This window comes from Kitasatospora albolonga (assembly GCF_039535905.1).
GTDB lineage: Bacteria > Actinomycetota > Actinomycetes > Streptomycetales > Streptomycetaceae > Kitasatospora > Kitasatospora albolonga.
Genome location: NZ_BAAAYB010000161.1, coordinates 55,203 through 112,615 on the forward strand (window position 1 = coordinate 55,203; position 57,413 = coordinate 112,615).

Sequence of the window (57,413 nt, forward strand, 5' to 3'; positions counted from 1 at the left end):
CGGGTGTAGTCGGAGGTGCGGCGGCGCACCACCCGGTCGGCGGTGACCGGCGGTTCGACCAGCGAGGGCTGGTGGGAGATGCCGATCAGGGTGAAGGTGACCTGCGGCTCGCAGTGGTCCAGGCCGAAGGCGTGCGCGATGCCGAGCATGGCCGCCTCGACGTCCTCGGCGGCCTCGCCGCTGGCGAGCAGCAGCTCGCCGATCCGGAGGGTGAGGTCGAGGACGCGGGGGACGTTCTTGCGGACGGCGGCGGCCTCGGGCTTCTGCTCGGGCTGGGTCCGCTCGTACTTGGGGCGCTCGGCCATCGGGGTCTTGAGCAGGGTGCGCATCCGGTCCGGCCAGGGGGCCTGACCGGGGGCGCCCTGACGGAGCGTCTGGACGTTGATCTCGACGGTCTGTTCCATCGCCGCGGTGCGCCAGACCTCGGGCGTGAGGGTGTCGTCGGAGCCGTGCCCCGGCAGCGGGACCTCCCCGGTGGACTCGGCCGGGGAGAGCAGGCCCTCGGTCTGCTGCGGCCTGGGCGCCAGCGGGATGACGTGCGGCTGCTCGACCGGCGGGGCGGCCGGGCCGAGCAGGCCCTCGGTGGGCGGGGCGTCCCTCGGAGTGGGCTGCTGCTTGGGCACGGGGCGCGGCGGGCGGCCGCCCCTGACCTTCTTGGCCCCGCCCGGTCGTCCCCGGCCCCGCTTCGGCACTGCCTCTCCTCGCCCCGTCCCGCATGGTGATCGTCGCTCCCACCATGCCTGATGAGCTGCGCGGATGCACAACGCCTCCGGCGGGGAACGGAGGCGGAGGGGGTGGCGCCCGGTCACAGGACCGGGGCACGGCGCCTCCGGCGGGTGGGAGGGCCATCGTGCCTGATCGGAGGGGCGGAGGGGAGGGGTCCGGATGAACGCGGGGGCGACGCGGGACGCACAACGGCCCCCGGCAGGAGAAGGCCGGGGGCCGTGCGGGTACGACGGGTGAGCACCGTGCGTCGTACCCGGGCTGTGGGGGTGACGGGCGGTCAGGCCACGGGCTGCCGGGGCTTGCGGCGGGCGCGGAGGAGTTCGACCGCGATGGGGAGGACGGAGAGCAGGACGATGCCGACCAGCATGGCCTCGATGTTCTCGCGGACGAACGGGACCTGGCCGAGGAAGTAGCCGAGGACGGTGACGCCCGCGCCCCACAGGACACCGCCGAGCACGTTGTAGACCACGAAGGTGCGGTAGTTCATCCGCCCGACGCCGGCCACGATCGGGGTGAAGGTCCGCACGATGGGGACGAAGCGGGCCAGCACGATCGCCTTGGGGCCGTGGCGATCGAAGAAGGCGGCGGCCTTCTCCACGTTCTCCTGCTTGAACAGCTTGGAGTCCGGCCGCCGGAACAGGCTCGGTCCGACCTTGCGGCCGAAGAGGTAGCCGACCTGGTCGCCGACCACCGCCGCGACCACGATCAGGGTGCAGACCAGCCAGAGCGGCTGCTGGAGGTAGGTGCCGTCGGCCACCAGGAGGCCGGCGGTGAAGAGCAGCGAGTCCCCCGGGAGGAAGAAGCCGATCAGCAGGCCCGACTCGGCGAAGACGATCACCAGGATGCCGATCAGACCGAAGGTCGAGATCAGGTGGTCGGGGTCGAGCCAGGAGGGGCCCAGGGCAAGGCTGGTCACGGTCAGGGACTCCTCGGGCAGGTTCGGGAGAGTAGGACCTTGGCAATGAAATGGTAAAGCATTCGCCAAGTGCAGCCCTTGAACCGCCGCCTACACCGGGCATACCGGGCACAATGACCGCCCATGAGCACCGAACCCGAGGAGCCCGAGGAGCAGGAGAGCCTGGGCACGGTGATCGTGGCGGGGCTGTGCAACCTCGGGATCGCCGTCGCCAAGGCGGTGGCCGGGGTGCTGAGCGGATCGAGCGCGATGCTCTCCGAGGCCGCGCACTCCTTCGCCGACACCGTCACCGAGCTGCTGCTGTTCGCCTCGATCAAGCGCGGCTCCCGCCCCGCCGACGACACCCACCCCTTCGGGTACGGGCGCGAGCGCTACCTCTGGGCGCTGCTCGCCTCCTTCGCCACCTTCGTCGGCGGCGCGGTCTTCTCCGTCCACGACGGGATCCACACCCTGCGGTACGGCGAGGAGCTGGGCAGCCCGACGCTCTCGTACGCGGTGCTCGCGGTCGCCTTCGTGCTGGAGGGGATCTCGCTGCGCCGGGCGTACCGTCAGGTGCGCGGCGAGGGGCGGAGGTTCGGGACCGGGCTCGTCACCTACCTGCGGCACACGCCGGACACGGCGGTGAAGGCGGTCTTCCTGGAGGACTCGGCCGCGCTGGCCGGACTGCTGCTCGCCTTCGGCGGGCTGCTCGGCGCCCAGCTGACCGGCTCGCCGGTCTGGGACGGGACGGCCTCGCTGCTGATCGGGCTGCTGCTGGCCTGGGTCGCGTACGTGCTGGCCCGGGACAACTCCTCGCTGCTGATCGGCCGGGCGCTGCCGCAGCCGCTGGAGGACCGGATCGAGGAGACGCTGCGCCGCCAGCCGCACGTGGAGGCGGTGCTGGAGCTGGTCACCATCGTGCACGGACCGCAGGAGGTGCTGGTGGCGGCCAAGGTGGACTTCCACGACCTGGCCACCGCCGCCCAGGTCGAGCAGGCCTGCGACGCCGCCGAGCGGGCCGTCCGGGCCGAACTCCCGGCCGTGGCCCGGGTGTTCCTCGACCCCACCCCGGGGCCCGCCGCGACGGCGGGACGGGCCCCGGGGTGACGGCGAGTCAGAGGCCGTAGCGGCGGGCGGTGTCCAGGTGGGGGCCCGGGTCGGCGCCCGCGGCGAGGGCCAGTTCGGGCCAGCTGAGCGGGTGTCGCCAGCCGGCCGTCAGGGTGGTGAGCACCGCGTCCGCCTCGGCGGCGGTGGCCAGCGGTGGTACGCCGACCGCCGCGTAGACGCCGCGCAGGCTGCCGCCCGGGGTGTCCGGATCGGTGATCAGGTAGCCGTCCCCGCTGTGGGCCCAGAGCCCGTAGCCGGCCGCCGCCAGTGCCTCCCGCAGCCCGGCCCAGGCGGTGGCGCCGGGCCAGGCGCCGTCCACCCACCAGGTGGTGTAGCCCGCCGGGTCGAGGAGGGCGAGCAGGTCGAAGGCGGGCCGCCAGGCGGTACCGCCCGCGTCCGGCCCGGGGTTGCGCACGGCCGGCCCGAAGACCACCACGTCGTTGTGGTTGAGCGTCAGGTCCTCGCCGAGCACCGGCAGGATGCGCGCGGTGGCCGGGCCGGTCCGCACGGCGGGCAGGTCGGCCAGGGTCCCGTCGCTGCGCGGGGCCCGGACGGTGACCAGCTGCCAGTCCTCGTCCACCGGGCCCTCGTCCCGTTCGAACTCCAGGCCCAGCTGGGCCCCGGCGGCCCGGACCACCGCCCAGTCCCGGTTGACGGTGGCGACCGTGACCAGGTGCCAGAGGTCGGCGGGCCAGACTTCGGGGTGCGGGTCCTGGGTGTCCTCCGGCAGGGCCAGCAGCTCCTGGTAGAGCCGCTGAGCGGCGGGGTAGTCGCCCAGCCGGGTGGCGGCGGCCGCGCCGAGGCGGCGCGGGGCCGGGCGGGACGGGTCCTCGGCCAGCACGGCGGCGCAGCGTTCGGCCGCCTCGGCCCAGCGGCCCTCGGCCGCGGCCCAGCGGGCCCGGACCCACTGCGCCTCGGCCGGGCTGTCGGCGGCCAGCCGGTCGGCCAGCCTCCGCACCCCCTCGCCGTCCTCCGCCTCGATCAGGGCGGCCGCCAGCTGACGGGCCGACAGGGTGTCCTGCGGGGCCAGCTCGAGCTGCTCCCAGAGCAGCGCGGCGGCCGCCCGGGCGTGGCCGAGCGCGCCGAGCGCCCCGGCCAGGGCGGGCAGGTGGCCGCCCCGCGGGTCGGCGGCGTGGGCGGCCGCCAGCAGGTCGGCGGCCCGCTCGGGGGGCACCTCGCCCGGGTGCTCGGCCATCCAGCGCTTCACCTCGCGCACCGGTACCGGGAGTTCGGCGGGCGGCAGGGCGTCGGCGGCGGTCCGCAGGGCGGCCAGCTGCCGGGACACCCCGGCCGGGCTGCGCAGGTGGGCGAGCTTGCGCCCGCCGGTGGCCGCCAGGGTCCGGGCCACCTCCCGGGCGCCGCGGGCCACGGCCAGCCGCCCGGCGACCAGCAGCAGGTCCAGGCAGGGGCGGTGCGAACCGGCCGCGTCCAGGTAGCCGACCCAGTGGGCCAGCCGGACGCCCAGCTCGGTGTCGTTCGGGTAGGCCCCGGCACCGGCCAGCAGCTCGACCGCCGTCGCCCAGCGCAGCCGGATGTCGGCGTAGGCCTCCGCCTCCTCCACGTCCGGGAGCTGGCCCAGCGCCTCCTCGCGGCGGCCGAGCGCCGCGAACTCCAGCGCCCGGCCCACCGCCAGCTTGCGGCGGTCGTCCTCGTCCAGTCGGCGGCGGGCCGCCACCTGCGCCAACTCGGCAAGCCGGTAGGCCTCCAGGGCCTCCTGGTGGCGGCCGAGGCGGTGCAGTGCGGAGGCGCGGCCGTGCCCGAAGGCCAGCGAGACCTGCTCGCCCGCCGCCAGGATGCGGGCCTGGGCCCGGTCCAGGTGGGCCAGCGCCTCCTCCGGGCGGCCGCCGTCCTCCAGGGTGTCGGCGTACTCCCGGGAGAGGCAGTCGAAGCAGGCCCGGGCCGGCTCCACCCGCGCGAGCGCCTCCTCCAGCACCGCCAGCCGCTCGGGCACGTAGCCGGGGCCGTCGATGTTGGCGTGGCAGATGGTGAAGTCCTGGACGGCGCAGACCGCCTGCGGGCACCCCTCGGTCTCCGGGCGGTGGGCGAACTCCAGCAGGGAGACCGCCTCGGCCAGGGCGGCCTCGCCCTGGTGACGCTTGTTCAGCAGGTTCTGCAGCCGCCAGTGCCGCAGGAAGACCTCCACCCAGGGCAGACCGAGCGCCCGGGCCGAGGCCAGCGCCTCCGGGAAGACCGCGTCCAGCTGCTCGTTGCGGCCCTCGACGGCGTGGCCGGCGATCTCCGCCAGCGCGGTGGCCAGCCGGTGGTGACCGGCCTCCACCAGCCGGGCGTGGCTGTCGTGCACCCAGGCCCAGATGTCGGTGGTCATGCGTCCTCCCCCTCGACCGGGGCATCGGTGGCCGGGACATCGGCGACCGCGGCGGGCGGCACCGCAGCGGGCGGCACCGCAGCGGGCGGCACCGCAGCGGGTGGCACCGCGGCGGGCAGCACCTCGGCGGGCAGCACCTCGGCGGTGAGTGCCGCCACTGCCGTGCCGATGCCGCCGAGCGCGGCGGTGAGGTCGCCGGCGGACGAGCCGGAGGCCGCCGCCATGATGACCTTGAGCGAGCGGAGCAGCCCGGCCGCCGTGGCGCTGCCGGTGTGCCCGGCGCGGTAGGCGGTCAGCAGCTGACGGACGGACGGGGCGGAGAGGTTGAGGTAGAGCCGGGCCCGGACACCGCCGTCGGTGCGGCCGGTGAAGGCCCGGGCCAGCCGGAGCGCGGCGGAGGGGATGCGGCTCTCGGCCTGCTCGCCCTCCAGCCGCGCCTTCAGCTCCGCCTCGCGGTCCGGCACCAGCACCAGGGGCAGCCCCGGCGGGTCGAACCGGGCCGGGACCAACTGCTCGCCGGGATCCGTCAGGGCTGCCGCCAGCCAGCCGAACTCCTCGGCCGCCAAAGGCCGTTCGGGATCGCGGAAGAGCTCGCGATTGCCGCTCTCACCGCCCAGCTCGACCAGCCGGCACTCGCGCTGGCGGGCGTAGCGACGCAGGAAGGGCAGCACCGCGTACCGGTCGCCCCGGGCGATCGGCACCTGCATGGCCCGGTAGAGCATCTCCTCGAAGCCGCCCTCGGAGCCGAGCGCCACGTGCACCGCACCGTCCCCGGCGGCCCGCATCGCACCGGCGGTCAGTTCGCCCTGGGAGGTGGGCACGGGCACGTCGTCGGCGAGCAGGGTGAAGAGGCGCTCGTCGCAGAGCGCGGCGCCGAGCAGCTCCTGGCCGTGCCGGGTCAGGATCCGCCGCCAGACGGCGGGGTGGAGCCGGGCGGTCTCGTACAGGCCGTCCACGATGGCGTCGGCGAGCACCTGCTGGAGCGCGCGGTAGTGCCCGTCGCGCTGCAGGTCCTCCCGGCTGGCGGTCGGGGTGAGCAGGTCGGACTCGATCACGCCGCCGATGAAGCCCGCCCAGCTGGGCAGCAGGTCCCGGGCGTCCTCGGTCAGCAGCATGCCGCGCAGGTAGACCGCGAGTTCGCGGTTGTCGGTGGAGCCGTAGCTGCCGCCGTCCTGCACCCAGAGCAGGCCGACGGCGTCACCGGCGCCGTCCACCGGGGTGACCGGCAGGGTGGCGAGCGGCGGGAAGCGGCGGCCGAAGCCGGCCGCGAAGTGCAGCCGGGCCGTCTCCGACTCCCCGTCGGGCAGGGGCCGTTCCGGTCGCCAGGGGACCGGGAGGTCGTTCACCGGGTTCGGGTCGTCGCCGACCAGGACGGGGACCGGCAGCAGCACGCAGTACCGGGTGAGCACCTCGCGCAGGGTGTACTCGTCGGCCAGGGCGGCGTGTTCGGGCTTGAGCAGCAGCTCCACCAGGGTGCCCGGGGCGGCCCGCGGCCCCACCGGCTCGACGGCGTACTGCTCACCGCCCCTGCTGGAGTAGCGGTGGCCGACACCGGGCTCGCGGTGCGAGGTGGTGGTGACGGTGACCTCGTCGGCGATCGAGAAGGCCGAGAGGAAGCCGAGGCCGAATGCGCCGATCAGTTCCTGACTACCCGTCAATTCCCTTAGCAGTCTGGTGTATCCACTGCCCACGGTGGCGAGGTAGGCGTGGATCTCCGGTTCGGTCAGACCCGCCCCGGAGTCCTCGATCCGGATCGTCCGCCGGGCCGGATCGGCCCCCACCCGGATCACCGCGCCGACGGTGCTGCCCGGCGCCTCCAAACTCCTGCGGGTGTGCGAATCATGGGCGTTCTGGACGAGTTCGCGAAGGGCCACCAATGGGGTGGAGTAGAGATGGGTGGCCAGGACCCCGACCAGTCCCCCCAGGTCCACCTCGGTCGTGCGCAGATTCCGTTCCGGCTGCCGACCGGGCTCAAGGTCTTCCGACATGAGGCCCAAGTCTGCCAGTCAGACAATCCACCTACCAGGTTTTTCGCTTTACCGTTACCTGCCCCCGAGTTCGCCGCCGAGTCGGCGGCGGAACCGCAGGTCAGGAGGGGGGAAATCAACCGGAGTGACCCCCTTCGACATTTGCCGCCCCCCGCGTCCGTGACGCGCCCGTTACTCGTTCGGGCGAACCGGCACGGCGGCCATTGAAGTCAATCGGCCGACTGGGGAATGCTGGTCACGCGACGTCAGGCACCGGCACGTTACGGGGCGGCCACCCCGAACGCGCCACATTCGCACCAGTTAGCAGGGAGACCACCGTGTCCCGAATTCGCGCAGCCGCCACCGTCACCGCCCTCGGCGCCATTCTGCTCCTCGGAGCCGGCACCGCCCACGCGGACAACGGCGCCGGCGCCGCGTACGGCTCCAACAGCAGCGTGGTGAGCAACACCGGCTCGGGCAACATCGTCGGCAGCGTCAACGGCAACGGGAACGCGACCCAGCAGGCCGCGACCGGCTCCGGCGCGGCGAACCAGAACAACAGCGCCGGGGTGGCCGGCAACTCCGGCGGCATCGGCGTGATCCAGGGCAACGGCGCGTTCACGCACTCGGTGTACTACCCGTTCGTGCTGTACTGACCCACCTCGTCGTGGTGACCCCGCAGGGGCGGGCCCGGCCGGGCCCGCCCCTGCTCCATGTCCAGGGCGGTCAGGCCCGACACGGCCGCGGCGAGATCGGTCAGACACTGCGTCAGGTCGGGCCTGGCCCAGCCGCCCCGCACCCCGTCGTTGACCAGCGCGAACATCGCGTGCACCCTGATCCGGGCCTCGGCCGGGCCGTACTGCGGCCGGACCCGCCGGAGCAACTCCACCCACGTGCGCAGGAACTCGCGGCGGAAGGCGACCGCCGCCCGCCGGTCCGCCGCGGCCAGCCGCTCCGTCTCGCTGACCATCGCGCCCAGGTGGTCACCGTGCCGGCGTGCGAAGTCCACGTACGCCCCGAGCCCGGCCGCGAGCGCCACCGCCGGGCCGCCCGCCGCCGCCATCGGCGCCGACACCTCCTGCCGCAGCCGCTCCCGGCAGCGCTCCAGGGCCGCGGCCAGCAGTTCGGCCTTGGTGCCGAAGTGCTTGTAGACGCTCGGCCCGGCGATGCCGACGGCCGCGCCGAGCCGGTCCGTGGTCACGTTGTCGAAGCCGTACCGGTGGAACAGCACGACGGCGGCAGTCAGCAACTCCTCCCGGCGGGAGCCCGGGGGCGGCGGGCCGTCCGCCGCGACGGAGCACGGCCCGGACGGCGACGACGGCAGCGGCGTCGACAGCACCGCGGTGGTCAGCTCGCCGAGCAGGCGCTCGAACCGCCGCCGGGGCAGCACGAAACTGTGGTTCGACAGCCCGCCGAGCGCGGAGAGCGCCGACCAGCAGAGCAACTCGGCGTCTGGGATGGTCAGTTCGGGCCGTGAGCGGCGGAGGGTGGTGGCCATGGCCGCCACCTCGGCGCGCAACTCGCGACGCAGCAGAGCCCGTTGGGCCGGCGGCAGCAGCCGGGCGTCCCGCTGCCAGAGCGTGCCCAGTGCCCGGTGGTCGATCGCGGCCGGGGCCAGGGCGGCGGCCAGGGCGGACGGCCCGGCCGGCTCGCTCGCCTCGCTGGGCCCGTTGGGTCCGTCGGCCTCGTTCGGCGTGGAGGAGCCCGCCCGGACGGCCTCGCGGAGGGCGCGGAGGTGGGAGTCCAGGACCTGGCGGAGCAGCTCGGGCTTGCCCGGCACGTGCCGGTAGAGCGCGGGGGCGGTGATGCCCAGCTCCCCCGCCAGCTCCGCCATCGAGACCCGGTGGTACCCGTCCCGGTGGAACCGCTCCCCCGCGACGCCCAGGATCTGCGCCTTCCGCCCCGGCGGCCGCCTCGTCGCCACCATCGCCCCCTGCCGACCGCACCCGAGCACTCCGCGAAACCGCCCGGCCAGGGTAGCAACGATTCACTTGACGGTCCGTCCGGAGCCCGAACACGGGACGGACGGGATCAGGAAGTGCTGGACACCGGAAGCTACCGCCGATTAACTTGAGCCGCGATCAGAGCCGCCTCCGGGCCGCCACGAAGGGAGCGCCGCCGTGCGCCGCACCGTGTTCGACGAGGACCACGAGGCCTTCCGGGAGACCATCCGGGACTTCATCGCCAAGGAGGTCGTGCCGGTCTACGAGAGCTGGGAGAACGAGGGCCACCCGCCCCGCGACTTCTACCGCAAGCTCGGCGCGCTCGGCGTCTACGGCATCGAGGTCCCGGAGGAGTACGGCGGCGCGGGCCAGACCGGCTTCAAGTACCAGGCCGTGGTCAGCGAGGAGTGCGCCCGGGCCGGCGTCACCTTCGGCTCCTCGGGCGTGCACACCGGCCTGGTGCTGCCCTACCTGCTGGAGTACGCCACCGAGGAGCAGAAGCAGCGCTGGCTGCCGGGCTTCGTCTCCGGCGACATCATGACCGCCATCGCGATGACCGAGCCGGGCGCCGGCTCCGACCTCGCGGGCATCGCCACCACCGCCAGGCTCTCCGAGGACGGCACCCACTACGTCCTGAACGGCGCCAAGACCTTCATCACCGGCGGCGTGCTCGCCGACCTGGTGCTGGTCATCTGCCGCACCAGCCCGTACGACCCGGCCGACCGCCGGGCCGGGCTCTCCATCCTCTGCGTGGACACCACCTCGGAGGGCTACGCCGTCGGCCGCAAGCTGAAGAAGATCGGCCTGCGCACCTCCGACACCGCCGAACTCTCCTTCACCGACGTGAAGGTGCCGGTGGGCGACCTGCTCGGCGAGGAGGGCAAGGCCTTCGCCTACCTGACCCACAACCTGGTCCAGGAGCGGCTGGCCATCGCGGTCGGCGCGTACGCCTCCTCGGCGGCGGCGGTCCGCTTCGCGGTGAGTTACGTCAAGGACCGCAAGGTGTTCGGCCAGGCGGTGGCCGAGTTCCAGAACACCAAGTTCAGCCTGGCGGACTGTCAGGCGCAGGTGCTGGCCCAGGAGTCCATGGTGGACCGGGCGCTGGAGCTCTACCAGAACGGGCAGCTGACGGTGGCGGACGCCGCCGCGACCAAGCTGTTCTGCACCGAGTCGGCCTCCCAGGTGATCGACAAGTGCCTGCAGCTGCACGGCGGTTACGGCTACATCCTGGAGTACCCGATCGCCCGGCTCTACACCGACAACCGGGTCTTCCGGATCTACGGCGGCACCAGCGAGGTCATGCGGACCATCGTCGCCAAGTCGCTCGGCCTGTAGGCCCCCCGACCACGCCCGGCGGCATCCCCCACGATCCGCCGCCGGACGTGCGGCAGCGGGCCGCTCCCCCATCGGCCCGCTGCCCAATCCTCGTGTTCCGTCCGTCAGTTGTGCTGCCCCGGGTGCTGCGGGTGCTCCGCACGCCAGGCGTCCCAGCCGGCCATCGAGGCCGCCCGGGCGTGCTGGAAGGTGCGCTGGGCCATCTCGCCCGGCGGGGTCTCCAGCTGTCGGACCCAGCCGCGGCCGGCCGAGAGCAGCGCCGCCCCGACCATCGCGGTACCCGCGAGGCCGACCAGCGCACCCACCCCGGTCAGCACCACCCCGGTGGCCAGCAGGCCCCGGTTGACCTCGAACCCGCCGATGAACTTCTGATACGTCGCCATGCCACCCACCTTCGGCGAGGGCCCGGCAGGGTGCACGCCGGACTGCTCCAGCGGGGGCACGAGGGACGTAGGTGGTGATGCCGGGGGCGCGGGGAACTGTGCGTAGGGGAACGGCAGCACGTGCAACTGGCTGACGTGCCCCGATCTCGCGCTGGGCCGCCTTCCGTACTCGCGCAGTTCCTCGCGCCCCCGGGTCGCTGCAACCGGGCGCCAGCGGGATCAGTCCAGGACGCGGGCCGATGCGAGTTCGAGGGCCTGGAGCATCTGTTCGCCCGTCAGGGACTGGGCCGGGTCGACGAGCCACTGGGTGACGGTGCCGGCGAGGAGGGCCTGGTAGAAGGCGCCGAGGAGCACCTCGTCCTCGTCCTCGGGGGCCCGTTCGCCGCTGACCATGTGGGCGATCTCCAGCCGGGCCAGCCGCTGGACCTTGGCGAACTGCTCCCGGATGTCGGGCAGGTCGTCCATCCGCGCGATCACCTCGAACTGCGCCGCCCAGAGCCCGTGGTACTCGACCATCGTCGACCGGATCCCGTCCCAGACGGCGACGAACCGCTCCCGCGGCGTGCCCCCGACGCCGGCCGTGGCCGCGTCGACGGCTTCGCCCCAGCCGCCGATGGCCTCCATCATCGCCTGGTTGAGCAGCGCCTCCTTCGACCCGAAGTGGTAGCCGATCGCGGCCAGGCTGACGCCCGCCGCCGTGGCGATGTCCCGCGCGGTGGTGCGGCTGTAGCCCTTCTCTGACAGGCAGCGCTTGGCGCCGTCGAGCAGGTCCTCACGATTTCCCATGCCCGGAAGCGTACGCCGCGGGCGAGACGGATGTCTTGCACATCCGTACTAGACATTCGTCTGACACGCTCGTACGGTTCTTCTCGTGACCACAACCCACGGCCTCGCCGGCCGCCGCGGATGGACGGGCCTCGCCGTCCTGCTCCTGCCGACCCTCGTGATCGCCACGGACATGGGGATCCTGTTCTTCGCCGTCCCCTTCATCAGCACCGAGCTGCGGCCCAGCGCCACCGAGCAGCTCTGGATCATGGACATCTACTCGTTCCTGCTGGCCGGGCTGCTCATCCCGATGGGCGCGCTGGGCGACCGGATCGGCCGCCGCCGCCTGCTGATGGCCGGGGCGCTCGGCTTCGCCGCCGCCTCCCTGCTGGCCGCCACCGCGGACGGCGCCGGGCAGCTGATCGCGGCCCGCGCCCTGCTCGGGGTGACCGGGGCGACGCTGATGCCCTCGACCCTGGCGCTGATCCGCAACATGTTCCACGACCCCAAGCAGCGCACGGCCGCGATGGGCGCGTGGGGCGCCGCGACCATGGCCGGGGCCACCCTGGGGCCGGTCGTCGGCGGGCTGCTGCTGGAGCACTTCACCTGGAGCGCCGTCTTCCTGCCCGCCCTCCCGGTGATGGCACTGGTGCTGCTGACCGCCCCGTTCCTGCTGCCCGAGTACCGCAGCCCGCAGCCCGGCCGCTTCGACCTGGCCGGCGCACTGCTCGCGGTCGCCTCCGTGCTGCCCACCGTCTACGGGATCAAGCACTTCGCGGTGGACGGCTGGAGCGCCGGCGCCGCCGCGGCCCTGGCCGCCGGGGTGCTGCTCGGCGGGGCGCTGGTGCGGCGGCTGCGGACGGCGGCCACGCCGCTGGTCGACCCGGCGCTGTTCCGCAACCGCACCTTCTCCGGCGCGGTGGTGGTCAACACCCTCACCATGCTGGCCATGATGGGCTTCACCCTCTACACCTCGCAGTACCTCCAACTGGTGCGCGGCATGGCCCCGTTGACCGCATCGCTGTGGGCACTGCTGCCCAGCGTCGGGGTCTTCGTCACCGCCGGGGCCTCCGGGGCGCTGGCCGGGAAGGTCCGGCCGGGAGTGCGGCTGACGGGTGGTCTGGTGATCGCCGCCGCCGGGTTCGCCCTGATGACGCAGGTCCGTCCCGACTCCCCGCTGGCGCTGATCCTGGTGGCGGCCGGGGTGCTGGCCGCCGGGACGGTGGCCGCGATGATGCTCACCGCCGAGCTGGTGGTCTCGGCCGCACCGCCCGAGCAGGCCGGCGCCGCCTCGGCGGTCTCGGAGACCGCCACCGAGCTGGGCGCCTCGCTGGGGATCGCGCTGCTCGGCGCGGCCGGCGCGGCGGTCTACTCCGCCCGGCTGGACGGCGGCCTGCCGAACGGCCTGCCGGCCGAGCTCGCGGCGGTGGCCCAGGACACCCTGGGCGGGGCGGTCACGGTGGCGGCGCAGCTGCCGGGCGAGCTCGGCGGGCAGCTGCTCACGGCCGCCCGGGACGCCTTCGCCGACGGCATGCACCTGGCCGCCGCGGTGGGCCTGGTCACCATGCTGCTCGGGGCCTTCCTGGCCCACCGCATGCTGGGTGACCTGCCCGTTCCCGCCCCGGCGGAGGAGGCCGCCGAGCCCTCGGCCGGGCAGCCGGAGCTGGTCTAGACCACTGAGCGGGCAACGCTCACGTGAACACCTGGTTTTCGCCCGATGTTTCAGGACCGCTGTATACGTCGGCCGGGCGGGCCATGCATACTGGCCGAGGTGGGGCAAGTTCGCCCGACCCATGAAACAGCGAGTAATCCGAAGGGACCGGTGGTCAGGGATGCTGCGCAACGGTCTGGAGCCCTGGCACCTTCTCGTGGTGCTGGCTGTGGTCATCCTGCTTTTCGGTTCGAAGAAGCTGCCCGAGATGGCGCGCGGCCTCGGCAAGTCGATGCGCATCCTGAAGGCCGAGACCAAGGCCCTGCGCGAGGACGACGCCCAGGCCGCCGGCACCCCGGCCGCCCCGGCGGACGGCACGGCGCAGAGCACCGCCACCGAGCAGCCCCGCCAGGCGGTCGAGCCGACCGTCATCACCAAGGCCGCCGAGCCGAACGGCCAGCAGAACAAGGCCTGACCCGCCACCACGGCCGGTCCGCACCGGGCCGCCGGTCCTCCCCTCGGGGACGGACCGGCGGCCCGGTGCTTTGCCGTGTCCGGCCGCGGTCTGACTGGCTGTCGGAAAAGTTCTGTTATCTCCTGGTGTGCACCGATCCACACCGCAGGAGGTACGGATGGCCGACCCGACCGGCTCCACCGAGGTCGAGGAGCTGCGACGTCGGCTCGCCCTGCTGGAGGAGCGGCAGGCACCGCCCCGCCGGCACCGCGTCAGGTCCGCCTTCGCCGTCCTGCTGGTCCTGCTGGCCGCCGTGCTCACCCCGCTGAGCGTGGTGGCCGCCTGGACCAGGGCCGAGGTCGGCGACACCGACCGGTACGTGGCCACCATGGCGCCGCTGGCCGAGGACCCGGCGATCCGGGCCGCCGTGACCGACCGGGTGACCGCCGAAGTGATGAAGTACCTGCCGGTCGACACCCTGCTGGAGCAGGTCGCCCCCGCCGACCGGCCGCTGCTCGACAAGGCGCTCGGCGCCCTGGGCTCCACCCTCACCAACGGCCTGACCGGATTCGTCCACGGCCAGGTCGAGAAGGTGGTGGACAGCGACGCCTTCGCCACCGTATGGGTGACCGTCAACCGGAACGCGCACGCCGCCGTGGACCGGCTGCTCACCGGGGAGGGCGGCGGCGCCGTCGAGGTCCAGGGCGACACCGTGACGCTGGACCTCGCCCCGCTGATCGACCAGGTGAAGAGCCGGCTGGTCGCCCAGGGCCTCGGGGTGGCCTCGAAGATCCCCGAGGTGCACACCGACTACGTCCTGGTGCAGTCGGACGCCATCCCCAAGGCGCGGACCGCCTTCCGGCTGCTCGACCTGGCCGGTTTCTGGCTGCCGGTGCTCACCGTGCTGATCGCGGCGGGCGGCGTGCTGCTGGCCGGGCGGCGGCGCCGGGCCCTGGTCACCGCCGCGCTGCTGGTGGCCGGCGGGGCGGCGCTGCTCGGGCTGGGCCTCGCCGTCGGCCGGGCGTTCTACCTGGACCGGCTCCCGGCCGGGGTGAGCCAGGGCGCCGCCGCGGCCGTCTTCGACGCCCTGGTGCACTACCTGCGGACCACCGTGCGGGCGGTGGTCGCGCTCGGCGTGCTGGTCGCGCTCGGCGCCTGGCTGACCGGGGCGGGGCGGTGGGCCGGGACCGTACGGCGGCTCTGGGCGGCCGGCTTCGGCGCCGTCCGGACCACCGCCGCGCGGGCCGGGCTGCGGCTCGGTCCGGTGGGGCGCTTCGTCCACCGGTACAAGGCCTGGCTGGGGTGGACGGGGGTGGCGGCCGCCGCACTGGTGCTGGTGTTCTGGAGCTACCCGACCGGGATGGTGGTCTTCTGGACCGGCTTCGCCCTGCTGGGCGGGCTGGCGGTGCTGGAACTGCTGGACGAGCGGCCGGGTGAACGGCCTGGCGAAGCGGCCGCGCCGTGACGGGGTCGGAGGAGGACGACTGCTCCGGGCACCGGGTCGACCGGGTGGGCTGGCTGTTCGGGGCGGGCGGGGCCGCGGCGCTGCTGGTGGCCTACTTCACCGTGCCGCTCGGCGTCTTCGGCCCGCACCACCCGGTGCCCAGCTGGCTGACCTTCGCCGGGGCGCTGACCGTGCTGGCCGGGTACCTGCTCCGGGAGATCCGCCGCGAGTACCTCGGCCTGCCCGGCCGCCCGGCGATGGCGATCCTGCTGCTCAGCGCGCTGACCCTGGTGGTCTTCGCCTCCACGTACTACGCGCTGGCGCACGAGTTCACCGGACTGACGACCCGGATCGACGCGCTCTACTTCACCGTGGTCACCCTCGCCACGGTCGGCTTCGGCGACGTCACCCCGTCCGGGCAGTCGGCCCGGGTGGTGGTGATGCTGCAGATCCTCTACACCCTGGTCTTCCTGACCGCCGGGGCCACCACCGTCAGCCGCCGCCTGCACGAGCGGCTGGCCGAGCGGGCCGAGGTGCGGGCCGCGGAGCCGGGCCGGGGGCGCCGCCACCGGAACCAGCGGCACGAGGGGGCCTGAGCGATCAGCCGACCAGGGCCAGGACGGCGCCGATCTTGGCCTGCCAGAGCACACTGGTCTCGGTGTCGATGGCGTGCCGCTTGCCCAGGTCGCGGACCAGCTTCTGAGCGTCCCTCAGCGAGCGCGCGGCGTCGTCCGTCTGGCGGTCGTTCAGGGCGTCCGCGGCCTCGTCCAGGCGTTCCAGCAGGTCCTGCTGCCTGTCCCGGTCCCGGTCGAACTCGCTCTGGGCCACGGCGGCGCGCAGCGCGGACAGCGCGGTGCCCGGGCCGGGCTTGGCGCTCGGCGAGGGCTTGGTGCTCGGGCTGGGCTTGGCCGAAGGGGTCGGGCTCGGGGTGGGCGAGGGGCTGGCGGAGGCCGAGGCGGGCGTGGTCGGGCTCGGGGCCGCCTTGGGGGCGCCCTTGCCCGGGCCGCCCGCCGTGAGCACCACGACCACCGCCGCCGCGGCGATCGCGGCAACCCCGGCACCCGCGTAGAGCAGCGGGTTGCGCCGCCGGGCGGGCGGCTCCTCGTACGGCTCGTAGGGCTGGGCGTCGTACTGCTGCTGGGCACCGTAGGGCTGGGCGCCGTACGGCTGGGCCGGGAAGCCGGCCTGGTGCGGCACCGGGGGCATGACCGAGGTCGCCTGCTGGGCGCCGCCGTACGGGACCTGGCCGGGCACCGCCGCGACCGGGGGGATCACCTGGGTGGCCGCGAGCAGTTCGCTGGTGCGGTCGGCCGGACCGTGCAGCGGGACCGCGGAGAGCAGCTCGGCCCGGGCGGTGGCGGCGTCGGCCGGGCGGTCGGCCGGGTTCTTGGCGAGCAGCCGGAGCACCACCGCGTCCAGGGCCGGGCTGAGCCCGGGGCGGCGGTAGGAGGGCGGGGCGGGGTGGGCGCCGACGTGCTGGTAGGCGATGGCCACCGAGTTGTCACCGCCGAACGGGGGCGCCCCGGTGAGCATCTCGGTGAGCACGCAGCCGAGCGAGTAGAGGTCGGAGCGGCCGTCCAGCGGGCTCGCGGTGGCCTGCTCCGGGGAGAGGTAGGAGGCGGTGCCGAGCACCTGGGCGGCCTGGGTGAGCTGGGCGCCGGAGGAGCCGGCCCGGGCGATCCCGAAGTCCACCACCTTCACCCCGCCGTCGTGGGTGATCATGATGTTGCCCGGCTTGATGTCCCGGTGCACCAGCCCGGCCGCGTGCGCGACCTCCAGGGCCTCGCAGACCGCGGCCGCGATGCCGACCGCGCGCTCCACCGGGAGCCAGGTGGTGTCGGCGATCAGCCGGCCCAGCGTCTGGCCGTGGACCAGCTCCATGACGATGTACGGCGAGCCCTGGTCCACCCCGGAGTCGAAGACCGTGACGATCCTCGGGTGCACCAGGCGGGCGGCGTTCTGGGCCTCCTGGGCGAAGCGCTCGGCGAACCGGGGGTCGTCGGCCAGGCCGCCGTTGAGCAGCTTCACCGCGACCGGACGGCCGAGCTGGTGGTCGTGCCCGCGGTGCACGGTGGCCATGCCGCCGACGCCGAGGACCTCGCCCAGCTCGTAACGCCCGTTCAGTATCCGGCCGATCACCCCGACCACTCCCCTTCCGCGCCGCCCGGTCGCCTCGGCCCGGTGGCCGCGCACCCGTGCACCATAGCGGTTGTCCGGCAGGGGTCAGGCGCCCGCCGGGGGCACCTGGAGGCTGCCGTACCGCTGCATCCGCTGCCAGCGCAGCCGGGATCCGGCCAGGGCGGTGCAGACGGACTGGATCACCACCAGGTACATCAGCTGCCGGTAGACGAACTGCTGGAGCGGGAGCGTCCAGAGCGGGCCGAGCCGCTCGCCGTCCAGGCGGAAGGCGTAGGCGCCCATCGCGAACTGGAGCGCCAGGAAGGCGGCCCAGAGCCCGAGGATGCGGCCCGGGTCGAGGAAGACCAGGCCGTACAGCGCGAACACGTCCACCACCGGGGCCAGCAGCGGCAGCAGCACCTGGAAGAGCAGCAGGTAGCCGAGGCCGCGGCGGCCGAGCTTCCCGGCCTGGCCGCGCTGGGCCAGCGCGCCGCGGTGCTTCCACATCGCCTGGAGGGTGCCGTAGCACCAGCGGTAGCGCTGGCGCCAGAGCGCGCCGAGCGAGGCCGGAGCCTCCGTCCAGGCGCGGGCCCGCTCCTCGTAGACGACGCGCCAACCGGCCCGGCACAGGCCCATGGTGAGGTCGGTGTCCTCGGCCAGGGTGGACTCGCCGACGCCGCCGAGGCGCAGCAGGGCCGAGCGGCGGAAGGCGCCCACCGCCCCCGGCACGGTCGGCATGCACTCGGCCAGGTCGAACAGGCGGCGGTCCAGGTTGAAGCCCACCACGTACTCGATGTGCTGCCAACGCCCCAGCAGGCCACCGCGGTTGACCACCTTGGCGTTGCCGGAGACGGCGCCGACCCGGCGGTCCGCGAAGGGCTGCACCAGCATCCGGACGGCGTCGGGCTCGAACACGGTGTCGCCGTCCACCATCACCAGCAGCTCGCAACTCGCGGCGGCGATACCGGCGTTGAGGGCGGCGGGCTTCCCCGCGTTCTGCTGCCGGATCACCCGGACGTACGGCAGCCGCAGCGACTCGACCAGGTCGGCGGTGCCGTCGGTGGAGCCGTCGTCCACCACGATCACCTCCACCGGGTGGTCGGAGGCCAGCAGCGAGCGGACGGCCGCCTCGATGCCCGCCACCTCGTTGTAGGCGGGGACGATCACGGTGACCGGCTCGGTCACCGGCGGGCCCCACGGGCGGCGGCCGCGCAGCCGCTTGTGCCGCCGGGCCGCCACCACCACCGCCACCGCGCGCAGCACGCTGACCGCGCCCGCAGCGAACAGCAGCCAGCCCAGCACCCGGAGCACCCACTCACTGGCCGTCAGGGCGCCGAGCAGGGCCAGGCCTCGCCAGTGGTCCCCGGCCGGGGCCGGGGCCATCGGGCGGGGCAGGCCGAGCGCGTCGCCGACCGGGGCGAACCGGTAGCCGCGGGCCTGGAGTTCGGTGATCAGCCGGTCGAGCGCGGCCACCGTCTGGCTGCGGTCGCCACCGGCGTCGTGCATCAGCACGATCTCGCCGGCGGTGCCGCGCGGGGTGGCGTCGGCCACGATCCGGTCCACGCCCGGACGGCGCCAGTCGCCGCTGTCCAGGGTGGTGAGCACGGTGAGGTAGCCGTCCTGCCCCGCCTTCCGGACGGCCTCCCAGTCGGCGTCGGTGAGCGCGGCGGCCGAGGAGGAGTACGGGGGCCGCAGCAGCGAGCTGGTCCGGCTGACCGCGCCGGCCAGCGCCAGCTGACTCTGGCTCAGCTCCAGCGAGCGCCGCCACTCGGGGACGGCGGACAGATCGGCGTGGGTGAAGGTGTGCACGCCGAGCTCGTGGCCCTCGGCGACGATCCGCCGGGCCAGCTCGGGGTGGGCGGCCACCTGGGAGCCGACCACGAAGAAGGTGGCGTCCACCTGGTGGCGGCGGAGCACGTCCAGGATCTGCGGGGTCCAGACCGGATCGGGGCCGTCGTCGAAGGTGAGCGCCACCGTCCGGTCGGCCGGCCGGGCCGAGCGGGGCGGCGCCGCGCCGCCGTCGATCACCGGGCCGCCGTCCCGGACCGCGGCGGGCACGGAGCCGCCGTCGCCCTTCGCGGTGGCCGCGCCGTCGGGCGTGCCGCCGTACAGCTGGTGGGTCCAGCCCTGGAGCAGCAGCGCGGCGGTGAGGGTGAGCACCAGGGTGGTCAGCAGCAGCCAGTGGGTGCGCAGCGGGACCTGACGGACCGCCGCGCGGCGGCCGCGGCCCTTGCCGTTGCGGCGCCGGGAGCGGTGGCCGGGGGTGGGAGCGGTGCGGGTGGTGGTCACGGGGTCTTGCTCGGCTTCCGGCTCGGGGCGGTGCTGGGGCGGCCGTGGCCGGGGGTGTTGCCGGAGTTGCCCGGGCCCGCGGTCGGGGTGGTGACCGGGGCGGAGGACTGGTCCGTCGCGGAGTGGGTCGCGGACGGGGCCTCGGTGGTGCGGGCGGGGCGGGCGGGGAGGACCGCCTGGCCGGTGCGGGTGGCCGGCTGGGCGGAGACCGGGGCCGACGGACCGTCAGACGTGGCGCCGCCCGCCGGGGCGGCGGGCACGGCCGGGGCGGGCGGGCGCTCGGCGTGCTGCTGGGGCAGGAACGGCGCGTCCACGGACGGACCGCCGAGCAGACTGCTGAGCAGCAGGGCGAGGTAGCCGGCCGCGGGTATGACGAGCAGTCGGCCGGCGCGGCGGACCAGTCGCTGGCGGCGGCCGGAGGCGTCCACGAAGACCGGTTCGTCGGGCGGCGGGACGGCCCGGCGGGCGGCCCGGGTCCGGGGGCTGGTGGTCACCTGCGGGTCCTGTCCTGGTGCGGGGGCTGGGGTCGGGTGCCGGAGGGACCGACCCGCGCACCGGCGGCGCGGCGTCTTCGGGTCACCGGCGGGTCTGTTCCGGCTGCCCTGCGGTCCTCTGCTCCTCGGGGGTGCCGTCCTGCTTGGCAGTGGGCTTCTCGGAGGTCTTGTCCGTCGGCTTGCCGCCGGGCTTCTCGGCCGGCTTCTCGGTCGCCTTGCGGCCGCCGGAGGAGGCGGTGGCCGAGGGGAGTGCGGGGAGCTCGGGCCCGTGGGAGGAGGCCTTGCCGTCCTGGTCGGCGGCGGGCGCCGCGCAGTACGCCGCCACCCCGTCGGCACCACCGGCGGCCGCCAGCAGCGGGGCGAACCGCGGCTCGGCCAGCAGGAGGACGCGCTTGCCGCCCGCGTCCAGCGCCACGGCCAACTGGTGGCAGAGCTCGGCCCGCTGGTCGGTGCCCGGGGAGGCGGGGGCGGGGGCGGTCGCCGACGGTGCGGCCGAGCCGGACGGCGGCGCGGTGGCGGCGTGCGAGGCGCCGAAGCCCTGCGGTTCGTGGTGGGAGGGGGAGGTGCCGGTGCGCGCGCCGGCACCCGCGGAGCCGGAGGCCGAGGGCGTGGCGGGGGCGTGCGCCGCCTGACCGCCGCCGGGCAGGCCCGGGATGTGCGGCAGACCGCCGGTGCCGGCCGCCACCGCGACGCCGCCCAGCGCGGTGGCCGCGCAGGCGGTCAGCAGGGCCTTCGCGCTGAAGGCCCGCACGCGGACGGTGGTGCTCACGGTCGTTCTCCGGGCGGTGGTCGCGGTGGACGGGTCGGAGCGCACCGCCCGGAAGGCCGCCAGCGCCGCCTGCTCGCCGGGCTGTTCACCACCGCCGGCTTCGGGGGCAGCCGCGGAGGCGAGCAGCCCGGCCAGCTCCGCGTGGCCCGGCGGGGCCGTGCGGTCGGCGAGGCGCTCCGGACCGGTCGCGCGGGCGCCCGAGGCACCGGCGAGCAGCTGCTCGGCGGTGGCGCGGTCGATCCGTCGGGATCGGTTGGTGCTCATCTCATGTCCTTCAGCGTCACGGCCTGCTCGGGTGTCACACCCGGCGGAAAGGTTTTCCCGGATCCCGTTCCGGGCTCCGGCGCGGAGCGGCCCGCGCGGCCGAGCCGGCGCGGCGGACGGCCCTTCCGGGGCGGCGGCTGCTCGGCGGCGGGGCGGGTGCGGGGCGGTTCCACGGGCGTGCGGCGCTGGGCCGGGAAGCCCTCGGCGGGGCCGCCGGCCGGGCCGTCGCCCTCCAGGCGCTTGGCCAGCCGGCGCAGGCCGCGGTGGGCGGCCATCCGGACGGTGCCGGCCCGCTTGCCGAGCACCGCGGCGGCGCCGGGCGCGTCCAGGCCGAGCACCACCCGGAGCAGCACCGCCTCGGCCTGGTCCGGCGGCAGCTCGGCGATCATGGCCAGCGCGTCGGCGGTGGAGACCGCCGAGACGGCGCTGCCCGCGGTGTCCTCGGCGGCGGCCAGCTCGGCGAGGTACTCCTCCGGGAGGTCGGCGATCGGCCGTCTGCGGACCCGGCGCAGGTGGTCCATGGCCCGGTGCCGGGCGATGGTCGCCGCCCAGCCCCGGAAGCCGTCGGAGTCGCCGCGGAAGCCGCGCAGGTCGCGGGCGATCTGGAGCCAGGTCTCGGAGGCGATGTCCTCCGCGTCCTCCGGGCCGCCGCCGACCAGCACCCGCAGGTAGCGCAGCAGGCCGGGCTGGACCGTCCGGAAGAGCAGCCGGAATGCCTCCTCGTCACCGTCCTGCGCCGCCAGTACGGCCTCGGCGAGGTCGGGCGGAGGACCGCCGGGTCGGGGGTGGGAGCTGTGCACCCGCCACATCATGCGCCATCCGGGGCCCGCGCCGGACCGGTTCGGCCGCTCCGGTCCGGCCGCCGGGAGGAGCGGGCGGCCGCTCCGGTCCCGCCGTGACGGGGGCGTCAGCGGCACCGGGAGGAACGGCCCGCGCCGGCGGGACCTAAGGCCCGTCGGCCGACGCCGTTCGCCCGCAGCCCCGGGGCGGCCCCGGCACCTAGCTTTGACAGTGCACGAACCACACCCCCACCTCCGAGGACCTGCGATGACGGCTGCCCGTGAACTCTTCGCCGAAGGGATGCGCTACCACCTGGCGCCCGCCCTGCGGGCGATGGGCCTGACGGACCAGCGGCAGGTCTTCGTCCTCCCCGCCCCGCTGCACTGGGCCGTCCTGGGGGTCCGGGTGCTCGACGCGGACGGCCACGCGCTGCGCTACACCGTCGACCTCGCGCTGAGCGCCAAGCCGGACGCCGAACGGGACCGCCCGCTGCCGGTCTGGCCGCCGGACCCGTCGGCGCCGGACGGCTCCGAGCTCTGGCACGCCCGGATCGGCGAGCTGATGCCGGTGGACGACGAGGTCTGCTGGGAGATCAGCCCCGGGCCGCGCTGGCTGGTCGCGGTGGAGGACTCGATCGCCGCCGTCCGCCACTACGGGCTGCCCGAGCTGCGCCGCCGGCTGGCGGCCGCCGAGGGCGGGCCCGGGACGGGTGAGACGTACCTGTCCGCCGCCGAGCTGGACGAGGTGAACGCGGCGCTGCTGTCCGCCGCCGTGGCCCGCATCCAGCGCGCCGAGCTGGACGGCAAGACCCTGGTCCTGACCGGGGCCTGGAGCCGCTCCGACCCGGTGGCCCGCGAGGTGCTGGCCGGGGTGGCCGGAGGCTTCCTCGCGGCCGGCGACGACCGCTTCGTCCAGGTCCGCTGCACCGACTCGCTCGGCCGGGAGCTGTGGCTGTTCTGACGGGACGTCACCACGCGCCGCCTCACCAGAGGCGGTCCACCGTGCCCGGATGGAGCCCGATCCGGCGGTGCTCCCAGGACGCCGCGCGGGCCCGCCCGGTGCACAGGTCGGCCATCACCACCTTGTCGAAGCCGGGCCGGTCGGTCGGGAACGGGTCCTGCGGGGTCCCGCCGACCAGCACCGCACCGGCCAACTCCCGCCATCCGGCCGCCCGGTAGAAGCCGAGCAGCGGCCGGTCGCAGCTGAACACCCCGAGGTCCGCCCCGCTCCCCCGGACCACCTCCAGCGCGGCCCGCACCAGCCGCCCGCCGTGACCCCGGCCGCGCTCCGCCGGGTCGGTCACCACGCAGCTCAGCCCGCGGGCGCGGTACCGGGCGCCGTCGTGGTCGATCTCCTTGCCGAGCAGGTCCAGCGCGGCCAGCACCCGGCCGTCCGCCACCAGCAGCAGGCTCTCCGGGGCGAGCGCCGGATCGTGGCTCGTGCCCGGGTCGGCCCCGCCGCTGGGCCAGGCCGCCTCCTGCAACCGCCATACCTGAGACCGCAGTTCGGCCGGCACCTGGGCCTCGGGGAAGGTCAGCAGCTGCACCGTCGAGCCCTTCGGGAAAATCGCTGGCAGCTCCGCCGCCGGGTCGTGAACACTGCGAAGTATGGTGGAATTCGCGAACTTTGACACCCGGCACTACCCGACCGTGGACGTCCGGACCGGATACGGCCAGTGGGTGACGAGCTACGAGGACACGGTCGAGGACCTGATGGACCTCGCGGTACTGGAGAGCCTCTCCGCCCCCCGGTGGGCCCAGGTGGAGCAGGCCGCCGACCTCGGGTGCGGGACGGGGCGGACCGGAGCCTGGCTGCGGGCCCGCGGGGTGGACGCCGTGGACGGGGTGGACCTGACGCCCGAGATGCTGGACAGGGCACGGACCCGGGGCGCCCACCGGGTGCTGCTGGAGGGGGACTTGGCGAAGACCGGACTGCCCGAGGGGCAGTACGGGCTGGTGATCTCCTCGCTGGTGGACGAGCACCTGCCGGAGTTGGCCCCGCTCTACCGGGAGGCGTACCGGCTGGCCTCCCCGGGCGGGCTCTGCGTCCTGGTCGGCCTGCACCCGCAGTTCATCATGAGCGCCGGGATGCCCACCCACTTCACCACCGCCGAGGGCACCGACCTGGCCATCGACACCCACCTGCACCTGGTCAGCGACCACCTGACCGCCGCGCTGGGCGAGGGCTGGCAGCTGACCGAGATGCGGGAGGCCGTGGTGGACGAGCGGTGGACCGCCCTCAAGCCCAAGTGGGCCAAGCACCTCGGCGTCCCGGTCTCGGCGGCGTACGTGTTCCGCAAGTGACCGCAGGGGCCCCCGGGGCCACTGCGGGCTCCCGGGGTCCTGGTGGACTCCTGCGTCAGAAGCCGGATTCGGGGCTGGTCACGATGCGCGTGCGGCCGTCCGCGCGGGCCGCCAGGGCGCCGGCCAGCCGCGCCGAGCGGCTGGGGCCGAGCAGTTCGAGGGCCTCCTCGACCGGCGCCCACCGCCAGTCGTCCAGTTCGCCCTCGGGCAGCACGACCGGGGTGTCGGCGGCGATGGTGCCCAGGTCGAAGAGGAAGTGCACGGCCGGGTGGTCGAGCTCCTCCGAGGGGTGGGTCCAGGCCACCGCGAGCAGCGGTCCCGCCTCCCGGACGATCCCGGTCTCCTCCTCCAGCTCGCGCGCGGCGCAGCGGGCTCCGTCCTCACCGCGGTCGACGGTGCCGCCGGGGAACTGCCAGTGCTCCCGGTACCCGGCCTTGACGATCAGCACCCGCCCGTCCGGGTCGGTGAGCAGACAGCCCGACCCCGTGTAGGACCTGGGCAGCGAGGCCAGCCACTCCTCGCGGGGCTTGAGCTCCTCCGGCATGACGCTCCTTCAGTCGTGGGGTCCGCTCGGACCCTACCGTCACGGGGCCGTCGCGCGGGGAGCGGAACGGCGCGGGGGCGGTACCCGGTCCTGCCGGGTACCGCCCCCGCGCCGTCGCGTGGGCCGGGATCAGTGGGCCGAGTGCTTCTCCGCTCCCCGGTGCCGGTGGCCGGGCAGCTCGGCGTGGTGGGCCGGGCCGGAGGCCATCGCCGGGGCGGCGAAGGAGCGGCGCCCGCCGTGGCTGAAGGCGGTGTCCCCGAAGTGCGGGGCGGACGTGCCGCCGCCGGCCATCGGGCCACCGCCCGTGACCGGCGGTCGCATGCCGGGATCGGCGGTCATGGACCGGCGCTGGAGCATCTCCTGCATGCCGGTGCGGAGCTTGGTCATCGAGCCCGTGGATCGCTTGGTCATCGTCGACCTCCGTTCGGCGAACGGTCGCCCCGCCGGTGTGCGCGGCGATCCGTGCGCCAGGCTGTTATGCCCGGATTCTAACCTTCCGACCCGTTATGACCACTCGTCGTCGGCCACACCCCAGGCCACACCCCAGGCCGTACCGCCGTCCGTACCGCAGGCCGTCAGCGGTACTCCTCCTCGTCCAGGTCGACCACCCGGCTCTGCTCCGCCGCGTCCGCGTCGTCCGCGTCCTCGTGGCCGAGCGCCCGGCGCTCCCGCAGCTGCTCGTAGTCGTCCCCCAGGTGGTCGGCGGCGTCGCGCTCGGCGTCCACCGCCTCCTGGACGGCCGGCGCCGCCTCCGCCTCGAAGTCGTCGTAGTCCTCGGGGAACTCGGGATTCTCGGGGTTCTCGCGCATGGCTCCGTCCCTGCTGGTTCGAAGGGCCGTTGAGGCCCAGGGGCCTCTAGAAGTATCCGCCCGGCGCGGCGCCGGTGCGTACCCTCGCCCGCCCGGCGGCGTGTCCCCCGGAGGCCGGGTGGGTGGTGGGGGGTCAGCCGATCGGATGACCCCCGGGTCGGCCGGGGCGTCGACGGGGAGGGGGCGGTTCCGGGGCGAGGATCGATGGTGAGAGCGGGAGCCGGTGGTTCCCCCCAGATCCTGAGTGGAGCAAGTGGCATGCAGAAGAAGACTGTTCGGGTCCGCGTCCTGACCGGTGCCGCCGTCCTCGCGCTGGCCGGGGCCGGCACCGTCGGCGCGCTCTCCGCGACCGCCGCGCCGAAGAGCGACAGCGCCCAGACCACCCAGGCCGTGCAGGCCGCCGACGTGAAGAAGAACGACACCTTCACCAGCACCCACCTGACCGTCGAGGCCGCCACCAAGGCCGCCCAGGCCGCGCTGGACGCCGCGAAGAAGGAGAACCAGCGGGTCTCCGTCGCGGTCGTCGACCGCAACGGCAACACCGTGGTCACCCTGCGCGGCGACGGCGCCGGCCCGCAGTCCTACGAGTCGGCCGAGCGCAAGGCGTTCACCGCCGTCTCCTGGAACGCCCCGACCTCGGAGCTGGCCAAGCGTCTCGCCCAGGCCCCGAACCTGAAGGACATCCCGGGCACCCTCTTCCTCGGCGGTGGCGCCCCCGTCGCCGACAAGGGCGCCCCGATCGCGGGCATCGGCGTGGCCGGCGCGCCCTCCGGCGACCTGGACGAGAAGTTCGCCCAGGCCGGTGTCGCCGCGCTGGGCAAGTGATCTGACCCGCCCTCAGCCGGCATCGGACACCTCGGCCGCCCGCAGCGCGCGGGCGGCCAGTTCGCGTAGGTGGTCGACGAGTTCGGCCGGCTCGCGGACCTCGAACTCGCAGCCCAGGGTGGCCAGCCGGATCCCGATCCACTCCAGCGAGTCGGACCGGGTGCGCAGCAGGGTGCGCCCGCCGTCCAGCGCGGTCAGCTCGTCCTCCGCCATGCCGAGGCGTTCGCGGACCCGCTCCGGCGGGGCGTGCAGCACGGCCACCGCCTCGTAGGTCCGGGGGCGGGCGTGCAGCCGGGCCCGGACGTACTCGCCCGCGTCCTCGGCGGGCAGCTCCCTGGGAGCCGAGCGGGCACCGGTGAGCTGGGGCCCGCTCACCCGGTCGACCCGGAAGATCCGCCAGTCGTCCCGCTCGTTGTCGAAGGCGACCAGGTACCAGCGCCGCCCGGCGGCCACCAGGCGGTGCGGCTCGACCAGCCGCCTGGTCTCGGCGCCGTCCCCCGCCCGGTAGCCGAAGCGCAGCCGCTCCCGGCCGGAGGCGGCCGCGGCCAGCACGGTGAGCACCTCAGGGTCGACCCGCGGACCGGACCCGACCATCGGCACGGTGGCCGCGTTGAGCGAGCCGACCCGGTGCCTGAGCCGGGCGGGCAGCACCTGGACCAGCTTGGCCAGCGCCCGCACCGAGGCCTCCTCGATGCCCTCCACCGCCTGCCCGGCGGCGGCCCGCAGGCCGACCGCGATGGCCACCGCCTCCTCGTCGTCCAGCAGCAGCGGCGGCATCGCGGCCCCGGCCACCAGCCGGTAGCCGCCGATCGCGCCCTTGGTGGCCTCCACCGGGTAGCCGAGCTCGCGCAGCCGCTCGATGTCGCGGCGGATGGTGCGCGGGCTGACCCGCAGGCGGTCGGCCAGCTCGCTGCCGGGCCATTCGCGCGGGGTCTGGAGGAGGGAGAGCAGGCTCAGCAGCCTCGCCGGGGTGTCCGTCATGGGATCCAGCATGGCGGACCAAGCGGCCAGGATCTGACCTAGATGGCCACTACCTTCGGAGCGTTCCCAGCCGACGCGCGGCGTCCCTGCCGAAGGAGTCCCCACCATGCCATCCGCCACCGACACCGGTGCCGTCCTCGCGGCGCCGCCCGCCGATGCCGCCGGGACGCCTCCCGTCGCACCCGACCGCAGGCGCTGGCTGGCGCTGGCGGTGGTGATGACGGCCAGCCTGATGGACCTGGTCGACGTCACCATCGTGAACATCGCCATGCCGAGCATCCAGCAGGACCTGGGCGCGGGCTTCGGCGCGCTCCAGTGGATCACCGCCGGGTACGCACTGGCCTTCGCGGTCGGCCTGATCACCGGCGGGCGCCTCGGCGACATCCACGGCCGCAAGCGGCTCTTCCTGCTGGGCATCACCGGCTTCACCCTGGCCTCGGCCCTGTGCGGCCTGGCCTGGAGCCCCGACGTCCTGGTCGCCGCCCGGGTGCTGCAGGGCGCCACGGCCGCACTGATGGTGCCCCAGGTGCTCTCGATCATCCACGTCTCCTTCCCCGCCGAGGAGCGCGGCAAGGTCTTCGGGATGTTCGGCGCGATGGTCGGGATGGGCGCGGTGCTCGGCCCGCTGCTGGGCGCCCTGCTGACGGAGTGGGACCTGTTCGGCCTCGGCTGGCGGCCGATCTTCCTGGTCAACCTGCCGATCGGGGTGGCCGGCCTGCTGATGGGCCTGAAGTACGTCGACGAGTCCCGCGCTCCGAAGGCGCTCAAGCTGGACCTGGTCGGCATGGTGGTCGGCGCCGTCGGCCTGCTGATGCTGCTCTACCCGCTCACCCACGGCCGGGAGGCCGGCTGGCCGCTCTGGGGCTTCGTCTCGATGGGCCTGAGCGTCCCGGTGCTGGCGCTGTTCGTGGCGTACGAGAAGGCCAAGACCCGCCGGGACGGCTCGCCGTTGGTGGAGCTGGCGCTGTTCCGGGTGCGCAGCTTCGCGGGCGGGATCGGCGTCCAGCTCTCCTTCGGGCTGGCCACCGGCATCTTCTTCCTGGTCTGGACCCTCTACCTGCAGCTCGGCCTGGGCTGGAGCGCGTTGAAGGCCGGCCTGAGCGGCGTGCCGTTCTCGGTGGCGGTGTCGGTGGCGGCCGGGATCTCGGTCCAGGTGCTGGTGCCGCGGTTCGGCCGCAAGGTCCTGCAGGCGGGCGCGCTGGTGATGGCGGCCGGCACCCTGCTCTACCTCGCCGAGGCCGCCCGGTACGGACTGGCCATCGCCCCATGGCAGATGGCGCTCCCCCTGGTGGTGATGGGCCTCGGCATGGGGCTGATCGTGGCCCCGCTGACCGACCTGGTGCTCTCCGAGGTGCCGCGCGAGCACTCCGGCTCGGCCTCCGGAATCGTCAACACCACCCAGCAGCTGGGCTTCGCGCTCGGCCTCGGGCTCTCCTCGGTGGCCTTCTTCCGGGTGGTCGACGCGGCCGACCCGGCCGTCCAGGCCATGGGGCCGGTCTTCGTGGACGCCTTCCAGCACGCCCTCTGGTGGGTCGCGGCCGGTCTGCTGCTGGTCTTCGCCCTGGTCTTCGCCCTCCCCCGGCGGGGTCACGCACGAGGCTGACGCCGGGGCGCACGGACTGGTGAGGCCGGGGGCGCGGGGAACTGCGCGCGGCGGTAGGAGCTGACCCGTGTGCCGGGTACGGACATTAACTTGCAAGTGGCTGTCCGTACCCGGCACATGGGTCCGTGTCTTCCGATTCGCGCAGTTCCTCGCGCCCCCGGTGTGATCACTTCCAGAGGCGTCAGCGGGGGGTGGGTTCGCCGAGCCAGCCGAGGGCGGCGACGTGGATGCCGGCCTGGAAGCGGCTGCGGGCGTCGACGCGGACCATCAGGTCGGCCATCATGCGGCGGACGGTGCGCAGCGAGACGCCGAGCCGCTGGCCGGCCCGTTCGTCGGTGAGGCCCTCGGCGAGCAGGCGGAGGAGTTCGCGTTCCTGGGCGGTGAGCCCGTGCGGGTCGCGCTGAACCGTTTCGCCCAGCACGCGTGCCTGGTCCCAGAGTTGCTCGAAGAGCGCGCGCAGCGCGGCGATCACCCCGGGGCTGTGCAGCAGTACGGCCCCCTTGCGCGCGTCCTCCGGGTCGATCGGGACGATGGCGGTGGCGTTGTCGACCAGGATCATCCGCAGCGGCAGGGTGGGGGTGGTGCGCACGGCCCCGCCCAACCCGTGCAGCCAGCGGGCGTACTGCACGGTGGCCGGGTCGTTGCGCACGCTGTCCTGGTAGATGGTGCGCATCCGGACGCCGCGCTCCAGGGTCTCCTGGTCGAGCGCCCGGCTGGCCTCCATCACCTGGGGCGGCTGCGGGCCGCCGGGGGCCAGGGCGAGCACCTCCACGGTGGCGTCGGAGGCGAGTTGGACGAGCCGGCCGCGGACCTCGCCGAGGTCGGAGATCAGCTCGACGCCGGTCTGGCTGGTGGGCGTGCGCACGCTCGCGTACTCGGCGATCAGGCCGGCCATGGTGGCCCGGCTGCGTTCGATCTCCTGTTGGCGGCGGGCTGCCTCGGCCTCCTGGAGCGCGAGCAGGGTGGCCAGGCCGAGCTCCGGGTTGACGGCCCGCCAGCGGTCCTCGGCACCGGTGGGTCTGGTGAGTGCCAGGTCCGCCAAGTGGTCGAGTGCCGCCTTGACTTCGGCCTCGGGGGCCTCCAGCCGGATGGCGATGCCCTGGGTGTCCAACTCCGGGTGGAGCAGCATCGTCCGGTACACCGCTTCGCCGAACGGGTCGAGCCCGATCGGCCGGGACTCGGTCAACGTTCCCTCACCAGAAGGTCGGAGCACATCACACCCTCCCCCGCGGGACCGGACATCGGACCGGCGTGCCCGTTCACCGATACTGACAGGCGGTCAGCGTAGCGTCACTTGACGGAACTTAGAACAGTCTTCCGGACAATCGCGGCGATCCGATGGATGAACCGTGAAGACGACGGCGTCCGCGCGGACCGCGACATGTTGGTGCCAGGCGGGGAAATGCCACCGCCAACTGCCGGTCGGCGGGCCGACGGTGCCCCAGGCTATGAGTGTGTACGCGATTCGCGCCCACCTGGAGACGAGCGGGCCCGTGGTCTGCCCTCCGGCGGCACCGGTCGTACGGGACGGCCTGGAGCACGGCTTCCGGGGCCCGGCCCGGCTCAGCCACGCGCGGATCCGGGTGACGCCGCAGGCGGTGGACGCGGTGGCCTTCGTGGTGGCCGGCAGCCTGCTGGACGCCGAGGACGGGCTGCGCGAGGCCTGGCAGCAACTGACCACCCCGGACAGCGTGCTGAGCGGGTGGCACCTTCTGCACTGCGAGGCCGACTCCCGGCTCGCCCTCGGCCTGTACGAGCTGCCCAGCCTCCCCTGACCCCGATCGGGCGTTCCCGCAGGTCAGCCCGGATTCAACGGCCCTGGCACCAACCGGCCCGAGCTGGCCTCAGGGTGTCACGGCACTCTGGTGCCAGCTCCGGGTGCTGACAGGGACCACCCCGGGCGGCCAATCTCATGGTGTCGGCAAGAACGACGGACCGGAAACCGGGACAGCAGCCCCCCAGGGGGCCCGGTGGGACCGTCAGCCGCACCCTTCGATCTCCGGAAGCAGCCCGGGGTTCAAGTCGAACGCGAGAGGTTTGGGCACACCCATGACGCAGAAGGTCCGTTTCATCACGATTGTCGCCCTGGGTTTCAGCATCCTGACCGGCACGGCCGCCCTCCAGCTGGCCGACACCGCCCCGGCCGCCGTCGTCCTGACGGCCGACGGCGCGCCGGCCGACACGGCCAACAACGTCACCACCGGCCAGCCCGCCCCCGCCTCGACCACCACCCCGGCTCCGATCCCCACCGGCACCCAGGGCACCTGGGGCTGGGGGTGAGCAGCACCACTGACCAGCGCTCCACCCGCTCGACCAGCTCCACCCGCCAGACCGTCTGACCGTGCGTCAGTCCGCCTGTCCACCCGAGACTCCCCTGTCACCGAGGTAGCCGGATGATCACCCCTCTGCTGGACCAACCGCCGTACCGCTCGGCCCCGGACCGCACCCCCGGGACCACCAACGTGAACGTCCTGCTCGCCGACGGGCACCACCTGTTCCGCTCGGGACTGGGAGCCCTGCTCGACCGGGAGGCCGACCTCGCCGTGGTCGCCGAGGCGAACACCGCCGAGGAGGCCGCCGCCGAGGCCGCCAGGACCAGGCCCACCGTCGCGGTCCTCGACCTGGACCTGCCGGGCCCGGGCGGCCCCGCCACGGCCGCCCTGATCCGCGACCGCTCCCCCGACACCGCCGTCCTGCTCCTGATCGCGGTGCCGCGCTCCTCCGACCTCCAGCGGGCGGTCGCCGACGGGGTGGCGGGGATCCTGCTCAAGGACGTGCCGCCGGGTGCGCTGATCTCCGCGGTCCGCGAACTCGCCACCGGCGGACGGGTCTACGATCCCCGGCTGCTCGCGGAGGTGGTCCGGCCGGCCGCCGTCCCGCTCACCCCGCGCGAGCTCACGGTGCTGGGCCACGTGGCCGAGGGGGCGACCATCTCGGAGGTCGCCGCCACCCTGTCGCTCTCCCCCGGCACGGTGCGCAACTACGTCTCGGCCGCGATCGCCAAGACCCACGGCCGCAACCGCTGCGACGCGATCCGGATCGCCCGCGAGAACGGCTGGCTCTAGGGCCGACCCCGGAAACACCCACGGACATGCCGCTGCCCCGCCACTCCACGGCGGGGCATCGGCATGTCCGGACGTCTTTGCTGCGAAAAAGGGACCTACGGGGCCTGACGGTGCGTCACTCTCCGCGCGAGGTCGACACGATGTCGTGGAAGCCGTGCGCGGTGCGCGGCACGTCCGCGGGCCGGCTGCCGATCAGGAACTCGCCGACCGAGGACTCGGCCGTCCAGTCCAGGCCGAGCGCCCGGGCCGCCGCGTCGGTGTCGCCGGAGCCGAGGCCGCAGGGGGCCAGGCCCATCGCCGTCGCCACCAGGTACAGCGTCTGGTAGACCACGCCGACGTGCTTGAGGGTCAGCGCGTAGGCGATCTGGCTGTACTTCCAGGAGAGGCGGCCGAACCGCGAGGTGACGGTGAGCAGCACCTGCGGGTCCACCGTGCAGCCGGTGGCCCGCCAGGCCGCCGTCATCAGTTCGCGGAAGGCCGACTCGTCGGCCGGGCCGGAGAACGGCCGCGGCCGCAGCCGGTGGGCCGCCGCGTCGTAGCGGTAGACGCCCGGCACCAGTCCGTCGCAGCGCACCACCGAGAGGTAGACCTCGAGTTCACCGGTGGAGCCGCCGGCCGGGTAGGGCCGGTCCACGATGTCGTAGCCGTGCGGGTCGGACGGGTCGCCCGGGATGATCCGGCGGACCCGGGCCACCCGGTACAGCAGCTCGCCCAACTGGGCCAGGGTGACCGGGGTATCGGCGTAGCTGCGGACCGACCGGCGGCCCTCCAGCACCTCGCTGAGCGCCGGGTCGCGGGCCAGCACCTCGTCCCAGTCCGGCACCGGCAGGTCGATCCCGGTGCCGTCCTCCCGGGCGCCGACACCCGGCAGCGCCGGGAGCTGCTCCACCTCGGGGTGGGCGAAGACGCCGCCGCTCGGGTAGTCGTGCCGCCCCGGGCGGCTGCGGGCGTGGAACAGCAGGTCGTGGAAGTCCCAGAGCGGCGGCTCGCCGGTCGCCCCGTCGTCCAGGAAGCCGGCGCCCGCCAGCAGTCCGGCCAGTGCCTGTCCGGCCGGCTGGCTGATCCCGGCCAGCAGGGCCGCCTCGGCCACCGAGCGGTTGGCGGTGACGGCCGCCACGAAGGCGCCCGCCGCGGGCTGGTGCAGCGTCAGGCGGAACGGTGCCATCGGCGACTCCAGCACGCAGGCCCCGGCGTGCTCCTCCGGCAGCCGCCGCAGGTACGCGAAGCGGGACAGCACCACCGAGGCGGGGGCGCGGACCAGACCGGGGAGTCCGGCGGCCCGGGCGATCGGGACGGCGGTCGCCATCGGCTCGCCGAGCGGGTCGGCGAGGGTGGTGGAGACCAGGTAGGGGAACCGGCTCAGCAGGTGGTAGAGCCTTCCGCCGTCGGCGAGTTCACCGACGTCGAGGTGGTCCCGGGTGAGTGCGGCGAGCCGCTGAACGGTGTCGGCGCCGAGCGCGTGCACGCGCTGCCGGCCCCACGGGTGGCTGAGCTCCAGGTCGTCGCCCTGGGCGGTGACCTCCACCTCGGGGCGCAGCCGCAGCAGCGTCCGCGGCGCCCCGCCCTCGGCGGCGAGGTCGGGTGGAAGCTGTTCGGTCACGGTCATGGTTGAACCTCTTTCCGGGTCTGGGCTGGTCGTTCGGGCCCCGCCGTACGGCTCCGGCGGCCGCACGGAAGGGTCCGGACGACCAGCCCTGGCCGCCGCCGCGTGGATCGTGGCGGCGGCCGGGCGGGTGGATCAGATGAAGATCGGGATCGGGTTGAGGTCCTCCTCCGGGGTGGGCGCGTCGAGCCAGCCCAGCGCCACCGGCACGTCGTACAGCCGGCCGGGCGCGAACCTCGCCCAGAAGTGCCGCATCCCGGGGACGATCACCTTGGCCACCGGAAGGCCGATGTCCGGGCGGGTCTGGTCGAGCACCAGGAACTCCATGCCCCGTTCCTCGACCAGGCGTTGGACCAGGGCCAGGTCCTCGGCCAGGTCGGCGCCGGCCAGCGGCTCCCAGCGGTCCGGGCCCGCCGCCTCGGCGGCCGGGTCGGGCAGCAGGTAGGGCTGGTTGGCCACGGTGGCGGTGAGCCACCACTGCTTCTGCTCGCGGTCGGCGCCCGCGTAGCTGACGTGGCCGTTCTCGTCCCCGGCCACCGGGCCGAGGAACTGGTTCATCTCGGTGAGCGCGCGGGTGAGCGCGATGTGCGGGTCCAGGTGGGCGCCGAAGGCGATCAGGATGTCCTCGGCCGGCTTGTCGGTCCGCCGGGAGAACGCCCCGACCACCGGGATCCCGAAGTCGGAGGTCAGGTCGAGCGCCCAGATCTCACGGTTCAACCCGCGGTAGATCTCCCGGAGTTGACCGATGTACGGGTCACCGAAGGCGTCCAGGTCGATGGCCGGGCGCTGCACCCGGTTGTACCACCAGAGCGCGACCGCGTCCCGCTCCACCAGCTCCAGGAAGCCCTGCAGGGTGGCGTCCTCGAAGGAGGTGCCGGCCGCGCAGCCGTTGGAGTCGCCGGCCGCGAAGAAGCCGTCGCGGTGCCGGTAGCCGTAGTACAGCGACATGGTGGGCAGCCAGCGGGTCCGCTGCTCGGTCAGCGACCAGGCCGGGGACCACTCCAACTGGTCGTCCTCGCGGAACCGTTCGGGGATGGTGTTGAACATCGAGGGCTGGTCGTTCCAGCTCTCCCGCTCGGCGTACTGCCGCTCGCTGTAGAGCAGCGAGCTCGCCGGGTGGACCGCCGCGTCGCCGAGCTCGGCGTAGCTGGCCCGGCGGCGGGCCTCGTCGCCCTGGAAGACGCCCGAGTAGCGCTCCATCGCCTCGCCGAGCGCGCTGGCCCGGGCCTGCACGTCGGTGCGGCCCTTGCCGCAGCTCACCGACCGCAGGCCGGTGCGCAGTTGCTTCAGGTCGCCGCTGCGGCGGGAGAGGTTCTGCCCGGAGATGTAGACCCGCAGCCCGGTGGGCGTCCGCCCGGCCGGCACCAGCGAGGTCACCACGCCGCTGACGGGCGAGAGTTGGGGCGTGTACTTCTCCAGCATGTCCTCCGGCGAGGCGGAGCGGTGGCCGCCGTCTGCGGTGAAGGCCTTCGGCCGGCTCTCGAACCGGACCGGCTCCGACTGCCGCTTGGCGACCAGCCCCTCGTCACCGCAGGCCGCGCACTGCGGGCGGCGGATCAGCCGGTGCCGCTCGGTCTCCAGCAGCACGGTGTCCAGGGTGAGCACCACCGGCTCGGCGGGGCGGACCCCGGCCAGCCACTTGGCGGCCTCCAGGGCGGCCAGCTGGACGCCGGTCCCGAGCGAGGGCGCGAGGCGGGCGCCGGCCGTGGAGATCGGGGTGTCCTGGCCCAGACGGTGCTGCAGGTAGCTGAGCGACTGGCGGTTGGCGGAGAGGCGGTGCGAGAGGCACTCCCAGCAGCCGGTGGTGCCCTCCTGGTCCGCCGGACCGGGGACGAAGACCGGACCGACCCAGAGGATCGAGCCGACCGGACGGGCCAGCAGCCACGGGCGGCCGCTCTCCCGGGCCTCCCGGTCCCGCTCGGCCAGGCCGGGGTGCAGGTAGTCCTCGGTCAGCGCGATGGTGAACTCGGCGTCCTGGTCCACCGTCACCCCGGCCCCGGCCAGCGCGGCCAGGAAGGGCTCCGGGTCCAGCTCGCCGTAGACCTCGACCCGCGCCCGGGCCGAGCGCAGCGCGGCGCTCGCGGTGGCGCCGTCCAGGCCGGCCATCTCGAAGTAGGCGGCCTCGGCGGGCTCGCGGACCGGGCCGCTGTCGGCCAGGTAGCCGCGCTCGCGCAACCGGTCGACGGCGAGCCTGACCTTCTCGGCGGGCACGGTGCCGCGCAGCGCCTCGCCGATCTGCTCCGCGGTGCGGGTGCCGTCCAGCAGTGGGGCGAGGGCCTGGGCCAGGCCGCCGTCCACCACCGAGACGCCTCGCTCGGAGACCAGGTAGACGGCCTCGCCGTCCACGACGTACGGGGTGTAGTGGTGCTTGAAGCCGATCGCGGGCTCGGCCGCCGTGGTGTCGGCCGCGGTGATCTCGGACATGACGGTCCCTCGGGTCTCGTACGCGGGTCGGCGGGTCAGCGGAGGGTGGCGAGCGGGGCGGTGGCCGGGTCCAGCAGGCGCAGCAGCAGCAGCGCCACGCCGGCCGAGCCGTCCAGGACGCCGACGTTGATCCGGTCGGCGGCGGCCCGGTCCGGGTACCAGCTGCCGGTCGCCTCGTGACGGGCGATCAGCTCGCCGACCAGCAGGGCGGCGGCCTCCCTGCCGTCGTAGAACGGGCCCGGAAGCAGCGAGTCCAGCGGGTCCGGGACGGTGTGCAGCAGGCCGGCCTCGGCGGCGCTGAGCGCCTCGCCGGCGGTGGCGACCAGGTCGCGGGTGGAGCGGCCGGCGATCTGCCGGGCGCTCACCGGCGGGGTGAGGGCGGAGAGTTCGGCCGGGTCGACGATGCCGGAGCCGAGCGCCACGGCGGCGTCCAGGCAGGCCAGCCGGCCGGCCCGGGTGGCGGTGGCGAAGCGGTGGCCGCGCAGCCGCTCGCGGACCGCCTCGGCGTTGGCGAGCAGGCCGGGCGCCTCGGCCACCGTGCGGGCCAGGGCGGCGGCGATCGAGTCGGGGCCGGAGGGCACCAGGTCGAGGAAGCCGTTGTCGTCGGTCGCCTCGCCCTCGGGCAGCTCGGCACCGAGCTGCTCCAGGGCGGTGGCCGCCAGCGTGCGGATGCCGTCGTCGGTGGGCGCGTGGCCCGGGCCGGTGACCCGGCGCAGCCGCAGCAGGTTGAGCAGCAGGCCGGCGCTGCCGAGCGGCGCGTCCGGGTTGGGCAGCCGGACGGGACGGCCGGGGCGGGCGGCGACCGGGGTGGCGACGCCTACCGCGCCGGGCACCAGGGCCTGGGCGGAGGCGATCAGCCCGGGCTCGCCGAGCAGGGTGCCGACCCGGGCCAGGGCGTGGATCAGCGCGCCGGGGCCGGAGAAGCCGCCGGGGACGGGAGCGCCGCCGGCCAGCCGGTTGTCGGAGGCGAAGGCGAAGGCCCGGGGCGCCTCGGGGTCGATCAGGCGGGCGGCGGTGGCCATGGTCTGGTGGGCGGCGCGGTGGAACCGCGGCTCGCCGGTGGCGGCCCAGAGCTCGGCGAACAGGACGCCGATGCCCGCGGTGCCGCTGACCAGGTCCGGGCCGAGCACCTCGACCTGGCGCAGGCCGCTGCCCGGGTACCAGCTCTGGCCGAGCCAGCCGGCGCCCTGCCGGTCCGCGCGGACCTGGTCGGCCAGCAGCTGGTCACCGATCTCCACGGCGTGGTCCAGCAGTTCGGTGTTGCCGGGGATGCGGGCCCGCACCGAGCGCGGCACCACCGGGACGGGCAGCAGGGTGCCCGAGCGGGCCGAGTCCACGCAGCCGGTGAGCACCGCGAGGTGGGCCTCCAGGTCGAAGCCCTCCAGCTCGGCGACCCGGTCCTGGAGGCGCTGCCAGCCGGTGGAGCGGAAGTGGCCCGGGATCTCCCGGCCGTCGGCGGTGTAGGCGGACGAGGAGGAGGTCAGCGAGCGGAAGAACGGGATGTCCAGCTGGCGGAAGGAGTCCAGCTCGGCGAGCACCACCTCCAGCAGGTCGCCGCGGCCCGGGTCGCCGGCCAGCGCGGTGATGGCTCCCTGGAGGGCGCCGGCGATCACCGTCTCGCGGGTCGCGCCGCTGTCCAGGGCGAGCGGGCTGGTGGAGGCCCGGATGATCTTGTAGCCGTCCCAGGTGTGCCGCCAGATGTAGCGCACCCAGATGCCCCGGAACCCGGCCAACGGGCCCTCGGCGTCCGCGAGTTCACCGCGCAGCGCGTACAGCGCCCGGTGCATCTCGCGGTAGCCCTCGGTCACCTCCTCGGTGTACTGCCACGGGTCGGCGGTGACGGTGGCCCCGCTCTCGTCCACCCGCACCGGGCGGTACGGCGGCAGCGGCAGGGCGGCCACCCCGGGGGTGACCTCCAGGCTGCCGATCCGGGACAGGCAGCCGATGTCCAGGGTGGCGGAGTGCTTGGCCGGGGTCCACGGCTGGAAGGCCATGGCGGTGCGCACCACGGTCGACTCCAGCGCGTCCAGCAGGCCGTGCTGGTCCGCGCTGATGCTCGGCGGGGTCTGCACCCGCGGGTAGAGCAGGCACTCCAGGTCGATCATCGTCGGGTACTCGCCGTCGGCCTGCAGGTTGTCGGCCCACAGGTCGCGGCCCTCCAGCAGCTGGACCAGACGGATCGTCATGCCGAGGCGCCGGTAGAACCGGCCGAAGCCGCCCTCGTCCGCCACCGGGCGGTGCGGGACGAGCTGCTCCCAGCCGTAGTCGCTCTCGCAGTCGGCGGTCAGCGAGGCGGCGTGGCCGTCGTCGCCGCGGTCGCTGCGGATCAGCACGGTGCGCAGCGGCAGGTCGAGCGAGAGCTCGCGGTTCAGCCGGGCCGAGAGCTCCAGGTACGCCGAGACGTGCCGCATGTCCTTGGGCTTGTAGACCACGGCCGCGCCGGACTCGAAGTACAGCAGCGCGACCGAGCGGCCGCCGGCGTGCCGGTCGCCGGCCTCGCCGCGCACCTTGGCCAGCGCGCCCGGGTCCTCGCCGTCCCACATCCGCTCGACCAGCAGCGCGCGGTCGGCCGCCAGCCGGGCGAACATCTCGGCCTGCACGTGCTGCCACTGGCGGCAGACGGTGCCGACCAGGAAGGCCAGTCCGGGCAGCCGCTCCAGCCGGGCCAGCCAGCCCTCCTGGGAGGTGTCCAGGCCGCCGACCTCGTCCCAGTCGGTGGCGCGCGGACGGCCGGTGGCGGTCTGCTGCTCGTGGCAGAAGGCCAGCTTGCAGGCCTCGACCAGACGGGCCGTCAGGGTGCCGGCCAGGTCGGCGCGGGCCGCCTCGGTGACCGGGACGCCCAGCACGGCCCCGCCCGAGTGCGGCAGCAGGGCCTCGGCAGCAGCGGCGAAGGCGGCGGTGAGCGCGCCGGGCGCGGAGGTCTCGGGGGCCGGGGAGACCGGGAGGGTGCGCAGGAAGACCGCCAGCGCCAGTGCCCAGTCCGGCAGCTTGGCCGGATCGGCGAGCACCACCGGGCGCAGGCCGTCGCCGAGCGGGCGGCCGGTCTCGGCCAGGTGGTCCAGCAGCGCCCCGGCGCCGCCGCGCTCGCCGGCCGCCCGGCGCAGCCAGGTGTCCACCGCGGAGGTGCGGCCCCGGCGGTCCTCGTCCGGGTCGGGGGCGAAGAGCGTGGAGCCGTCGGCACGGGCCTCGGCCCGCTCCGGGAAGGAGGCGGCGGCGGCCACCACGGCGCGCAGCCGTTCGTCGCCGCGGGCGGGGCCGGGGAGCAGCGCTCCCGGCTCGTGGTGGGTGTCGGTATCGGCGAGGGCGTCGGCGTCGGTGGTCGGGGCGGAGGCACCGTCGACGGGGAGCCAGGTCTGCAGGTCGAGCGGCATCTCACATCTCCTGGAGTCGGGCGAGTCGGGTGAACAGCGGGTCGTGGCCTAGTAGTTCGTCGTAGGTGCCGGAGGCCGTGACCCTGCCCCCGGAGAGGACGTGGATCCGGTCGGCGGTGCGGATGGTGCTGAGCCGGTGGGCGATCACCAGCCGGGTGCGGTCCAGGCCCGCGACGGCCTCGGCGACCCGCAGCTGGGTCGCGTTGTCCAGCGCGGAGGTGGCCTCGTCCAGCAGCAGGACGGCGGGCCGGCGGACCAGCGCGCGGGCCAGCAGCAGGCGCTGCACCTGGCCCCCGGAGAAGCCCGCGGCGTCCTCCCCGACCCGGGTGCCGAGACCGAGCGGAAGGGCCCGCAACTCCTCGGCGATCCCGGCCAGTTCGGCGGCCTCCCAGATCCGGTCCTCGGTCACGTCCGGATCGCTGCCGGCCAGGTTCTCCAGCAGCGAGCCGCGCAGCATCCGGCCGTGCTGGAGCACCGCGCCGAGTTGGCGCCGGACCAGCCGCGCGTCCAGCCCGGCCAGGTCCTGCCCGTCGTAGCGGACGGCGCCGGACTCGGGCGTCTCGAAGCCGAGCAGCAGCCGCACCAGGGTGGACTTTCCGGCCCCGGACGGGCCGACCACGGCGACCATCTCGCCGGGCCCGGCGCGCAGCGAGACCTCGTGCAGCACCGGGGCGGCCGTGCCCGGGTAGCGGAAGGTGACCCGGTCCAGCGAAACCGCCCCACGCAGCTCGCCGGGATCGTTCAACTCCCGTGCCCCGTCCGAGGCCCGGACCTCGGCCAGGATCGGCCGGATCCGGTCCAGCACCGGGGCGATCCCGTAGGCACTGGCCGCCGCGTGGGTGACCTGGCCGAGCGCCGCGGCGACCTGGCCGGCCGCCACGCCGGCGGCCATCAGGTGGCCCGGCAGGGTGTTCCCGTCGAGCACCGCACCCGCCAACAGGACCGCCAGCAGCAGCGGTTGGAGCCCTGCGGTGAGCGCGGCGGCCGCGGCGTCGGCCCGCTGGGCGTCCGCGTCGGCCCGCTTCTGGGCGGCGAACGGCACCGCCCAGCGGGCGAAGGCCTGGATCTCCCGGCCGGCCGTCTGGATCTTGTCGATGCCGAGCAGCAGCCCGTACAGCACGCCGTTCAGCTTGCCGTGCAGTTCGAAGACGGCACTCTCGTGGCGTTGGCGACGGCGACCGAGCAACAGCAGCAGCCCGGTCACCGCCAGGACGGCGAGCAGCAGCAGCCCGCCGAGCCAGGCGTCCACCAGCATCAGGACCGTGAGCCCCGAGGTGGCGAACACCGCCCCCAGGACGGCGCTGACCAGGACTTCGGACAGCGCGGCCCGGGCCTGGGCCACCGCATTGGCGCGGTGGACCAGGTCTCCGGTGCTGAAGTCGCGGAAGAACCGGGCGTCGTGACCGAGCAGACGGTCCCAGACGGCCGGTTCCAACGCGCTCTGCACCCGCCCGGTCAACCGCACGGCGGCGGTGTTCCGGACGATCACCAGCAGCCAGGCCGCCAGGACGGCCGACCCCAGCAGCAGGGCCAGCCAGCGGACGGGGTGCCGGTCGGCCGCCATGAGCTCCGGCATCAGGACACCGGCGCTCAGCGGCACGATCAGCCCGAGCATCGCCGCCCCCAGGCCGGCTGCGGTCAGCCGTCCCAGGTCGCGGCGGGCGCCGGGCACCCGCAGGACGAAGCGGGCCAGGTCCGCCGGCCCCAAGTCACCTGCGGGAAGCGGCAGGTAGAGCAGCAGCGCCCGTTCCTGCAGCGCGACCGGGGCGGACGCCCCGGCCGGGTCGTGGTGGCGGTGGCCGCCGGCCGGCCGCGGCACCAGGGCGACCGGGCGGCCGTCCTCGGCCGCGAAGCCGACCATCGGCCCGGCCGTACCGGCCGGGTCGCCGTGGCCGTCCTCGGCCGTGGGCAGGGTCACCGGCCGGTACCGCAGCCCGGCCGACCGCAGCAGCGCGGTCAGCGGGTCGCGGGAGCTCCGTACCGTGGAAGGGAGTTCGGCGTCTGCGGGGAGCGCCCCGAGCGCGACGAGCACGGCGTGCGCCTGCTCGGCCGGGTGGGTGAGGTTCTGCGGACGGGTCTGTCGTCCGCCACGGCCGGGGTGCAGCACGCCGACGGTGGCGGCGAGCGCGGCCCGGTTGGCTTCGGCGGTGGCCGTGGCGGTCATGACTTCTCCTCCTTCGGGATCTCGGATCCGGCGGGTCGCCCATGGGTCCCGGTCTGCCGGGCCTTCTCGGTGGGCGCGGGGCCTTCGGTCCGCCCATGGGTCCCGGTACGCCGGGCCTTCTCGGTGGGCGCGATGGCTTCGGAGTGCTCATGGGTCCCGGTGCGCCGGGCCTTTTCGGTGAGCGCGGTGCCTTCGGACGGCTCATGGGTCCCGGTGCGCCGGGCCTTTTCGGTGAGCAGGGTCTGGTAGGGGCCGGGGACGGCGGCGAGTTCGGCGGGGGTGCCCTGCTGGACGATCCGTCCGCCGGCCAGCACGACCACCCGGTCGGCGGCCTGGATGGTGCTCAGCCGGTGCGCCAGCACCAGGCAGGTGGTGCCGCGCCGCCGCAGGTGCTCGTTGACCGCCGCCTCGGTGTGCGCGTCCAGCGCGGAGGTGGCCTCGTCCAGCACCAGCAGGGCCGGGTCCAGGGCGAGCGCGCGGGCCAGTTCGAGCCGCTGGCGCTCGCCGCCGGAGAGGTTGCGGGCGTCCTCGTCGATCCGCCCGGCGTCCAGGCCGCCCCGGCGGGCGACCAGGTCGGCGACCTCGGCGTCCTCCAGCGCGCGGCGCAGGGCGTCCTCGTCGGCGGCCGGGTTCCAGAGCGTCAGGTTCTCCCGGACGGTGCCCTCGAAGAGCCTCAACTGCTGCTCCACGTAAGCCACCTGACCGGTCACCACGGCCCGGTGCCAGTCGTCCCTGGGCCTGCCGTCCAGCAGCACCTGGCCGGACCACGGCCGCAGCACCCCGGCGGCCAGCCTGGCCATCGTGGACTTGCCGCTGCCGCTGCCGCCGACCACCGCGACCCACTCCCCCGGGCGGATGTGCAGCGAGATCCCCGCCAGGGTGGGCGGCCGGTTCGGGTCGTAGCCGAACTCGACGTCGCGCAGCTCCAGTTCACCGCTCAGGCGCGGGCCCGGCTCGGCCGGCGCGTCCAGCACCGGGGTCAGGTACGGATCGGGCTCGCTGCTCTCGACGTCCTCCAGCAGCGCGTTCTGCGCCCGGGCCATGGTGAGCTCCGAGGCCGCGTTGACCAACTGGCCGACCGGGCCGAGGAATCCGTTGAGCAGGAGCAGGAAGGCCAGCAGCGTGCCGATCGAGAGCGAGCCGCCCAGCAGCATCGAGGTGCCGGCCACCACCACGGTGGCGGTGGCCGCCGCGTTGAGCGCGCCGGGCAGCGAGAGCGGCACGATCACCGCGGTGGTGACCTTCTGGCCGGTCTCCATGGCCCGGGCCTGCCAGCCCGCCCAGGAGCGGAAGAAGGAGTCCTCCGCGCCCTCGGCCTTGAGCGTCTCGATCGCCGACACCCCGGCGAAGGCCACCCCGTCGCGCTTGTGCTGCTCGGCGTGCAGCCGGTGCACCAGCCCGCCGCGCCGCCGGTCGGCGACCCGCAGGGCCAGCAGGTCCAGCCCGGCGACCACCACCGGCACCACGGCCAGCCGTGGCTCCAGCCAGGCCAGCGCCCCCAGGTGGACGGCGGCGGCGGCCAGTTGGGCCGAGGCCGAGGCCACCCGGTGCGAGAGCAGCATCGCCAGGCCGTCGTTCATCTGGACCCGGGTCACCAGGCCGCCCAGCTGGCGCCGGTGGAAGAAGGAGCCGGGCAGCCGGATCAGCCGCCACAGGAAGCCGGACGACGCCCGGGCCGCCATCGCCTCCAACACCCGGTTGACCAGGGTCTGCTGGAGCCAGGTGCCGAGCACCACGGTGCCGGCCACGGCGGCCGAGGCGAGCGCCAGCGGCACCGCCCAGGACTCCAGGCCCCCCCAGCACCACCGAGCGCAGGTACGCCCGCAGCAGGAAGGCCGCGACCACCCCCGGCACCGCCAGCGCGACCGAGAGCAGCACCGCCAGCAGCAGCGGGGCCGCGAACGCCCGCATCCGGCCGCCCAGGGCCCGCAGCAGCGGGAAGCGCTGCCCGCCGGGCTCGAAGTCCGGGCCCGGCTCGAAGCCGACCGCGATCCCGGAGAACGAGTCCCAGAACTCGGCCGGAGTGGCCGAGTAGGAGCCCATCGACGGGTCGTTGACGTGCACCCGGCCGCGCTTGACGCCCTCGTAGATCGCGAAGTGCGGGCCGGTGACCAGGACCATCGACGGGACCTGGAGGGCCTCCAGGCCCTGCAGCCTCTCCTCCGTGCGGACGATCCGGCGGCCCTTGGCGATCACGCCGTACCGGCCGGCCGCCCGGGCGACCGCGGCCGCACTGACGCCGTCCCGGCTCACCCCGCAGGAGCGCGAGGCCTCCTGGAGCGTCACCCGGCGGCCGAGCGCGCCCAGCACCACGGCCAGGCAGGCCGCGCCGCAGTCCTGCTCCTCCATCTGCGGCACCACGGGGGTGCGCAGGTAGCGGCGGGGCTTGTTGGTCCTCTTGGTCCTGCTCTGCTCCGGCTTCGGCGCCGGGGTGCTCGCCGCGGCCGCCGGTGCGGTCCGGGCAGCAGCCTCCCGGACGTCGAGGCTCACCGGCCGGCCCCCGTCCCGAACACGGCCTCGTACGGGTGCCGGGCACCCAGGTCGACCGAGACGGTCAGCGGCACCGGGCCGCGCAGCCGGGTGGTGTCGGGCGGCAGTTGGGCCCGGGCCGTCCAGACCGGGGCCGCGCCGGAGGGCACACCGGGCAGCGGTACGGAGAACGCCCCGTCCAGCGTCTCGGCGCGGACCGGCAGCGGGTCCACCTCGGTGATGGTGGCCTGCACGGTACCCCCGCCCGGCACCGGGACCAGCACCGTCCGGCCGGGCACCAGCTCCCCGGCCTCCCGCAGCGAGGTGGCGAACAGTCGGACGGTGTCCGGCAGTTGCGCCGCGTCCAGGGCGGCGACGGCCGCGCCCGGGGCGAGCGTGGCGCCGGGGGCGGAGAGCAGCGCGGTGACGGTGCCGGCCTGCGGGGCCCGGACGGCGAGCTCCTCGCCCGCCGGCGTCCGCAGCAGCGCCAGGGTCTGACCCTGCGTCACGGCGGACCCGGGGCTCACCTGGTAGGCGAGCAGCGCGCCCGCCTGCTCGGCCCGGACGGTCTCCGGGGCCGCGCCGTGGGCCAGCAGGGCCGGGAGCGCGAGCGTGTGCGGCAGCGTGCCGAAGGCCAGCCAGCCGCCGCCCGCGCCGACCACCAGCAACAGCGCCGCGGCGGCGGCCCGCAGCCGGGCACCGACCAGCCCCACCGGGCGGTCCAGCCCGGGCTCCAGGACGGCGGCGGCCCGGGCGGCCGCGACGGCGGTGGACTCCTTGGCGGGGGCGGCGGCCACGGCCCGGCCGTTCCGCTCCTCCTCCGCGGTCCCGGTGGTGCGTGCGGACGCGTCGGTCGTCGTGAGGCTCATGACCGCACCGCCCCCACCAGCGCGGCCGCGGACTCCTCGGACTCCGGCTGCGGCTCCAGTTGCGGCTCCGGCTCCGGCTGGGGCTCGGGCCGCGCCACGGGGACGCAGAGCAGCGGCAGTTCACGCATGCCGCCGAAGACGAACTGGGTGCTCCAGCGCACGGTCTCCTCCGTCAGCGGGGTGCTCAGCTCCTGCGTGCGCCCCGCCTCGGCCAGGCCGCGCAGCACGGCGGCACCGGCCATCAGGGAGAGCGGCGCACCCAGGCAGTGGTGCGGACCGTGGCCGAAGGCCAGGTGACGGGTCTCGGCCCGGTCCGGGTCGAAGGCGTCCGGGGCGGCGAAGCGGCGCGGGTCCCGGTTGGCGGCCGCGTAGAGCAGCAGGGCGACCCGGCCGGCCGGGATCACGGTGTCGCCGAGGGTCACGTCGTGGGTGAGGGCGCGCGCGCTGGCGCGCACGGGGCTGCCGAGCCGCTGGGCCTCGTCGAACACCGCTTCGGCCCGCTCGGGCCGGTTCCGGATCAGTTCGGCGAGCTCCGGGTCGCGCAGCAACTGCCATACGGCCAGAGCCAGTCCGGAGGTGAGCGTCTCCAGCCCGTTGGCGAGCAGCATCACCACGAAGGCGAGCAGGTCCTCGTCGTCGAGCTTGCCCTCGGCGCGGGCGACGGTGAGACGGCTGATCAGGTCGTCACCCGGAGCGGCGGCGCGTGCGGCGCACAGCTCCTCGACGTAGGCGCGGAACTCCTCGAACTCCGCGTCGAGTTCGGCGATCGTGGCGGCGTCCGCCGAGGCGCCCTGGCCGCCGAAGTCGTCCAGCAGCGAGCGGGCGACCAGGCCGGCCCAGCCGACCACGCGCTCCTGCTCGGAGTCGGGGATGTCCAGGATGGCGCAGGAGACGGCCACCGGCAGTGGGACGGCGAGGTCCGCGACCACGTCGAACTCACCTGCGGCGAGCAGGGGTTCGAGCATCCGGGCGGCCGTGCTCTCGATCCGCTCGCGCATCTGCTCCAGGCGGCGGGCGGAGAAGGCGGTGGTGGCGAGGCGCTTCAACCGCGTGTGGTCGGCGCCGTCGCGCATCGGGAGCATCCGGTTGACGATCCGCGCCAGCGCGGTCGAACCGGCGCTCGGCAGACCGACGGTGGTCGGATCGACCGCCGTGCCGGGGTGCATCAGTACGGTGACGATCTCCTGGTAGCCCGACACCACGTGCACCCGTCCGAGATCCAGCACCGGCTCCTCGGCCAGCAGTCGACGGTAGAGCGCGGGCGGGTCCTGCTGAGCGGCGGGTTCCTGGATGAACCGCGTCAGCTCTTGCCGGAGGTTCTCCATGACCCGGCTTCTCCTTCACTGCTGTTCGTCGGTCAATTCGTGTCTGTGGGCGGGAAGACGGGGGAAGAGACGAGGGTGCCGCGGTGACTCCGCCCGAGGGCGGACTCACCGCGGCACAGGTCCCGAATTACTCGGCCGCAACCTCGGCGGCGGCGTTGGAGATCGAGCTGAAGCTCGAGACCGGGCAGGCCGCGCAGGCCAGGGAGGAGACGGAGACGCCGGCGTTGACGCTGTCCAGCTCCTCGATCTCGATGTCGAACTGGTCGTTCGCGGGGGTGGTGTTCTCAGCCATGTGAAGCTCCCTCTTGGGTCGTGGGGCCTGCCCCGTCGGGGCCGGTCACCCTTTCCGCCGATTCGCTTTCCGGTCTTTTTCTCCGGCTCGTTCTCGGCGATGAGGAAACTATGCACCCGGCCGCCGCTCGAACATCAGTAGGGAATGTAAGAAACCCATCCGTCGAAAATGCCACACCTGCACCCATGACATTTTGCATACCCTCTGACCTGCGGTTATGTCGTGCACTTGCCTTATAGGGGCGGGCCGGTTCACCCTATGTCCCATGACACTCACCACAGGCCCGGGGAATACCGGGGAGGCGGCCGTGGAGGTACACGGTCTGCGCAGCAGCTACGGGGACTACGAAGCCGTACGGGGAGTCTCCTTCACCGTCGCGCGGGGCGAGCTGTTCGCCCTGCTGGGGACCAACGGGGCCGGCAAGACCACCACCATGGAGGTCCTGGAGGGGTACCGCGCCCCGAGTGCCGGCACCGTCCGGGTGCTCGGCCTCGACCCCTGGACCCAGGGCGCCCAGGTGCGCAGGCGCACCGGCATGATGCTCCAGGAGGGCGGCTTCTTCAAGGAGTTGACCGTCAAGGAGACCGTCGACTCCTGGCGCACCTTCATCTCCGGCGCCCGGCCCACCACCGAGGTGCTCGACCGGGTCGCCCTCACCGAGCGGGCCGGCATCCGGGTCTCCCAACTCTCCGGCGGCGAAAGGCGACGGCTCGACCTCGCCCTGGCCGTGCTGAACACCCCGGAGGTGCTCTTCCTCGACGAACCCACCACCGGCATGGACCCGGAGGCCCGGCGCACCACCTGGCGCCTGGTCAAGGAGCTCCGCGCGGCCGGCACCACCGTCCTGCTGACCACCCACTACCTGGAGGAGGCCCAGCAGTTGGCCGACCGGGTGGCCATCATGGACCGCGGCCAACTCGCCGCCGTCGGCACCGTCGACGAGGTGCTCTCCGGCCAGGGCACCCGGGTCACCTTCCCGCTGCCCGCCGGTGTGCTGCCCGCCCAACTCCCCACCGTGCTGGGCGAGTCGCCCACCCTCGACGAGGGCACCGTGGTCTACACCGTCGCCAAGACCGCCCCCGCCCTGGCCTCCCTGCACGGCTGGGCCGCCGGCCTGGGCGTCGAGCTGGACGGCATCGAGGCGCGCAACGCCTCCCTGGAGGACGTCTTCCTGCAGCTGGCCCACGACAAGGCGGAGACCCGATGAGCGCCCTGACCACCACCCTGCCCCGCTCCACCACCACCGTCCGCGAGCTCAGCTGGCCCGCCTATGCGCGCGGCCAATTCCTGCTCTCCTGGCGGGTGTTCTGGCGCAACCGGCGCTCCACCTTCATCGGCTTCCTGCTGCCGGTCCTGCTCAACCTGGTGATCGCCGCCCCGCTCCGCGAGCGCGAGATCGGCGGGGTGAACGCCGCCGCCTACAGCACCATCGGCTTCATCGGCTTCGCCCTGGTGACCACGTTCATCAACCTGCTGAACGGCATCGTCGCCCGCCGCGACGACCTGGTGCTCAAGCGGCTGCGCGGCACCGAAGTCCCGCCGACCGCCATCTTCGCCGGGCAGTTCGGCGCGGCCGCCGCCGTCGTCCTGCTCCAGGTGCTGGTGCTCGGCGGCACCGCGGTGCTCTGGTTCGGCGCCCCGCTGCCCGCCGACCCGCTGCTCTTCCTGCTCACCCTGACCCTCGGGTTCCTGCTCTTCGCGATCCTGGCGGTGGCGCTGTCCGGCATCACCCCCAGCGCCGAGTCCGCCCCGATGGTCGCCACCCCCGTCCTGCTGATCTGCATGTTCGCCAGCGGCGTGGTCGCCCCGCTCAGCTCCATGCCCAGCTGGCTCCAGGACCCCGCCCACAACCTCCCGCTCGCCCCCGTGGTGGAGACCCTGCGCACCGCCTGGTTCGGCCGCGGCTTCGGCCACGAGTCCTGGAGCGGCGCCGCCCTCCCCGAACTCGACCTGGTGCACGGCTGGCAGCACGCCGCCACGTCCCTGCTGATCGCCGCCGCCTGGACCGCCGGCGCCACCGTCCTCGCCCGCCGCCTCTTCCGCTGGGAGCCCCGCCACGGCTGACCCGTCGTCACCACCCCCGATGCTGCTGGGCGAGCCCGCCGAGTCCACCTCGGTCCGGGCCCGCCTTCAGCGTTTCATCCCCTCACTTCACCGGGATGTCCACGTTCAGCACGGACCGGTGCGGCGGCGGGTTCGCCGGCGCCTCGTAGGTGATCACCGCCCGCACCGTGCTCCCCGGCTGGCAGCCCTCCCCGACCCGCACCGCGAAGTCCCGCTTGGCCGACCGCCAGGTGTTGCTGACGATGTCGTCCGGACAGACAGCGGTCGTGCCGTCCGCCGAGATCTCGCACTGGCTCCCCTCGGCCGTGGGCACGAACCGCGACCCGGACGGCAGTTGGGCCACCACCCGGCCCCGCCACGGGTAGTCCACCGACGGGCCGAGGTTGCTCTCCTCCACCTGGAACTCCGCCGTCCCGCCCGGCGCGGTCGGCAGCGGCTGCTTCGACAGCGCCAGGAACGCACCCGTCACCGGCCCGGTGATCACCGAACTCCACGTCGCCGCGTTGTCCGACTGGTCCTGGTCCGCTGCCCAACTCACCTCCGCCGTACCGCCGTCGAAGGTCCTCGACCCGTCCATCCCGGCCAGCGTCCGGGCCCGGAGCTTCACGTGCGTGCAGTCGTGCGGGTAGAGCCCCTTCCCCAGCTCGAACTTGATCCAGTTCCACCCGCCGTCCACCACACCGAAGCTCTCCGAGGTCAGCTCCATCCCCTCCCCGGGCGGCCCGTTCACCACCAGCACCGCATCCTCCTGCGGCGCCTCGCTCCCCTGGTTGCACACCACCACCGTGAACGGCGCCACCTCCCCCGGCGCCGACGGCTCCGGCGCCGCCACCGACACCGCCAGATCACGCACGTACGGCGGCCCGTCCGCCGGCGCCGCCTGCGCACCCACCGGAACGAGCGCAGCCGCCACCACCACAGCAGCCACCACCACGGGAACCCTCACGGGCCTCTCCCTCGACGACGTCACGGGCAGCACGGCTCGCCACCCGCAGTTCGCCCACGAAGCTATCCGCCCCCACCCACCCCCGTCGCCGCCCGCACGGGTGAATCCGGGCCCCGGGCACAACAGAAGAGGCCCGGTCAGGTTTCCCTGACCGGGCCTCTTCGACTCCGGAGCCGCCTATGGGATTCGAACCCATGACCTACGCATTACGAGTGGGATCAGTCACGTGCCCATCGGTCCCAACGAGCGGCCCGCAGTCCCAGTTTTGCCTGATCAGAGCGCTTCTGAGCGTGCCAGTGAGTCCCAAGCGGTGCCACCCGTCCCATGGGTGCCCGAACGTCCCGGGCACTTTGTGGGCACCCCTGGCCCGATGAGAGTCATCCACTCCAGCTTCGACGAGGCCGGACTACGATTGTCACTCTCAGCGACTATCTCCGGCAACATGCCGACCCCGCTGTCAGGACCGTTCCCCGCGAAGCCTTACGGACGAACGCGCGCCTCCAGGCCCAGGCCGGCTGCCCCGCCGGCTGAAGTCGTACCTTCCGTTGGCCGAGGACAAGGACGTCATGAAGGGCTCGATCTCCCATACCTGCCATTGCCGGAACTCGCGAACCGGCATCCCCTACCCAGCCTCCTCGCCATGCCCGAGGCTGCGCAACCCGAAGCACGGCCAGTGGTCGGTGCGTCAGGAACTCGCCGCGGACGCCGACGGCAGGCGTCGCCAGTTCCGACGCACCGGCTTCACCAACGCGCAAGGCGCCCGGCGGGAGCTGCTTCTCGTCCAGGCACTGCTCGCGTCCGCGGACGACGATGACCCGAAGGACAGCCGGCGCATCAGCGACATGATCATGCTCTGCGCCAAGGAGCGATCCGCCCTCCCCGACGTCGAGACCACGTCCCGCCTTCTCAAGGCCGGCCACAGCCTGACCACCCGAGTGACGGTCAGCGAGTGGCTGGACACCTGGCTCAAGGGCAAGAAGGCGCTGCGGGCGACCGGAGTTGCACGCTACGAGGTGGACATCCGCTGTCATCTCCGGCCACACATCGGCCAGATCCGCCTCGACCGACTGCGCGTGGATCACCTTGATGCGATGTTCGAGGAAATCGCATCAACCAACGTCGAGATCCTCGAACAGAACTACCAGCGGCGGCAGGCCCTGGAGGATCTCCGGTCGATTCGCGGGCGGGCCGCTCGGCGCACCGCACGTGCGGCCATCGCCGCGATGCCGCCCTTCCGTCGCGTCACCGGCCTGGCCACCCAGCACCACATCAAGGCCACACTGCGTGCCGCTCTCAACACAGCCATCGCCCGGCAGTTGATCACTTTCAACCCCGCCGCATACGTCGAACTGGAGACCGCACCGAAGCCGACGGCCCTGGTGTGGACCGCGGCCCGCGTCGCCGAGTGGCAGCGCACCGGCAAGAAGCCCTCACCAGTCATGGTCTGGACACCCACCCAGACCGGTCTCTTCCTCGACCACGTCGCCGAGCACCGGCTCTACGCCCTGTGGCACCTGTACTGCTTCCGCGGCCCCCGCCGCGGAGAAGGTATCGGCACCCGGTGGGTCGACTTCGACAAGGACAGCGAATCCCTTGCCGTACAGACCCAACTCGTCCAACTCGGCTGGGATGTCCTCGAAGGCGAACCGAAGACCGCAAACGGCACCCGCTTCCTCGCACTGGACCACGGCACCACCGATGCCCTGATCCGCCACGAGAAACGCCAGAAGGAGGAACGGCTCGCCTACGGCCCGGGCTGGGCCGACACCGGCCGAATCTTCGTGGAACTGGACGGGACCTGGCTTCACCCCGCCAAGGTCAGTGACCTGTTCGCCCAGCTGATCGAGGAAGCCGATCTGCCCCCGGTCCGGCTCCACGACCTACGCCACCTCGCGGCAACACTCGCACTGGCCGCAGGTGTCGACCCCCGCATCGTCTCGGAAATGCTCGGCCACAGCAGCACCTCCACCATCACCCGCGACATCTATCAGTCGGTGCTGGACGACATCGCCCACGAGGCCGCCGAAGCCGTGGTGAAGCTCGTCCCTCGCAATACCGTCCACCCTCGCGCCGACACCAGCGACTTATCACGGCCACCCGGGCGACCCGCCTTCCAACCTGAGCACATCCACTCCCGCCGACCCGTCACCACACACCCCAGGCGATAAGCTGGCGCTCTCGGACTGAGCCTCTTCACGGCCAGGCGTTGCTCGCTTCTGCTGACGGGGAGGTCGAACGGGTTGCTCAACGCTCTATTTTGCGGTAGGGACAATGCCGCGAGCCGCGAGCCGCGAGCCGCGAGCCGCGAGCCGCGAGCCGCGAGCCGCGAGCCGCGAGCCGCGAGCCGCGAGCCGCGAGCCGCGAGCCGCGAGCCGCGAGCCGCGAGCCGCGAGCCGCGAGCCGCGAGCCGCGAGCCGCGAGCCGCGAGCCCTCTGACTGGGAGTGTGGGATCCTGCAGCCAGGCGGAGGTGCAGGATGGGTCCCGATGAGCGCATACACGTCCCCGTAGGAACGGCCGCCGGCCGCTGGCGCACCTTCGCCGGAGAACGGCTCGTAGTCGTCGCCGCGCGGACCGTCACCTCACTCGTACGTGTACTGGATGTGGTCCCCGAAGTACTCCGCGATGACGCCCGAGTCACCGTCGTCTTCGCGTACGACCCGACCTCGGCTTTCAATGACGGCGTCCTCGACCTGCTTCGCTCGCAAGGCTGCCGGACCATGCCGTGGCCACAGCTGGCCGAATGCGCCCCCGACCTGGTGATCTCCGCGTCTGAGAATCTCACCCTCCCGCCGGGCGACTACCCTGTCCTCGTCCTCCCCCACGGCATCGGATTCCAAAAGCAGGTCCCCGACTCTGCCGGCCCGGGCACCCGGCTGTCCGGCATGGTGCCCGACGCGCTGCTGGAGACGCGCCGGGCGTGGCTCGCGGTGTCCCATCCTGGCCAGGATGCCCAGCTGGCGGCCTCGCACCCGGCGACGGTGGGCCGCACCCTCATGGTGGGTGACCCTTGCTACGACCGGCTCCTCGCCAGCGGTCGTTGGCGAGAGCGCTACCGGTCCGCCTTGGGTGTCCTACCCGGCCAGCGCCTCGTGGTGATCACTTCGACCTGGGGCAGCGAGTCGCTGGCCGGACGTCACCCGGGCCTGCCCGCCGAGCTGCTGGCCCAGCTCCCGGTGGACGAGTACCGGGTCGCGCTCATCCTGCACCCCAACGTGTGGTCCGGTCACGGCGCCTGGCAGATCGGGGTTCTCCAGCGGACCGCGGTGGAGGCCGGACTGACCACGGTCGATCCGGCCGACGGCTGGCAGCAGGCCTTGACCGCCGCGGACCTGGTGATCGGGGACCACGGTTCGGTGACCGTCTACGCGGCCGCGATCGGCCGCCCCGTCCTACTGGCCGCATTCGGTCCCGAGGCCGTCCCCAACACGGCGGGCTGGGCCCTGCGCACAGTGGCACCGTGGCTGGACACCGCACGGCCCCTGGCCGCGCAGATCGAGACCGCGCTCACCGATCACCGCCCGGACCGCTACGAGCCGGTCACCGCCGAGGCGTTCGGCGTCCGCGGGCAGGCACTTCCCCGGCTTCGCGAGACGGTGTACGACCTACTCGACCTGGCCCAGCCCAAGCAGCCTGCCCGAACCGCCCGCGCGTTCGGGCTGCCCGCCCCGGGGGCAGCCCCACCCCGCTCCCTCATCGTCGGCACCACGCTCACCGGACGCCAGGACCAAGCGTTCGAGGTGGACCTGCAACGCTTCCCCGCCGTACTGGCCGGTGAACCCGTGGAGCGGGAGGACTCGTTCCAGCACCTTGCCTGCGACGTGGACGAGCCGGATACCCGGCTCACCGAGAGCGCGACGGTCCTGCTGGTCCGCTCCTGCGTCTTCGCCTCCGACGACGGACGACGGCGGACCATCGAACTGCTCGCCGACTTCCCCGGCGCCAGGCTCGCGGCCGTGTCCTCGGAGAACGGATGCCTGGTCGGCCTGCGCGATGGTACGACGCTGGAGGTGAGCAGCCCGGCCCGTCCCTGCCCCGATCCCGGGGCGGCCGCCGCGGCGGTGTACACGTGCCTGCGCCTGGGGGTCGCACCACACGGCATCACTGTGACCTTGCGCAGCGGTACCTCCGCTCAGGAGCTGTCGCTGCGCGCGCTGGGGCCTGCCGGAGCCGATCAGTCGCCGGCGAGCCGTGCGAGGACCTCCACCGCCCGGGGGCTGCCGGCCTCCTCGTAGATCACGAGTGCCCTGCGCAGGCACTCACGCGCCTCGGCGGGAGTGTCCAGCACGTCGGCGAGATCCTCCAGCGCCCGGGCCTCGTAATGGGATGCTCCTTCGCCACGCAGATCCGTGACTGCCTGCCGCAAGTTGTCCGCCGCCGCCGCGCGGTCGCCCGCCCGTGCTCTCGCGCGGCCCATGTCGGCCAGCGCCCGCGCGGCCATCCGCTCGTCGCCCCGGGCGAGCAGATCCTGCCTCGCCTCGGCGAGCCCGGCCAGGGCTGCGGTGTAGTCGCCGCCCGCGCTCTGGGCACAGCTGAGGAAATAGCGGGCCAGGGCCGCGCCGCGACCTTCCCCTGCCTGGACGTTGAGCGCGAGGGAGGCGCGGTAGGCGTCGGCCGCGCGGGCGGGATCGTGCCGCTCCCAGTACCGGCCCAGGAACTCCTGTACCGAGGCCTGGAGAGCGAGGTGGCCCGATTCCACCGCCAGCTGGTCTGCGGCCTCGAGCTGGGCCCGCGCCTCGTCGTCGCGACCCAGGTCCAGGAGGGGGCGTGAGAGCAGACTGCGCAGCCGGGCCTCGGCCGCCGGCTGTCCGTCGCGTGCCGCGGCGTCGGCCCCCAGTTCCAGCGACTCGCGCCAGTCTGCCAGGTGCCGGTGGTGAAGAAAGAGGACGGTGAACGCCTCCGACAACTGCCAGACCTGGCGGTCGAAGCCGAACGTGCTGGCGGCCTTGAGCACGGCGAGGATGTTGCCCCGCTCGGCCTCCAGCCAGTCGAGGGCGTTCTGCCGGGGATCTCCTGCTCTCCCGAACGGCCCGGTGCCGATGGGATCCGTCGCCAGCCCCTCGGCGCCCACGGCCTCGGACGGCACGGTGATCCTCAGCCGGTCAGCTCTGATCGCGAGGTCGGCCAGGACAGCCAGTGCCCGGTAGTGACCGGTGACCCGTGAGACCACCGCCCGCTCGGCGTCCGGTGGATCGAGGGTTCGGGCCAGCTCGCGTGAGTGGAGCCGGACGAGGCTGTGCATCACGTACCGGCCGTCTTCGGTCCCGGTAAGCAGGCTCGCCGCCTCGAGACTGTCCAGCGCCGCCTGCACCGCCTGCACCGGGAATCCTGAGGCGAGCGCTACCAGCGCGGGGTCGGAGGCCCTGTTGGGCATCAAGCCCAGGGTCCGGTAGATCCTCGCGGCGGTAGCCGGCAGGTCCCGGTAGACCACTTCGAGTGCCGCTGCCATCGTGCGCTCCTCGGGTCCCGACGACACGGTGATCCGACCGAGACGGCTGTGTTCGTCGGTCAGTTCGCCGACCAGCGATCCGATCGACAGTCTCCGGTGGATCGTCAAACGTGCTGCGCACAGTCGCAACGCCATCGGCAGGCCGCCGCACAACCCTGCCAACGCGGCTGCAGCCTCCGGCTCCGCCTCGATGCGCTGCTGTCCGCAGAGCGCGGCCAGCAGCTCCAGTGAGCTGCTGTGGTCCAGCACATCCAGATGGAGCAACGCAGCTCCGTCCAGGGCCAGTTCCCCCAGCCGCCAAGTGCTGGTCGCGAGCACCGCGCTGCCGTCCCCCTGCGGCAACAGGGCCGTGACCTGGGCTGGACGGCTGACATGGTCGAGCACCACCAGCATCCGCCGGTCGGCTGACATGGTGCGGTAGAGCGCGGCGCGGTCGGCGAGCCTGGCCGGCAGATACGGGTCGTGCACGCCGAGTCCGCGCAGGCACATCGCCAGCGCCTCCGAGACATCCCGGCCCGCACCCTCGCCCAGCGCCCCGAAGTCCACGAAGAACTGGCCGTCCGGAAAGCGGTCCTGGTGACGGTGCGCCCACTGGCAGGCGGCTGCGGTCTTCCCGATTCCGGGCAGACCGCTGAACACGCCAACGGGACAGCCCTCGGCGCCCTGACCACCCGCTAACACCGCGTCGAGCTCCGCGAGCGGACCCTCGCGGTTGACGAACCGGCGGGGCGGACGGGGTACTTGGTCAGGCCGACGCGGCTCGGCCCCGGGAGGCGGGGCCGAGTGGTAGTTGAAGGTGATGCCGCCGTGAACGCTGCCCACCTGGGCGAGCTGGCCGTGCACAGTCCCCGGCAGACTGTTGACCACATGCAGCGGCGCAGGGCTCTGCTCGCTCTCCCACCCGCTCACGCAGCCCACCGCCTCTCCGGATCGCCGACGACCTCACGTTACTGGACGGACCACCTCGGTGAGGATGATTCAACCGATACGGCCCTGCGCCGGTGATCGGCAGCGTGGCACGGCGCTCCAGCACGTCACAGGGCTGGGGTCCTCCCATAGAGACTGATCGCCGGTACCCAGACCGGACCGCCAGTCGCTTGCGCAGGCCAGGATCCAGAAGGGGGTTCAGGCGTCGCGGCGGCAATACAGTGATGCGCGAACGGCGCCGAGCCCAGCTCCCCTGAACCGGGTACGCGCTCGCTCGCGCCTGGCCGCCGGCTCCTGGGGCGTAGAGGTGCGGCAACGACGAACGGAGGAGAACTGCCTTGGACCCGATCACTGCCGCCGCGCTCACGGCACTCGCGGGAACAGTCGCCGGCGAGGCTGGGCATCAGGCTTGGCAAGCACTCACCACGCTGGTCAGGAGACCCTTCAGTCGTGGTACGAGCCAGGGGCAGGAGGAGCCGGCTGGCCTGAGCTCTGGCGAGCCGGAACGCGCAGCCCTGGAGACACTGCCCGCCGACCCCGGCCGGGCACAGGCCCTCGCTACCGCACTAGGCGTGCGGGCCGCCCTGGACCCGGAGTTCCGAGTGCTCCTCGATGAGTGGTGGACACGGACATCCGCCAAGTCTGCGGGCTCTGTTCACAACACGGTCAGCGGCGGAACACGGAGCGGGACGATCGTGCAAGCACGTGACATCTCCAACCTCACCTTCAACATGCCAGGGCGGTCATCCACCTGACCCCCGAAGCCGCGAAAATCCTGAGCGTCCGAGCCATCCATTGTGGGAAACGAAGCGCGAGCAGCGCAGGGCGGCGAACAGGACCGCGCCGACGGTGGCACGGGGATGCTGCTGGCCAGGAGGCCGGCGCCCACCAGCAATGCAGCGAGGATCGGCAGAGGGACGACCCTCGCCAGGTGTCTTCGGAGCACAAAGATGCTGAGGATCACGGGCTCTCCGGTTGCCGAGGCGATCGACGTAGCCGAGCACCTTGGCGATCACACTGAGGAGGGGATCCAGATGGCGCCCGCCAGCACCACCCGGCAGCTCTGCCTGTCCGGCGCGAGCCGATGATCAGCCGCCGTACGCGCCGGGAGCAGCACCGTGCCTGGCCGACGCAACGCGTGAACCCGAGTTCGGCCACCGCTGAGCCATCGCCCGAGCTGCCGCGAACGGTCCGCAAATCCCAGGGGCCAGCACCCCGGTCACAAAGCGTCGGCGATCCGCAGGCTTCACTCCCAGTCGTCAGGCCCTTCTGCGTCGTCTCGCCCCAGCAGCATCGCCACCGCGAGCAGCGGCAAGAACCCAGCTGCCAATATCGGGGCGATCACCGCCACCGCAACAACCTGCCCCATGCTGTCGTAGCCACCGGACGTTGACCGCCCCCGTATCCACGCCACCGCGCCAACGGTGACCGCGACAGACACCCAGGAGGCAAACGACGCCTGGCACTGCAACATCAACACCGCGCCCACAACAGCTGTCGACGGCCCGCGCCATCGCAGCACCGCACCGATATCTCCTCCGAAGCGATGCGGCGCCGGCAACGTCAGCAAGCCTCCCAACAACAGGAGCAAGCCCACCCCGCCCAACGCTTCAGCCCGGACCTGGGTCCAGTGCTCAACGCTCAGCGTCCAGCGCCACGGAAGACCTGCCCA

The 57,413-nt window shown here is 73.9% G+C and carries 47 protein-coding genes and 1 pseudogene (2 of these 48 cut by a window edge); 18 read left to right on the top strand and 30 right to left on the bottom strand.

Going from position 1 to position 57,413, the window contains the following annotated elements:
* Together ABD946_RS41865 and ABD946_RS41870 are read right to left on the bottom strand one after the other, a co-directional pair.
* Positions 1-692, bottom strand: the beginning of a protein-coding gene (locus ABD946_RS41865; protein ID WP_345290971.1) for a threonine/serine exporter family protein. It extends 1,117 nt beyond the left edge of the window; only the first 692 of its 1,809 coding nucleotides appear in the window; it begins with the start codon at positions 690-692; its stop codon lies beyond the left edge, outside the window.
* Between the two features lie 311 nt (positions 693-1,003).
* Positions 1,004-1,642 (bottom strand): DedA family protein, encoded by a 639-nt coding sequence (locus ABD946_RS41870; RefSeq protein ID WP_345290972.1) that lies wholly within the window; start codon positions 1,640-1,642, stop codon positions 1,004-1,006.
* A 123-nt stretch (positions 1,643-1,765) separates the two neighbouring features.
* Here ABD946_RS41870 and ABD946_RS41875 point away from each other — a divergent pair, with 123 nt between their 5' ends.
* Positions 1,766-2,728 (top strand): cation diffusion facilitator family transporter, encoded by a 963-nt coding sequence (locus ABD946_RS41875; RefSeq protein WP_345290973.1) that lies wholly within the window; start codon positions 1,766-1,768, stop codon positions 2,726-2,728.
* A 7-nt stretch (positions 2,729-2,735) separates the two neighbouring features.
* Here ABD946_RS41875 and ABD946_RS41880 read toward each other — a convergent pair whose 3' ends face one another.
* Together ABD946_RS41880 and ABD946_RS41885 are read right to left on the bottom strand one after the other, a co-directional pair.
* Positions 2,736-5,054 (bottom strand): hypothetical protein, encoded by a 2,319-nt coding sequence (locus ABD946_RS41880; protein WP_345290974.1) that lies wholly within the window; start codon positions 5,052-5,054, stop codon positions 2,736-2,738.
* Positions 5,051-6,985, bottom strand: coding sequence for an ATP-binding protein (locus ABD946_RS41885; protein ID WP_345290975.1), 1,935 nt, complete (start codon positions 6,983-6,985; stop codon positions 5,051-5,053). The genes ABD946_RS41880 and ABD946_RS41885 overlap by 4 nt, the downstream gene beginning before the upstream one ends.
* 374 nt (positions 6,986-7,359) lie before the next feature.
* On the opposite strand from ABD946_RS41885, the gene ABD946_RS41890 reads away from it, so the two are divergent.
* Positions 7,360-7,677 carry a hypothetical protein gene (locus ABD946_RS41890; RefSeq protein WP_345290976.1) on the top strand — a complete coding sequence of 106 codons (318 nt, stop codon included), beginning with the start codon at positions 7,360-7,362 and terminating at the stop codon, positions 7,675-7,677.
* On the opposite strand, the gene ABD946_RS41895 is transcribed toward ABD946_RS41890, so the two are convergent.
* Positions 7,656-8,948: a TetR/AcrR family transcriptional regulator gene (locus ABD946_RS41895; protein ID WP_345290977.1), complete on the bottom strand. Its 1,293-nt coding sequence runs from the start codon at positions 8,946-8,948 to the stop codon at positions 7,656-7,658. The two genes, ABD946_RS41890 and ABD946_RS41895, sit on opposite strands and share 22 nt — an antisense overlap.
* A 193-nt stretch (positions 8,949-9,141) precedes the next feature.
* Here ABD946_RS41895 and ABD946_RS41900 point away from each other — a divergent pair, with 193 nt between their 5' ends.
* Complete coding sequence (locus tag ABD946_RS41900; protein ID WP_345290978.1) at positions 9,142-10,299, top strand: acyl-CoA dehydrogenase family protein; 1,158 nt, start codon at positions 9,142-9,144, stop codon at positions 10,297-10,299.
* A gap of 104 nt (positions 10,300-10,403) precedes the next feature.
* Here ABD946_RS41900 and ABD946_RS41905 read toward each other — a convergent pair whose 3' ends face one another.
* Together ABD946_RS41905 and ABD946_RS41910 are read right to left on the bottom strand one after the other, a co-directional pair.
* A complete protein-coding gene (locus ABD946_RS41905; protein ID WP_345290979.1) occupies positions 10,404-10,682 on the bottom strand; it encodes a hypothetical protein in 279 nt (92 codons plus the stop codon).
* A 219-nt stretch (positions 10,683-10,901) separates the two neighbouring features.
* Positions 10,902-11,468 carry a TetR/AcrR family transcriptional regulator gene (locus ABD946_RS41910; RefSeq protein WP_345290980.1) on the bottom strand — a complete coding sequence of 189 codons (567 nt, stop codon included), beginning with the start codon at positions 11,466-11,468 and terminating at the stop codon, positions 10,902-10,904.
* Between the two features lie 85 nt (positions 11,469-11,553).
* On the opposite strand from ABD946_RS41910, the gene ABD946_RS41915 reads away from it, so the two are divergent.
* The 4 genes from ABD946_RS41915 (at position 11,554) to ABD946_RS41930 (ending at position 15,592) form a co-directional block, all read left to right on the top strand.
* Positions 11,554-13,119, top strand: coding sequence for an MFS transporter (locus ABD946_RS41915; protein ID WP_345290981.1), 1,566 nt, complete (start codon positions 11,554-11,556; stop codon positions 13,117-13,119).
* Between the two features lie 160 nt (positions 13,120-13,279).
* On the top strand, positions 13,280-13,573 hold the full coding sequence (gene tatA / locus ABD946_RS41920) for a Sec-independent protein translocase subunit TatA (RefSeq protein WP_345290982.1): 294 nt from the start codon (positions 13,280-13,282) through the stop codon (positions 13,571-13,573).
* Positions 13,574-13,730: 157 nt separating this feature from the next.
* Entirely contained in the window at positions 13,731-15,017 is a 1,287-nt protein-coding gene (locus ABD946_RS41925; RefSeq protein WP_345290983.1) for a hypothetical protein, read from the top strand.
* Positions 15,014-15,592: a potassium channel family protein gene (locus ABD946_RS41930; protein ID WP_345290984.1), complete on the top strand. Its 579-nt coding sequence runs from the start codon at positions 15,014-15,016 to the stop codon at positions 15,590-15,592. Before ABD946_RS41925 ends, ABD946_RS41930 begins: the two co-directional genes overlap by 4 nt.
* A 4-nt stretch (positions 15,593-15,596) precedes the next feature.
* Here ABD946_RS41930 and ABD946_RS41935 read toward each other — a convergent pair whose 3' ends face one another.
* From ABD946_RS41935 to ABD946_RS41955, 5 genes are all read right to left on the bottom strand, one after another.
* Positions 15,597-17,189 carry a protein kinase domain-containing protein gene (locus ABD946_RS41935; RefSeq protein ID WP_345290985.1) on the bottom strand — a complete coding sequence of 531 codons (1,593 nt, stop codon included), beginning with the start codon at positions 17,187-17,189 and terminating at the stop codon, positions 15,597-15,599.
* Positions 17,190-17,219: 30 nt separating this feature from the next.
* Entirely contained in the window at positions 17,220-19,403 is a 2,184-nt protein-coding gene (locus tag ABD946_RS41940; RefSeq protein WP_345290986.1) for a bifunctional polysaccharide deacetylase/glycosyltransferase family 2 protein, read from the bottom strand.
* Positions 19,400-19,897, bottom strand: coding sequence for a hypothetical protein (locus tag ABD946_RS41945; RefSeq protein WP_345290987.1), 498 nt, complete (start codon positions 19,895-19,897; stop codon positions 19,400-19,402). Before ABD946_RS41945 ends, ABD946_RS41940 begins: the two co-directional genes overlap by 4 nt.
* A gap of 82 nt (positions 19,898-19,979) precedes the next feature.
* Positions 19,980-20,930, bottom strand: a complete 951-nt coding sequence (locus ABD946_RS41950; protein ID WP_345290988.1) for a hypothetical protein — start codon at positions 20,928-20,930, stop codon at positions 19,980-19,982.
* On the bottom strand, positions 20,927-21,730 hold the full coding sequence (locus ABD946_RS41955) for an RNA polymerase sigma factor (RefSeq protein WP_345290989.1): 804 nt from the start codon (positions 21,728-21,730) through the stop codon (positions 20,927-20,929). Before ABD946_RS41955 ends, ABD946_RS41950 begins: the two co-directional genes overlap by 4 nt.
* A 247-nt stretch (positions 21,731-21,977) precedes the next feature.
* On the opposite strand from ABD946_RS41955, the gene ABD946_RS41960 reads away from it, so the two are divergent.
* The gene (locus tag ABD946_RS41960; protein ID WP_345290990.1) at positions 21,978-22,670 is read left to right on the top strand and encodes a hypothetical protein; all 693 of its coding nucleotides are present in this window, start codon (positions 21,978-21,980) and stop codon (positions 22,668-22,670) included.
* Positions 22,671-22,692: 22 nt separating this feature from the next.
* Here the strand turns inward: ABD946_RS41960 and ABD946_RS41965 are convergent, their stop codons facing one another.
* Positions 22,693-23,256 (bottom strand): GNAT family N-acetyltransferase, encoded by a 564-nt coding sequence (locus ABD946_RS41965; protein ID WP_345290991.1) that lies wholly within the window; start codon positions 23,254-23,256, stop codon positions 22,693-22,695.
* Positions 23,257-23,317: 61 nt separating this feature from the next.
* Between ABD946_RS41965 and ABD946_RS41970 the strand changes: the two genes are divergently transcribed.
* Complete coding sequence (locus tag ABD946_RS41970; RefSeq protein ID WP_345290992.1) at positions 23,318-24,013, top strand: class I SAM-dependent DNA methyltransferase; 696 nt, start codon at positions 23,318-23,320, stop codon at positions 24,011-24,013.
* Positions 24,014-24,068: 55 nt separating this feature from the next.
* On the opposite strand, the gene ABD946_RS41975 is transcribed toward ABD946_RS41970, so the two are convergent.
* The 3 genes from ABD946_RS41975 to ABD946_RS41985 form a co-directional block, all read right to left on the bottom strand.
* Positions 24,069-24,557, bottom strand: a complete 489-nt coding sequence (locus ABD946_RS41975; protein WP_345290993.1) for an NUDIX domain-containing protein — start codon at positions 24,555-24,557, stop codon at positions 24,069-24,071.
* Positions 24,558-24,686: 129 nt separating this feature from the next.
* The gene (locus ABD946_RS41980) at positions 24,687-24,968 is read right to left on the bottom strand and encodes a hypothetical protein (protein WP_345290994.1); all 282 of its coding nucleotides are present in this window, start codon (positions 24,966-24,968) and stop codon (positions 24,687-24,689) included.
* 164 nt (positions 24,969-25,132) lie between these two features.
* A complete protein-coding gene (locus ABD946_RS41985; protein ID WP_345290995.1) occupies positions 25,133-25,366 on the bottom strand; it encodes a hypothetical protein in 234 nt (77 codons plus the stop codon).
* A gap of 258 nt (positions 25,367-25,624) precedes the next feature.
* On the opposite strand from ABD946_RS41985, the gene ABD946_RS41990 reads away from it, so the two are divergent.
* Positions 25,625-26,191 (top strand): GlcG/HbpS family heme-binding protein, encoded by a 567-nt coding sequence (locus tag ABD946_RS41990; RefSeq protein ID WP_345290996.1) that lies wholly within the window; start codon positions 25,625-25,627, stop codon positions 26,189-26,191.
* Positions 26,192-26,203: 12 nt separating this feature from the next.
* Here ABD946_RS41990 and ABD946_RS41995 read toward each other — a convergent pair whose 3' ends face one another.
* Positions 26,204-27,172 (bottom strand): helix-turn-helix transcriptional regulator, encoded by a 969-nt coding sequence (locus ABD946_RS41995; protein WP_345290997.1) that lies wholly within the window; start codon positions 27,170-27,172, stop codon positions 26,204-26,206.
* Between the two features lie 106 nt (positions 27,173-27,278).
* On the opposite strand from ABD946_RS41995, the gene ABD946_RS42000 reads away from it, so the two are divergent.
* On the top strand, positions 27,279-28,775 hold the full coding sequence (locus ABD946_RS42000; protein WP_345290998.1) for an MFS transporter: 1,497 nt from the start codon (positions 27,279-27,281) through the stop codon (positions 28,773-28,775).
* A 181-nt stretch (positions 28,776-28,956) separates the two neighbouring features.
* On the opposite strand, the gene ABD946_RS42005 is transcribed toward ABD946_RS42000, so the two are convergent.
* Entirely contained in the window at positions 28,957-29,961 is a 1,005-nt protein-coding gene (locus ABD946_RS42005; RefSeq protein ID WP_345290999.1) for a LuxR C-terminal-related transcriptional regulator, read from the bottom strand.
* 268 nt (positions 29,962-30,229) lie between these two features.
* Here ABD946_RS42005 and ABD946_RS42010 point away from each other — a divergent pair, with 268 nt between their 5' ends.
* The 3 genes from ABD946_RS42010 to ABD946_RS42020 all read left to right on the top strand — a co-directional run bounded on the left by ABD946_RS42010 (position 30,230) and on the right by ABD946_RS42020 (position 31,840).
* A complete protein-coding gene (locus ABD946_RS42010) occupies positions 30,230-30,550 on the top strand; it encodes a hypothetical protein (protein ID WP_345291000.1) in 321 nt (106 codons plus the stop codon).
* Positions 30,551-30,824: 274 nt separating this feature from the next.
* Complete coding sequence (locus tag ABD946_RS42015; RefSeq protein ID WP_345291001.1) at positions 30,825-31,055, top strand: hypothetical protein; 231 nt, start codon at positions 30,825-30,827, stop codon at positions 31,053-31,055.
* Positions 31,056-31,168: 113 nt separating this feature from the next.
* A complete protein-coding gene (locus ABD946_RS42020) occupies positions 31,169-31,840 on the top strand; it encodes a response regulator (protein ID WP_345291002.1) in 672 nt (223 codons plus the stop codon).
* Between the two features lie 115 nt (positions 31,841-31,955).
* On the opposite strand, the gene ABD946_RS42025 is transcribed toward ABD946_RS42020, so the two are convergent.
* From ABD946_RS42025 to ABD946_RS42065, 9 genes and pseudogenes are all read right to left on the bottom strand, one after another.
* Positions 31,956-33,446, bottom strand: coding sequence for a SagB family peptide dehydrogenase (locus tag ABD946_RS42025; RefSeq protein WP_345291003.1), 1,491 nt, complete (start codon positions 33,444-33,446; stop codon positions 31,956-31,958).
* Between the two features lie 132 nt (positions 33,447-33,578).
* Positions 33,579-35,867 (bottom strand): TOMM precursor leader peptide-binding protein, encoded by a 2,289-nt coding sequence (locus ABD946_RS42030; RefSeq protein ID WP_345291004.1) that lies wholly within the window; start codon positions 35,865-35,867, stop codon positions 33,579-33,581.
* 35 nt (positions 35,868-35,902) lie between these two features.
* On the bottom strand, positions 35,903-39,238 hold the full coding sequence (locus ABD946_RS42035; RefSeq protein WP_345291005.1) for a DUF4135 domain-containing protein: 3,336 nt from the start codon (positions 39,236-39,238) through the stop codon (positions 35,903-35,905).
* A gap of 1 nt (position 39,239) precedes the next feature.
* Entirely contained in the window at positions 39,240-41,402 is a 2,163-nt protein-coding gene (locus ABD946_RS42040; RefSeq protein WP_345291006.1) for an ATP-binding cassette domain-containing protein, read from the bottom strand.
* A complete protein-coding gene (locus tag ABD946_RS42045) occupies positions 41,399-43,177 on the bottom strand; it encodes an ATP-binding cassette domain-containing protein (RefSeq protein WP_345291007.1) in 1,779 nt (592 codons plus the stop codon). The genes ABD946_RS42040 and ABD946_RS42045 overlap by 4 nt, the downstream gene beginning before the upstream one ends.
* Before the next feature lie 253 nt (positions 43,178-43,430).
* Positions 43,431-43,751: pseudogene (locus ABD946_RS43285) on the bottom strand (cysteine peptidase family C39 domain-containing protein); the annotation flags it as partial.
* A 137-nt stretch (positions 43,752-43,888) separates the two neighbouring features.
* Positions 43,889-44,740 (bottom strand): acyl-CoA carboxylase biotin carboxyl carrier protein subunit, encoded by an 852-nt coding sequence (locus ABD946_RS42055; RefSeq protein WP_345291009.1) that lies wholly within the window; start codon positions 44,738-44,740, stop codon positions 43,889-43,891.
* A complete protein-coding gene (locus ABD946_RS42060) occupies positions 44,737-46,065 on the bottom strand; it encodes a cytochrome P450 (protein WP_345291010.1) in 1,329 nt (442 codons plus the stop codon). Before ABD946_RS42060 ends, ABD946_RS42055 begins: the two co-directional genes overlap by 4 nt.
* 127 nt (positions 46,066-46,192) lie before the next feature.
* On the bottom strand, positions 46,193-46,357 hold the full coding sequence (locus tag ABD946_RS42065) for a hypothetical protein (RefSeq protein WP_345291011.1): 165 nt from the start codon (positions 46,355-46,357) through the stop codon (positions 46,193-46,195).
* A gap of 307 nt (positions 46,358-46,664) precedes the next feature.
* Between ABD946_RS42065 and ABD946_RS42070 the strand changes: the two genes are divergently transcribed.
* Together ABD946_RS42070 and ABD946_RS42075 are read left to right on the top strand one after the other, a co-directional pair.
* The gene (locus tag ABD946_RS42070; protein WP_345291012.1) at positions 46,665-47,564 is read left to right on the top strand and encodes an ABC transporter ATP-binding protein; all 900 of its coding nucleotides are present in this window, start codon (positions 46,665-46,667) and stop codon (positions 47,562-47,564) included.
* Positions 47,561-48,421, top strand: a complete 861-nt coding sequence (locus ABD946_RS42075; protein WP_345291013.1) for an ABC transporter permease — start codon at positions 47,561-47,563, stop codon at positions 48,419-48,421. The genes ABD946_RS42070 and ABD946_RS42075 overlap by 4 nt, the downstream gene beginning before the upstream one ends.
* 82 nt (positions 48,422-48,503) lie before the next feature.
* Here the strand turns inward: ABD946_RS42075 and ABD946_RS42080 are convergent, their stop codons facing one another.
* A complete protein-coding gene (locus ABD946_RS42080) occupies positions 48,504-49,367 on the bottom strand; it encodes a hypothetical protein (RefSeq protein ID WP_345291014.1) in 864 nt (287 codons plus the stop codon).
* Between the two features lie 566 nt (positions 49,368-49,933).
* On the opposite strand from ABD946_RS42080, the gene ABD946_RS42085 reads away from it, so the two are divergent.
* The gene (locus ABD946_RS42085; protein ID WP_345291015.1) at positions 49,934-51,535 is read left to right on the top strand and encodes a tyrosine-type recombinase/integrase; all 1,602 of its coding nucleotides are present in this window, start codon (positions 49,934-49,936) and stop codon (positions 51,533-51,535) included.
* Positions 51,536-52,460: 925 nt separating this feature from the next.
* The gene (locus tag ABD946_RS42090; protein WP_345291016.1) at positions 52,461-53,600 is read left to right on the top strand and encodes a hypothetical protein; all 1,140 of its coding nucleotides are present in this window, start codon (positions 52,461-52,463) and stop codon (positions 53,598-53,600) included.
* Here the strand turns inward: ABD946_RS42090 and ABD946_RS42095 are convergent.
* Positions 53,540-55,723 carry a hypothetical protein gene (locus ABD946_RS42095; RefSeq protein ID WP_345291017.1) on the bottom strand — a complete coding sequence of 728 codons (2,184 nt, stop codon included), beginning with the start codon at positions 55,721-55,723 and terminating at the stop codon, positions 53,540-53,542. The genes ABD946_RS42090 and ABD946_RS42095 overlap by 61 nt on opposite strands.
* A gap of 1,264 nt (positions 55,724-56,987) precedes the next feature.
* Positions 56,988-57,413, bottom strand: partial view of a hypothetical protein gene (locus ABD946_RS42100; protein WP_345291018.1) — the 3' portion only. It continues 201 nt past the right edge of the window; only the last 426 of its 627 coding nucleotides appear in the window; its start codon lies beyond the right edge, outside the window — the gene reads right to left on this strand; it ends in the stop codon at positions 56,988-56,990.

Bases quoted from the DNA above. Each gene is read 5' to 3' on its own strand.
- ABD946_RS41875 (WP_345290973.1), top strand. From the start codon at position 1,766: ATGAGCACCGAACCCGAGGAGCCCGAGGAGCAGGAGAGCCTGGGCACG.
- ABD946_RS41980 (WP_345290994.1), bottom strand. From the start codon at position 24,968: ATGACCAAGCGATCCACGGGCTCGATGACCAAGCTCCGCACCGGCATG.
- ABD946_RS41985 (WP_345290995.1), bottom strand. From the start codon at position 25,366: ATGCGCGAGAACCCCGAGAATCCCGAGTTCCCCGAGGACTACGACGAC.
- ABD946_RS42015 (WP_345291001.1), top strand. From the start codon at position 30,825: ATGACGCAGAAGGTCCGTTTCATCACGATTGTCGCCCTGGGTTTCAGC.
- tatA (WP_345290982.1), top strand. From the start codon at position 13,280: ATGCTGCGCAACGGTCTGGAGCCCTGGCACCTTCTCGTGGTGCTGGCT.
- ABD946_RS41995 (WP_345290997.1), bottom strand. From the start codon at position 27,172: ATGACGGACACCCCGGCGAGGCTGCTGAGCCTGCTCTCCCTCCTCCAG.
- ABD946_RS41925 (WP_345290983.1), top strand. From the start codon at position 13,731: ATGGCCGACCCGACCGGCTCCACCGAGGTCGAGGAGCTGCGACGTCGG.
- ABD946_RS42085 (WP_345291015.1), top strand. From the start codon at position 49,934: ATGAAGGGCTCGATCTCCCATACCTGCCATTGCCGGAACTCGCGAACC.
- ABD946_RS42025 (WP_345291003.1), bottom strand. From the start codon at position 33,446: ATGACCGTGACCGAACAGCTTCCACCCGACCTCGCCGCCGAGGGCGGG.
- ABD946_RS42075 (WP_345291013.1), top strand. From the start codon at position 47,561: ATGAGCGCCCTGACCACCACCCTGCCCCGCTCCACCACCACCGTCCGC.
- ABD946_RS42060 (WP_345291010.1), bottom strand. From the start codon at position 46,065: ATGGAGAACCTCCGGCAAGAGCTGACGCGGTTCATCCAGGAACCCGCC.
- ABD946_RS42030 (WP_345291004.1), bottom strand. From the start codon at position 35,867: ATGTCCGAGATCACCGCGGCCGACACCACGGCGGCCGAGCCCGCGATC.
- ABD946_RS41895 (WP_345290977.1), bottom strand. From the start codon at position 8,948: ATGGTGGCGACGAGGCGGCCGCCGGGGCGGAAGGCGCAGATCCTGGGC.
- ABD946_RS41990 (WP_345290996.1), top strand. From the start codon at position 25,625: ATGCAGAAGAAGACTGTTCGGGTCCGCGTCCTGACCGGTGCCGCCGTC.
- ABD946_RS41970 (WP_345290992.1), top strand. From the start codon at position 23,318: ATGGTGGAATTCGCGAACTTTGACACCCGGCACTACCCGACCGTGGAC.
- ABD946_RS42040 (WP_345291006.1), bottom strand. From the start codon at position 41,402: ATGACCGCCACGGCCACCGCCGAAGCCAACCGGGCCGCGCTCGCCGCC.
- ABD946_RS42000 (WP_345290998.1), top strand. From the start codon at position 27,279: ATGCCATCCGCCACCGACACCGGTGCCGTCCTCGCGGCGCCGCCCGCC.
- ABD946_RS41950 (WP_345290988.1), bottom strand. From the start codon at position 20,930: ATGAGCACCAACCGATCCCGACGGATCGACCGCGCCACCGCCGAGCAG.
- ABD946_RS41975 (WP_345290993.1), bottom strand. From the start codon at position 24,557: ATGCCGGAGGAGCTCAAGCCCCGCGAGGAGTGGCTGGCCTCGCTGCCC.
- ABD946_RS41960 (WP_345290990.1), top strand. From the start codon at position 21,978: ATGACGGCTGCCCGTGAACTCTTCGCCGAAGGGATGCGCTACCACCTG.
- ABD946_RS41905 (WP_345290979.1), bottom strand. From the start codon at position 10,682: ATGGCGACGTATCAGAAGTTCATCGGCGGGTTCGAGGTCAACCGGGGC.
- ABD946_RS42020 (WP_345291002.1), top strand. From the start codon at position 31,169: ATGATCACCCCTCTGCTGGACCAACCGCCGTACCGCTCGGCCCCGGAC.
- ABD946_RS41880 (WP_345290974.1), bottom strand. From the start codon at position 5,054: ATGACCACCGACATCTGGGCCTGGGTGCACGACAGCCACGCCCGGCTG.
- ABD946_RS41910 (WP_345290980.1), bottom strand. From the start codon at position 11,468: ATGGGAAATCGTGAGGACCTGCTCGACGGCGCCAAGCGCTGCCTGTCA.
- ABD946_RS42065 (WP_345291011.1), bottom strand. From the start codon at position 46,357: ATGGCTGAGAACACCACCCCCGCGAACGACCAGTTCGACATCGAGATC.
- ABD946_RS42035 (WP_345291005.1), bottom strand. From the start codon at position 39,238: ATGCCGCTCGACCTGCAGACCTGGCTCCCCGTCGACGGTGCCTCCGCC.
- ABD946_RS42055 (WP_345291009.1), bottom strand. From the start codon at position 44,740: ATGAGCCTCACGACGACCGACGCGTCCGCACGCACCACCGGGACCGCG.